Origin of the sequence: Rahnella sp. AN3-3W3 (assembly GCF_003263545.1) — a bacterium.
GTDB lineage: Bacteria > Pseudomonadota > Gammaproteobacteria > Enterobacterales > Enterobacteriaceae > Rahnella > Rahnella variigena.
The window spans coordinates 1-57,671 of the sequence record NZ_JYDG01000063.1; the positions used below are offsets into that span (position 1 = coordinate 1).

Sequence of the window (57,671 nt, forward strand, 5' to 3'; positions counted from 1 at the left end):
AGATGGTGAGATGGTGAGATTTTATATCCTGATGCGGTCATGTCCAATCATTTGATTCAACATGTGCATCCTGTCATCTGGTGTTACCGGGATAATTGAATCTCAAACTTACAAGATTCAGAGATTCAGAGATTCAGAGATTTAATAATCACCGGATAGCAGGGTTGACGCAAACGCACTGCAAACAGGTTCAACCAAATTCTAGAGATTTCGTAATCCTAAAATCATGAAATCCTGACATCATAAAATCCTGTGATTTATGTGTATTGCCATTCTCGTATTATCGAATGATGACTTCAATAACCTCAAAGAATCCTGTAATCACAGGATATTGTAATTCGATAATCCTTAGATATTGAAATCCCAGGCTGCAAACTTTATAGTAGCACTCCAATCCTGTGATTCATGGATTAGAAAATCTCAGAATCCTAAGATTACAAACTATACGAATCCTAAAATCTTATGATTTTGGAATCCTGATATCTTTACTGAACGCTTCATTAAGAGGTTGTCATGGCAGCGAAAATTATTTCCTTCCTTAACGGGAAGGGCGGAGTAGGGAAAACCACGACATCAATAAACATCGCAACCTGTCTGGCAAGACAAGGCCATAAAGTGGTGATGGTTGATACCGATCCACAGGGAAGCATCAGCAACTGGTATGACGAAAGCAAATGCCAGTTTGACCTGGCTGAAGCCGCTTCAGAAAAAGAAGTTTATACCGTACGCAAGCAACTGAAAGAATACGATTACGTAGTGATCGATGGGGCAGCCGCCATTTCTGCAATTTCATCTGCAGCGGTTATGGTCAGTGATTTAGTCCTGATCCCCGTGACACCGTCACCTTTAGATTTTGCCGCCTGTGGCGCTATTCTGGCCGTGGTAGAAGCCCGCGAAAATCTGCAACCCGTTATTGCCCGCTTTCTGATCACTAAAAAAGTGGCATCCGCTAAAATGCTTGAAGTACTGAAAGAATCCATTGCTGACACGGGTGTTCCTGCACTGCGTACCGGCACGACCCAACGCCAGGTTTACATACGAACCATGATGGACGGCGGCACCGTTTTCGATACAACGGACGGCAATGCGAAGGGTGAAATTGAAATTATGACCAAAGAAATCACGGAGTTGCTGAAATGAAAATGAAACTTGGCCAGCACAGACAACTGACTACAGCACTGGACGCTGTGGCTAAACCGCCTGCATCGGTGAAAAAGTTACAAACGAATATCGATGAGGAGCTGCATCGCCGGTTCAAAACCAGCTGCTTCCTGCAGGATCGCGAAATGAAAGACGTTCTGACAGAACTGATCGAAGCGTGGCTCATCCACAACGAACGCGCCTGATAATATAATCGCTGGCTGGATCGGGTCTTACGGGCCCGTTTCTAACTTGATCCAGTCTGTAAACCTTGCTCAGCCTGCCTTAAACGCTAACCAATCCCTTCCTGAAGTATTCTCTCCGTTGTTATCAGATCCCAAGATCAAATAATCTTTTGTTTATTTTATAAGTTTAGATCTTTCTCTTTAGGGAGCATTTTTACTTTTAATTATCATGTAGTTAAAACACATATTGTGGAGTCATTTCCTGCCCGAGGTGGAGATCCTTCATGTTAGATGTGGATCCTTTTCATGGTCAATGTAGAGTCTTTTTCTGTGGATAATTTCTATAGGGATCAAGCCATTACCAATGTGGAATAATTTTCTGTGGATACTTTCCTCCTGTGTCATGTTACTACGCCCGGACGACCCAAAACTCGCTAACATACTGCCATAACTGTTTTTTCTTATACGTGGAGACTTTTCCTGATCCCCCTTAGAAAAGAGGATATGTGGAAGAATTTCCTGTGACAGCGTCACGTGGTGTCACAAAGAGCCAAATGGGATCCCCGAAAGTCCCCTGGCAAGGCACAGCGCGGCCTGTTCAGGAGGCATAATGCGTTTATGTGGAGATTTTTCCTGATCTCTGAAAGCCTATATGTGGAAACATTATCTGATCCCAAAAAGAGTATTTTGGATCAAGATTGAACTCGGGTCATTGAAAATCAATGAGTTAGATTTATTGTGACGGTGTCACTTGATGATATGTGGAGATTTTTCCTGATCCAGGACGTCGTTTAAGCTTTCAAACACCAGGTTGAAAAAAGAAATGCCCACAATAAGTGGAAAGATTTCCTGATCCCGTAATCCAGTATATGTGGAAAGATTTTCTGTGATCTGATCGCTGCGGCTACGTGGAGAGATTTCCTGATCAAATGCCCGTTACGTCGCTAATGTGGAGACATTTTCTGATCCCACTCACAGGCATATGTGGAAAGTTTTCCTGATGATCCATTTGGGGGCCAGAATACAGCCTTAAAACGAAGTGAGAAGGGGATCACATCGCAGGGATTGATGGTTAAACATGCAATCACCCCTCTAATGTGGAGGAATTATCTGATCGTCGGTAAGTGGAAGGGGAGGTATTGTGCTGCATAAGCGTTAAGGATCACTGAGCAGATATGTGGAGTGATTTCCTGTAAAAAGACTGTCGATCCAGCATGTTAAAAAAAGGATCCCTGCTGGGCCTGAAATGCTTATGTGGAGATTTTTCCTGATCGGAATTTTTCGATCCATACTTAACTCAATGATTTTTAGACATTAAATAAGCCTTGTTTTTACTTTACGACAGCATTTTTTATGTGGAATAATTTACCTACTTTCCACTTATGGATCCTGCTACATGGAACTGAATAAACTCACAGTAGTTCAGGGGAACGATCTTCTTGAAGGCGCCTATAGCGTTACTCTGGATGAAATGCGCCTGCTTAACCTGGCACTGGCTCAAATTGATAGCAGGAAACCGCAACCGGATACGCTTTATCGACTTTTCCCTCAGGATTATCAGCGGATCTACGGGGTTAACCCGACAAGCAGCCACCGTCAGTTGCGCGAAGCAGCTGAAAGCCTGATGAAAAAGCCGGTGACCATCTACAAGCCTGATGTGAAAACCGGCAAAGTGCGTACCGTGCAGCTTTCCTGGTTTTCGCGTCTGGAATACGTCAGCAGTGACGATCATAGTGCAGTCGTACTGAGATTCGGGCAGGACGTAGCGCCGTATCTGTATGAACTTAAAGAATCTTTTACCAAACTCAATTTCGCCAATATCGCGAAGCTGGATACCCCGTTCTCTGTACGCCTGTATGGCTGGCTAATCAAGGCCAAGAACCTCTACGGGCGACGCAGTGGCAAAGCCATCGAAGTGACACTTGATCTCAACTGGATGCGCGAGAAGGCCGGTTTGGCGGGCAAATACGAGGACTATCGTGACTTCCGCCAGAAGCTGCTTGAGCCGACGATCAATCGGATCAATGCCAATACGGATATTTCAGTGGTCTGGGAGCCGGTAAAACAGGGCAGAACGGTCGTATCCATTAAGTTTGCTTACGTGGATGAATCCGCACCAGAAGCCAGCAAGCCGCTGCGTCCGCGCTTACCACGACGTCCGCGTGCCGTGGCCGGTTCTGCTCTGGAAGGAGAGTGGGCACGTCGCTGCATCGCCATCTTTGAAGAGTATCGTGAGAAATTAAGTGCTTACGATGTTGAGGAAAAGGCTACCTTACCGGATCTTCGCAAGCTTTCAGGTTGGTACAAAATGATTGGCGAAAAGAACAAGCAGAAAGAGATCCTCGCAGAAGTCAGTTCCCGCAGCAAAAAAGTGGCTGCCTGACCTCACAGCATTCATCTTCACATTCAACGGCGTATCCTTAAAAAGATACGCCGTTTTTCTTTGCCTGTTATCCGGCAGAAATAGATAAGTTTCCTACAGTACCCCTGATGTAGTTGGCTCTATGAAGTTAGTAAGCACTCACTGGGTGTGATCAGGTAATCTTTCCACATTAGCCGTTTTGGCGGCTTTTTCAGCGTACTGTTGCAAAAGCTATAAGCCATATTTTTTCGTTGTTAGACAAGGCTAAACCGCATCCTTACTCTTTGTCATGTTTTGTAAACCGTTTGCACACATTACAGATGAGGGATCTCTTTTGGCTACGTTATTACGTTCCGCTTTCGCGCCAGCCGTACAACGCGCACGTCGCACTGCCTCTTTCAGAATCGCATTACTGGCCAGTGCAGTAATGTTGTCTTCTTTTGCTTTCGCTGATGATGTCTTAAAAGAAGGTATTACACCGGCCACCGATGCCAGTCAGGTTCCTGCTGCAGCTAAACTGCGCACCGATACAGTGATCGCGGGGATCTCTGAACCTCAGGGTATTTTTAACCCTTACTTCTTCGTTAACGGCTGGGATGAAAACGTCACTAATGTGATTTTCGCCCGTCTGATTGACTGGGACAGCCAGGGCAAACTGGTCCCTGGTCTGGCAGAAAGCTGGACGGTCAGCCCTGACGGCAAGACTTACACCATCAAACTGCGCCATGACATGAAATTCAGCGATGGTTCTCCGCTGACAGCAGAAGACGTCGCGTTCACGCTGACCGTGTTGTACGACCCAAAATATGATGGCGACACCGATATCACGCTGGCACACATTACCGGCGGTGATGACTATAAGCAGGGCAAGGCGGACAGCATCAGTGGCCTGAAAGTGATTGACCCGCTGACGTTACAGGTCACCACCACTCAGCCGGGCGCTACGACGCTGCAAAAAATAGGCGGACCGGTACTTTCGAAAGCGTATTACGGCAAAGGCTACACACGCGGTAATCTCGATTATCTGCGCACGCTGCACGGCAAACCTCTGGGCAATGGCCCGTATGTGTACGACAAATATATTCCGGGGCAGGAGATCCGTTTCCACGCCAACGCGAATTACTATCGTGGCGTACCGCCGACTCCGCGCTTTATCTATCGCGTGACCAATCCGTCGACCAACTTCCAACTGTTCCAGACCGGTGATACCGATTATGACGCGTTTACTTCGCGCCCTGATGATATCGAACAGCTGAAGATGCTCGGCTTTGCCAATATTAACCTGTACGGTTCCAGCGATTACAGCAAGATTGAGTTCAACGTCAGACGTCCTGCATTGCAGGATGTGAAAGTACGTCAGGCGCTGATTTATGGTCTGGATCGCCAGAAACTGATCGACGTGGTGTATCAGGGCTACGGTTCTGTGGCGATCGAGCCCATCGCGCCGATTTCCTGGGCGTATAACACTGATGGCGTGAATCCGTATAAATTCGATCCGGCGCAGGCCAACAAATTGCTGGATGAAGCAGGATGGAAAGCGGGCAGTGACGGGATCCGTGTGAAAGACGGTAAACGTCTTGAACTGACGCTGCTGGTCAGCAAAAAAGTGCTGAACGATGCGCTGATCCCGATCGCCAAAGAGAACTATCAGAAAATCGGTGTGCTGCTGAAACCACAGGTGGTGGATTTCAACGCGCTGATGTCTCAGCGCAAGGCCGGGAATTACGATCTGGCGTCGTTCAGTACAAGCACGCTTAACGATCCGCACGATGGCGTCTGGGATTACTACAGCACAGAGTCCACGGAATCGGGCTATAACAATCCTGAAGTCGATAAGCTGATCAACGAAGGCAACGCCACGCTGGATATCGAAAAGCGTAAGCCGATTTATCATGAACTGTATAAAGTGCTGGCGAACGATCCGCCGGTGATCCTGCTGGGTTACCGTAAAATTCTCTCGGCCAGCAGCGCCCGCGTGACCGGTTTTAAACCGGATATCTATAACGGCCTGACCGGCAGTCTGCCGGACGTCAAAATCGTAAAATAATCAGAAATAATGCGGCTGCCGGACCTTTCCGGCAGCTTCAATGAGAAAGTCATGAGAAATTTCATTCTGCGTCGTTTGCTTCAAACCATTCCGATGTTGTTCCTCGCTTCACTGCTCATCTTCATGCTGTTTGCCAAAACGCCGGGCGATTTCATTGACGGAAATATCACCCTGACTGCGCAGCGCGCCGCCGAACTTAAAGCGCTTTATGGACTGGATCAACCGCTGCTCAGCCGTTACCTGCACTGGCTGGGCAATCTGCTGCGAGGCGATCTCGGCTTCTCGCTGCAATATCAGATCCCAGTCAGTCAGCTGCTGAATCAGTACATCTGGAACTCCTTCCTGCTCGCCACCATTGCGATGGTGCTGTACTGGGGGATCGCGCTGGCGGTGGGCATTGTCTCTGCGATGAAACCTTACTCCCTGTTCGACCATGTGGTGAGCATTGTGATTTTTGCCGCGATGTCCTTCCCGACCTTCTTCCTTTGCCTGCTGCTGATTAAATGGTTTGCCGTGGATCTTCACTGGCTGCCGGTGGGCGGTATGACCAATACAGGTAGCGATGCCACGGGCTGGGCGTGGGTAGCACAAGTGGCTGCGCATCTGGTGTTGCCGGTAGTGGCGCTGGTGATGTTGCAGGCGGGCAGCCTGACGCGTTATTTCCGCGCCAGTATGCTTGACGTGGTGCGTATGGAATTCATCCGTACCGCGCGCGCCAAAGGTCTGCGCGAGCGCACGGTTATCCTGAAACATGCGCTGCGAAATGCGCTGCTGCCGATTATTACGCTGCTGGGTTTCGAGCTGCCGGGGTTGTTTTCCGGAGCGCTGATCACCGAAAAAGTCTTTAACTGGCCGGGAGCAGGGCACATTCACATTGATTCACTGGCGGCGCGTGATTACCCGGTTCTGATGGGGTTTACGTTGTTTCTGGCGGTATTAACCATTCTTGGCAACCTGATTGCTGATGTCCTGTATGCGTGGGCGGATCCGCGCATTCGTGTGAGGTCGTGATGTTTGGCTCTTTATTTTCTACTAACCGGCGGTTACGTGAAGCACAGATCCCCGTGCTGTCTCAGGTGACACCGTCACCCTGGTTACAGGCCTGGCGTGCTTTACGCCAGAACCGTCTGGCGATGCTCTGCCTGATTTTGCTGGTGGTAATGGCGGTCTGGTGCATAGTGGGCCCTTACTATTCGCCATGGCGGGATGATGCGACCGATGCGTTGATGATCAACAAAGCGCCCAACGCTGAGCACTGGCTGGGTACCGATTTTCTCGGGCGTGACGTGTATACGCGGCTGCTGCTGGCCGGTCGAATCTCGCTGATTATCGGCATGCTGACTATGTTGCTCTCCGTAACGCTCGGCTATCTGATGGGCGCTCTATCCGGCTATGTCGGCGGTATCACCGACAAAATCATCATGCGTTTTGCCGATCTGGTGATGACCATTCCGAGTTTGCCGCTGCTTATCGTTATGGGCGCGATGCTGTCTGAACTGGATTTCTCGCCGGATTCCCGTGTGTACATGGTGATCGTTATGCTCAGTTTGCTGGAATGGCCGAAACTGGCGCGTCTGGTGCGCGGGCAGATCCTCTCCCTGCGTGAGCGTGATTTTATGCTGGCGACTCAGGTTCTCGGATTGTCATCGCGCCGTCGCCTGTTCGGTCACTTACTGCCCAATACCGTGCCGATCCTGGTGGTGATGGCGACGATGGCCGTGGCGAACGCCATCCTCAGCGAGTCTGCGCTCAGTTATCTGGGATTAGGCGTGGTGCCGCCAACGCCGTCATGGGGAAATATGATGGACGCCGCGAACAGCCTGATCGACTTTCAGCGCCGTCCATGGTTGTGGATGCCGCCGGGCGTGGCGATTTTTATTACGGTGATTGCGATTAATGTGCTGGGCGATGGCCTGCGTGATGCGCTCGATCCCAAAATGAAACGGAGCAAAAAATGACTGAACCCTTGATCCGTTTTGACCAGCTTTCATTATCTTTTGCCAGCGATGAAGGACGTGTGCGTGCGGTGCAGGACGTCACGTTCGACATTCAGGCCGGGCAGACTGTCGGTGTTGTTGGTGAATCAGGCTGCGGAAAAAGCGTCACGGCGATGTCGCTGATGGGGTTATTACCGCCACAGGCCGCCCGCATTGATGGCGGAGAAATCCTCTTTCAGGGGCGTGATTTGCTGAAACTGCGTTCATCACAAATGGCGGATCTGCGCGGCAATCAGCTGGCGATGATCTTTCAGGAACCGATGACCGCGCTCAATCCGGTGCTGACCATTGGTGAACAACTGGTTGAACCGCTGATCCGTCATCGCGGCGAATCACCGAAATCGGCGTGGACACTGGCAACGAAGATGATCACTGAAGTCGGACTGGCGCGCGCGGAAAGCCTGATGACCAGTTATCCGCACCAGCTTTCCGGCGGCATGTTGCAGCGCATCATGATTGCAATGGCACTCAGTTGTAAGCCGCAGCTGCTGATTGCGGATGAACCCACCACTGCGCTCGATGTCACCGTGCAGGCGCAAATCCTGCGTTTACTGCGCGATCAGGCACAGCAAAATCATATGGCGCTGATGCTTATCACCCACGATTTAGGCGTGATCGCTCAGATGGCAGATCACGTAGTCGTGATGTACGCCGGTAAAATTGTTGAGCAGGGCGCGACCGCCGATGTGCTGCGTAATCCGCTTCATCCTTATACGCAGGGGCTGATCGCTTCGCGGCCCACCGCGGGAGAACGTCGCCGCCGCTTGTATTCCATTCCGGGACAAGTGCCAAGTCTGGCCGCTTTGCCGCCTTACTGCGCGTTTACCGATCGTTGCGGGCGCGCTACCGAACGTTGCCGTGAAGGGATCCCGCCGCTGGAAGGAAAACACCGTCAGGCCGCCTGTTTCTATAGCGGGTTAACGACGGCGCAAGAAGATAAAGACACGGAGCGGCAACCATGAACGCGGAATATCTGATTGAAGTCGACGGGCTGAAAAAGTATTTCCCGATCCGCGACGGCGTATTCGGACAGGAAACCGGTCAGCTGCGGGCGGTTGATGGTGTCAGTTTTAACATCCGCAAGGGCACGATTTTCGGGCTGGTCGGGGAATCTGGCAGCGGCAAAACCACGGTAGGGCGCACACTGCTTGGGCTGTATGACAAAACCGCGGGCAGCGTGAAATTTCGTGGCGAAGAACTTCATGCCCTGAAGCCAAAACAACTGAAAGCGTTGCGTCCGAAAATTCAGCTGGTGTTTCAGGATCCGTACAGTTCGCTGAATCCTCGCATCCGCGTCGGCGACGCCATTGGCGAGGCGATGCTTGAGCACCGGTTATGTTCACGCGCAGAACTGCGGGAAAAAGTGCTGGAAGTGATGAAAATCTGCGGGTTGTCCCCGTTGCATTACAACCGCTTCCCGCATGAATTTTCCGGCGGTCAGCGCCAGCGTATTGGCATTGCCCGTGCGCTGATCCTGCAACCGGATTTTATCATTGCCGACGAACCTATTTCGGCGCTCGATGTGTCCATTCAGGCGCAGATCATCAATTTGTTCTCGGATTTACGCGACGATCATGGCGTGACGTTTTTGTTTATCTCGCATGATCTTGGCGTGGTGGAACATCTTTGTGATGACGTGGCGGTGATGTATCTCGGCCAGCTGGTGGAAACCGCCAGTCGGGATGTGCTGTTTGAGCGGCCTTTGCATCCGTACACGCAGGCGTTGCTGGCGGCGGTGCCGACGCTCGATCCCGACAGCGAACCGGTCGCGATGGTCAGCGGGGAAATGCCGGATCCGTCAAAACCGCCCACCGGTTGTCGTTTCCACACCCGCTGCCCTCACGCCATGGCTCGTTGCCGGGCGGAAACTCCGTTGCTGCGTGAAGTGGAAAACGGTCACCGCGTGGCCTGTCATCTGGTGTAAAACAGATTGATATAAACCTGCCCGCCGGACTTCAGTCTTCGAGGATCCGGCGGGCTTCCATCTGCATCTTTTGCCCGATGCTTTTGGTCACGTCGATCACTTTTTGCGTCGCCGGTGAAAGAAACGCGCCTTCCAGCCAGGTGATGCCCACCCGACGTTCCATCACTAACTGATCGTTATCGATACGGATCAGCCGCGAAAGAAATTCTTCTTCGACCAGAATGTTTTCAGACAAAAAACTTAGCAAACCGCTTTTCGCGATCAGTCCCGGCACCGATGCCAGCGAGCTGATTTCCACTTTGACGTCTGGTGGCGAGCAATGATTTTCATAGAACATCTTATCCAGCCACTGGCGCATCGAGACGGTTTTCGCCGGTAAAATCCAGCCATAACGGCTGAGTTCGCGCAGACTGGCGGGTTTACCGGCCAGCGGATGGTCGCGTGAGGCCGCGACGATCACCCGGTCAGCGGTGACCGGAAGCTGTACTACCGGACTGTCGTAATTGACCAGCGGACCGATAATCACATCGATGGCATGACGTTCCAGCAAAGTAAAAAGTACGTCGTTCATGCCGATCTGGATTTCCAGTTTCATATTCGGCACCTGCGATTGCAGCATTTTGCAGATTTCAGGGAGCAGGAATTGCGTTGCGGAACCGGAAACGCCGACGCGCACAATCCCGCCCGCGCCGCTGCTCAGTTCATTCATGATTTCGCCTAGCTCAAGGTAGGAACTTTGCAGCGCTAAACCACGCTGATAGAGCACGCGTCCTGCTTCGGTCAGTTCCAGCCCGCGACCTGCCCGTTTGAACAGTTTGATGTTCAGTTCTTTCTCTAAACGGGTGATGGATTTCGAAAGCGCAGGCTGAGTTATATTTAAATTTTGTGACGCAAGTCTCAAATTCATCATCTCTGCGGCTGTCACAAAATAATCTAAGTCTCTGTTATTTAACATTAATTCCTGAAATTCATCGATTTGATAATAAAATATAGTAGAAGGCATGAGAGGCAGGGTCAATAATCACGCCAACGTTGCGACGGGCAAGCCGTTTTCGCAACAAGAACGCCAGCGAATTTACCTGTTTTTAAGTAAAATAAGAATCTAAGTGCATCTATGAAAATTGTTAATTTCACCATCAGTAAAGACCACACCAAAAGCTTCGGCATCTATAAAGAAGAGGGGATTGTCGATGTCGGCAGTCACTCAGGATGCCGCGATATTAACGAATTCATGGCACGCCATTCACTTTCCGGGCTGCAACGCTACGCTGATCTGCCTGCGGATCTTCAACTGAATGACATCAGTTTCCTGCCGGTTATCGACCGTCCGGGAAAAATCTTCGGCGTGGGCATGAACTACGCGGAAAAGCGCAAAGAATTTAATGAAACCAGCGACGCGCCAACCCTGTTTGTCCGTTTTGCAGATTCTCAGGTCGGCCATAACGGCACGATCATCAAACCGGCTTCTTCTGAGCAGTTTGATTATGAAGGTGAACTGGCGATTATTATCGGTCGCACCGGCCGCAATATTTCAGCAGAAAACGCACTCGATTTTGTCGCCGGTTACAGCTGTTATATGGATGGCTCAGTACGAGACTGGCAGCATAAATGGTATACCGCCGGGAAAAACTGGCCGTCGACGGGGGCGTTTGGCCCGTGGATGGTGACGCCGGATGAAGTGGGTGACCCGCAAAACCTGAGTATCAAAACCTGGCTTAACGACCGGCTGGTGCAGGACGATACGACCGCCAGCATGATCCACACTATTCCGCAGATGATTGCCTATATCAGCACATTTACTCAGCTTTCTCCGGGCGATGTAATCATGACCGGTTCACCGGGCGGCGTCGGTAAAACCCGCGTACCGCCGTTGTTCCTGCATGAGAATGACAAGATTGAAGTGGAAATCGAAAATATCGGACGTCTGACCAATCTTATTCAAAACGCACCGCTGTCTGAGATGTCGCATTCAAAGACAGCGGCCTGATAAACCTCAGCGCGTCTGATTAACCAAAGGCACCGATTGTTCGGTGCCTTTGTTTTTGACGACCATCAGATACGTCAGCGTAAATGACAGCCCAAGCGAGAGCACCACGCCCATCAGAATGTAGATAAAATACGGACCGATGTAGGCGGGCAGGCTGAAAATACTCGACAGAATATAGCCGTACAACCGCACCCCGAAGAACGCGATAAATGCAGACGCCACAGAACTGCTGATGGTGGTGGCGATAAACGCTTTTTTGTAGCGCGTCAGCACGCCAAACAGCGCAGGTTCGGTGATCCCCAGCAGGCCGGAAATTGCCGCAGACAGCACCACGGATTTTTGCTCACGGGTTTTGACGTGGAAGTAAATCGCAAACGTTGATCCGGCAATCGCCATGTTGGCCATAAACATCATCGGCATCAGCATATCCCAGCCCTGATCGGTAAAGTTCTGCAACGCAATCGGCGTCATCGCGTGATGCATACCGGTGAGGATCGCCACCGGGCGGATCGCACCGACAATAAATCCGGCAAATACTGCAGACACGTCAAACAATCCCTGAATGCCAAACGCCAGCAACTTACCGAGATAAATCCCCGCCGGACCGATCAGCGTCAGCGATACCAGCGCCGCAATGAACAGTGTCAGCGTGGGTGTAAACACGGTTTTCAGCACGTCCGGCATGATCCTATCCACCCAGCGGTGGATGTAACTCAGCGCCAGCACCGAGAAAATCACCGGGATCACACTCGCCGAATAGTTGAAAACGGATACCGGCAGCACATCCATAAAATACAATGCGGTAGGTGCGCCAGCAGTATGGCTGGCGAGCGCTTTCGCGGCGTCCATCAGCGTCGGATACATCAGACAGGCGGCAACGGCGGCGGCCAGGTATTCATTGGTTTTGAAGATCTTCGCCGCAGAAACCGCGAGGAAAAACGGCAGGAAGTAAAACACGCCGCTGGCGATCAAATCGATGATCATCACCGTTTCGCTTTTGGCTGAAATCACCTTCAGGGCGATCAGTCCTGCCAGCAACCCTTTGATCATCCCCGCGCCCGCGATGGCCGGAACGATCGGGCCGAACACGCCGGAGACGGTATCCATGAACAACGAGATCAGACTTTTACGTCCTTTTGTGGAAACATTTCCTGTTGCTGTTTCTGAATTTCCGGTTACCGGATCCAGCTGTGACACGATGGCTTCGTACCAGATATTCACCTTCGGCCCGATAATGATCTGCACCTGATCACTCTGGCTTTGTGCGCCCAGTACGCCGGGCAGATTTTTAATTTCCTCCCAGGCCACTTTATTTTCGTCACGTAAATCAAACCGCAGACGGGTCATACAATGCCAGACTTTATTAATATTTCCCGCACCGCCGACCAGTTTAATGACTGACTGCATTATTTCTGTATTCACCCTGAACCCCGCGACGAAAAAATGAATTATTCTTTATTTGATTGAAGGGGAGTGTAATGAGAGTGGTTTTCAAAAACAAACCAATAAAACAGGATCTTCATCACAAAACTTCACTGCGTGGCGCTTATGTAGCGCATCAATGCCAAATTGGTCTGTTTTTTATCGAAAATACGCCGTGCTTTCAAACCAAAATAAAAGCCTGAATTTTAGGTTTACAAGCAGGATGAAAATACGTTGAAATAACGCCAATACGAATATTCCCGCCGCCTTTTTTATGAAAAGGAATAACGGTTTTTATTAAGGATTTATCATGCAGCCTGTGCTGATTACCAATATCGAATGCCAGATAACACGTCCCGATCGTCATAATTTAGTGGTGGTCAGAATTGAAACAGATCGTGGAGTCTTCGGTCTGGGCTGCGCGACATTCCAGCAGCGCCCGCTGGCGGTCAAACTGATGGTGGATGAATATCTCAAACCGCTGCTGATGGGACGCGATGCGAACCATATCGAAGATTTATGGCAGATGATGATGGTGAACGCTTACTGGCGTAACGGGCCGGTGATCAATAATGCTATCGCGGGTATTGATATGGCGTTGTGGGATATCAAAGGCAAACTGGCGAATATGCCGCTGTATCATTTGTTTGGCGGGAAATCGAAAGATGCGGTGACGGCGTACAGCCACGCCGCGGGTGAAACGCTGGAAGCATTGTACGGCGAAGTCGATCGTCTGCTAGCCGAAGGTTACCGCCACATCCGCTGTCAGCTGGGTTTTTACGGCGGCAATGCGCGTGATTTTCACAGCACCCGTGAACCGACGGCGGGTGCGTATTACGATCAGGATCAGTACATCGATAACACGCTGGCGATGTTCAAAGCGCTGCGTGAAAAATACGGCAATCAGTTCCACATTCTGCACGATGTTCATGAACGGCTGTTCCCGCAGCAGGCGGTGCAGTTCGCCAAAGCCGTTGAACAATACCGGCCTTACTTTATTGAAGACATTCTGCCGCCCGATCAGAACGAATGGCTGGCGCAGATCCGCAGCCAGACCGCCGTTCCGCTGGCAACCGGCGAGCTATTCAATAATCCTGCAGAATGGAAAGATCTAATTATCAACCGCCGGATCGACTTCATCCGCTGCCACGTTTCACAAATAGGCGGCATCACACCGGCATTAAAACTGGCGCATTTCTGCCAGAGTTTTGGCGTGCGTCTGGCCTGGCATTGTCCGCCGGACATGACCCCGATTGGCGCTGCGGTGAATACGCATCTGAATATTCATCTGCATAATGCGGCAATCCAGGAATTTGTCGCGTATCCGGCTAACACGCAGCAGGTCTTTCCGGGCGCACGGGCACCGGAGAACGGTTATTTCTATCCGGGAGAAGAAGCGGGGATTGGCGTGGGCTTTAACCAACAGGCTGCGGCAGAATTTCCTGTGGTCTATCGTCCGCATGAATGGACGCAAAGCCGTCTGCCGGATGGCGTGATCCACACGCCTTAACGCGCTTACGTCTGGCGAAAAGCCAGATTGTCCTGATTAAACGGGATGACGTAGGTGCAGGAATAATCGATATCGACGATATCGCTGAACGCATAAACCTTGCCGCCCTGCAAAATACCTCTGTTGGTGATATGCATGGCGGCAATGCCTTTTTTACAGCCAAGTATTTGCGCCTGCTCTTTATTGATCGTGACGGCCTGGTAACGGGTCAGGGAATGCGAAATTGCGTAGCCCTTACTCAAAACATATTGCTGAATGGAATGCTCAATGGTTTTCTGATTCAAATCGGCAAACACTTCCGCGGGCATACGGGAATATTCAATCTGCACATTGCGCAGATTAATCCGCCGCAAGCGGGTGAACGCCCAGATAAAGTCGTCGGTGCTTAAACCGAATACCTGTTGTTCCTCTTTATCTGGCCGGCGCTTGTGCAATTCGAGCATTTTGAAACTGATTTCAGCGAATTTTTTCTCGGTCACAGAGTTGTAAATCAGCGGATTGCTGCTGACACCCGCATTGATGTAAATGCCCGAACCCTGCACGATATGCACCGCTCCGATACTGACCAGCTTTTCCAGTGCCTTACGCACGGTAAAGCGCGAAACCCCGTATTCTTCCGCCAGCTGGCGCTCCGGAGGTAACTTCTCCGGCACCGAACCGCTGTTCTGATAAATCTTGCTCAGTAAGTCCTGAGCGATAAATTCGCTTTTTTTCATGAGGTCTCATCCGTGCGTGGAACAGGTATTTGAGCATGAGGAGGCGGTAGTGGGCAAATTACAGCGTATAAACTGTATTTATATTTTACGGCTTTCAGGCTGTATTTTGATTTTACAGCTTTTAGGGTGTAATGTGCTTAATACAGCCTATAATCTGTATAAGAACCGCGATACCAGAGCCAAAATAATGAATACAGTCTATCCGTTAAAAACACTTAATCAGCTCCGTCCGTTACTGGTGGGGTTCCGTAAGGAAAAAGGTCTGACGCAAAAGGATGTGTCAGAAAAACTGGGAGTGACTCAGCAGACGTATGCCCGGCTTGAGGCAAACCCTGCTACTGCCAGCCTTGACCGGCTGTTTCGTGTATTTAATGTATTAGGTATTGAGATGGTGTTTTCCTCACAATCCGATCCTGAAAAATCCTCTATGGAGGAAATTAAGCCGGATTATTTAAGTACGCCCGCCAGAAAGGAACAATGGTGATGATATGCGTCGTGCGCAGCAGCGTTTAGCGATATGGATGAACGGTATTCCTGTGGGGTACTGGGATAAGCAAAAAGGCGAGGATCGTTTACAGTACTCGCCGGAATGGACAGAAGACCCACAAGGGCGACCTTTGTCGCTTTCCCTGCCGTTTACGCCGGGTAATCAGGTGCATCGCGGCAATGTGGTCCGCGATTATTTTGACAATTTACTGCCCGACAGCGAAGGGATCCGCAGGCGCCTGGCGGTACGTTATCATGCTGAGAGCCTTGAGCCTTTTGATCTGCTGACCGAGTTAGGGCGGGATTGTGTCGGTGCAATCCAGTTGCTCAATGTCGGGGATCAACCCGAAGGGATATTCACTATCCGCCAGCGTCCGCTTGCAGAACCGGAGATTGCCGGCATGCTGCGCAACACGGCGGCAGTTTTGCCGGGCCGGAACAATCAGGACGAAGATTTGCGATTGTCTATCGCTGGCGCACAGGAAAAAACGGCGCTGTTATGGCACAACGAACAATGGTGTCTGCCTGAGGGGAATACGCCAACCACGCATATTTTTAAACTACCGCTAGGTTTGGTGGGCAATATGCAGGCAGATATGAGTACGTCCGTTGAAAACGAATGGCTTTGTTCCCTGATCCTTGAGCAATATGGAGTGCCAGTTGCTAAAACGTACATTGGGCAATTTGAAGATCAAAAAGCGCTGATCGTCGAACGTTTTGACCGGAAGCTTTCCTCAGATGAGGCGTGGTGGATCAGGTTGCCGCAGGAAGATATGTGTCAGGCCATGGGCGTTTCACCCTTGCGAAAATATCAGTCGGATGGCGGTCCGGGTATCTCGGATATTATGGAAATCCTGAGCCGATCTGAGCAGGCTCAGCAAGATCAGTATCAGTTTTTCAGGTCGCAAATAATTTTCTGGTTGATGGCCGCATCTGACGGGCATTCGAAAAATTTCAGTATCGCGCACCTCTCTCAAAATCGTTATCACATGACGCCGCTGTACGATATTTTGTCAGCCTGGCCGGTGATTGGCCGAGGAAACAATAAGATCGCATGGCAGAAATGTAAGCTGGCTATGGCCGTCCGTGGCAGCAGTAATTATTACCTGATCAGCAAGATCCAGCGCAGACACTGGATTAAGCAGGGTGAGCAGAGCGGATTGGGGAAACGACAAATAGAAACCATGATTGATGAAATCATCGAACTCACCCCGGCCGTTATTGAAAATGTCGCGAGGCAATTGCCCGAATCGTTTCAGGCTGAACTGGCAGACGCCATCTTTACAGGAATGCAACAGCAACGGGTGAGGCTGGAGGCGCAGGCTTAACCTGTAAATCTTCCCCAACAAAAAAGCCCGCCGGTATTCACCAGCGGGCTTTGTCATTGACTGCTAAATCTTACTTTTCGTCAGGCAGTGCGTAGGCAATCACGTAGTCGCCGCGTTCTGCAGACTGACGTGCGCCACCGGCGCTGATGATGATGTATTGCTTACCGGTTTTCGGTGAAACGTAGGTCATCGGGCCAGACTGGCTGCCGACCGGCAGACGGGATTTCCAGATCTCTTTACCGTTTGCGGTATCGAACGCGCGCAGATAGAAATCCTGCGTACCGGCGAAGAACAGCAGGCCGGATTGCGTTGACAGGCTCGCGCCCAGCGTTGGCATACCGACTTCCATTGGCATGCGCATTTTGATGCCCAGCGGACCGGTGTCTTTCACCGTACCGACAGGAACCTGCCAGACGATTTTACCGGTTTTCAGGTTAACCGCAGACATAGTACCGAACGGTGGTTTCTGGCAAGGAATGCCCAGCGGTGACAGGAAACGCTCGCGGACTGCGCCGTAAGGCGTACCGTCCATCGGCACCATCCCCATCTCGATGCCGCTCGCGCCGGTCGGAACCTGTGCACGCGGAACCATGTAGTTCGCCAGACCCAGACGCATATCATTCACGAACATGATGGCGTTGTTCGGGTCAACCGAGACGCTGCCCCAGTTCATGCCGCCCAGTGAACCCGGGAATTGCAGGGAACGATCCAGACCCGGAGGCGTGTAAACGCCCTGGTGACGCATACCTTTAAACTCGATGCGGCAAAGCAACTGATCCATCGGCGTTGCGCCCCACATATCAGATTCTTTCAGCGTCTGGTTGCCGATGTTTGGCATACCGACAGAGAAAGGCTGCGTTTTGGAGTAGCGTTCGCCAGGGACGTTACCCTGCGGTACTTCACGGTTTTCCACTTTCGCGACCGGCTGGCCGGTTTCGCGGTTCAGCATGAAGATCATGCCTTGTTTGGAGGTCTGCACCAGAACCGGCGTGCTGCCACCTTTGCCGTCCGGCAGATCATACAGCAGCGGCTGAGACGGCAGGTCGAAGTCCCACAGGTCGTGATGCGTGGTCTGGAACGTCCAGCGGACTTTACCGGTTGCCACCTCGACTGCAACGACTGAAGAACTGTATTTGTCATCCAGCTCGGTACGCGTGCCGCCGAAGAAGTCTGGCGTCGCGTTACCGGTTGGCATGTAAATCAGACCCAGTTTTGGATCGTATGACATGGCTGACCAGACATTCGGGGTACCACGGGTGTAAGTCTGACCTTCCGGTGGCAGTTTGGTGATGTTCGGATTACCCGGATCCCATGCCCATACCAGTGCGCCGGTATGCACGTCGAATGCACGCACCACGCCCGGAGGTTCGCCGGTAGAGAAGTTATCCGCTACGCGACCACCGACAACCACTACGTTACCCGCGACCAGCGGGGTAGAGGTTTGCTGATAGTAGCCAGGTTTGACTTCGCCCATACCGACTTTCAGGTCAACCACGCCGTTGTCACCAAAATCAGCACAAGGCTTGCCGGTGTCAGCGTTGATGGCAATCAGACGCGCATCGATGGTTGGCAGGAACAGACGACGTTCGCAGGTAGCGCTGACGGTGCCGCCGGTGGCAGCAGGCGTTTGCGGTGCGTTAGTGGCAGGCGCGGCAGCTTCTGAAGCGGCGTTTGGCGTGGCCGGTTCAGCCGCAGGAGTTGCAGCGGGCTGGGCCGCGGGAGTCTGTGGCGCTGCGCTGCTGTTTTCGTAATAGCCCAGACCACGGCAACGCTGCCAGTTAGGTGCAGTCGAGTTGGAGTCGTAAGACCACAGCTTTTTACCGTCATCCACATTCAGGGCGATCACTTTGCTGTAAGCGGTACAGACAAACAGCTTGTCGCCGATTTGCAGCGGAGTGTTCTGGTCTTCAGCGCCGGAGCCATTGCTCTGCGGGATATCACCGGTATGGGCAATCCACGCAACCTGAAGTTTATCCACGTTGGTTTTGTTGATCTGATCCAATGCAGCAAAACGGTCGCCAGCGGTAGTGTTACCCCAGTTTTCCCAGTTCTTCTGCTCTGCACCTTTATCTACCGGTTTCACTGGCACCTGATCATTGTCAGCGCTGATGATTGGCGTCGGCACGAAGGTGTTACCGAATGCGGCAATCAAGGCAACAGCCAGCACAGCCGCCAGCGAGAAGCTTGGCCCTTTACGTGCCACCAGACCCGCGCGTGCTTTCAGCAGCGGATATGCCAGTGCGACCAGGAATGCCAGCACGCCGAAAGTGAACAGGCGGGAGAACAGAGGCCAGAACGTGAAGCCCGCGTCCCAGACAGCCCAGATAATAGAAAGCACAAAGGCCACGGCATACAGCCAGGCACCTGAAGGCTTACCTTTAAAAATCAAAACGGCGGAAACGATGAGCGCCAGACCCATCAGCAGGAAGTAAATACTTCCTCCCAATGTTGCCAGATACGCGCCACCGATACCAAGTGTCAGACCGATGACGACCATCAGCGCACTCAGCAGCCAGAGGAGCCAGGTCCACTTGCTATTTGTTGTTGGCATGATTTATCTCACTGCATAGTTGTAGATAACTGTTGATGAAAAGAGGTAACACTTAATGACCACCCGTAATTAAATGAACCAAATAGAACAATTTCGCGCAAATAGTAATACTTCTCATCGAGGTTGTGAATGTGTAACGAAGAGTTTGAATTTAGGTAAATTATTATAGATTAGATTATTATTTATGCAGGGAAATTTTATGCGTTGATTTTAAAGAATAAAATAAAGTGTGTTATTCATTATTTTAATTAATACATAAGTGGATATACGTTTTTCATCTAACCGATAGCACCAACTGTCCGCTCATTTTTCGTCATTGAGACTGAAATGTAACATTGTGGACTCATTGGTACGGATTCGACGAACCTGACGGGGCGTTTTACAAATAGCCTTCGATTAAGGTCTTCATTTCTTTGGTGATGTGTTCCACCAGACGACTTTTCGGGATCTGCGGCGGGAAAACGGCCAGATAGGCAATGCTAATATCCGGTGAAAAGGGTTTGAGCACCAGATCACTTTTATGGCTGCGGGCGGTGATGAAATCGACCACGCCGACGCCCAGGTTGTTACCTGCCATCACACAACAGTTATTGAGTGAGGTTTCGATCGGATTGTTGAGATATAAGTCCAGGCGGCTCATCACCTGATCAAGCTGTTCGCGCAGCGGCGTTTTGCGTCCGGGAATAATAGGGCGGTAGCGCGTCAGATCCATCGCAGTCACCACGTCTTGTTTCGCCAGCGGATGGCGCGGCGACATCACGGCAACCGCTTTTGCCCGTGCCAGCATTTCCGCTTCCAGACCTTTCACATCCGGCTTGCCGAAAATGAACCCAACGTCGTACTGATTGCTGGTGACAACATCGGTGATATGCGTCGTGCTTTCGATATCCAGAAACAGCGAGATATCGCCAATACTCTCAATCAGCGGCGGGAGAATATGCTCGACGCACAGCGCCGATAACGCCGCTACCGAGCCAATGCGCAATACGCTGCCTTTGGAATGACGGATTTCGTCGGCGATATGTGAAATATGTTCAAGTCCGAGATACAAACGCTCGACTTCGCGGTACAGCTTGATCGCGTCGTCACGCGCGAGCAGTCCGCGACCGTCGCGGTCAAAAAGCTTCAGATCCACGGCATATTCAAAGTCGCGGATCAGCCGGCTCACCGCAGGCTGGGTAATGTTCATCATATTCGCGGCTGCGGTAATGCTACCTGTCAGGATCACTTTGTGAAAAGCTTCGACCTGACGGGGATTAATTTTCATAATATATCCTCAGGATCCATAACATTTGTTTATGGATGTAACACAAAATACAATTTTCAATTCAGAAGTCCACCCCCTAGACTCCAATTTACGATCCGACACACATTGCCTGAAAATCTAAAATAATTAAGGGTTAAATGCATGAGAAAGTCCGTTCTGGCAGGAGTGCTTTCCTCAGCACTGGCCACGCTTTTCGTTTTTCATACCCTCTCTGCACAGGCTGCTGATCTAAAAATCGGCCTTGCCGCGTCAACCACTTCAATGGATCCGCAATTTTATGTCGGTGGTGCCAACAGCGCCATGGCGCGTAATATTTTTGACGGTCTGGTGAATCAGGACGAAAAACAACACATCACGCCTGCGCTCGCGGTGTCATGGAAAGTGATTAACGACACCACATGGGAATTTGCCCTGCGGCCCGGCGTGAAATTCCACGACGGCAGCGATTTCACCGCCAAAGATGTGATTGCCAGCGTGAAACGCGTGGCGCTGGCGTCGAAAAACAGCCCGAGTGCTTATACGCCGTACGTGAATGACATCGCCGATGTCACCGAAGTTAATCCTTTAACGGTGAGAATTGTCACCAAAGCGCCAACACCTCTATTACTCAATAACTTAAGTCGTGTCGCTATTTTACCGGCGCGTCTTGAAACGGTCGGATCGCAAACCCTTAATGAAGGGAAAGACGTCATCGGTACCGGCCCGTTCAAATTTGTCAGCTGGACGCCGGACGATAACGTGGTGCTGGCGCGTAACGACCAGTACTGGGGCGGCAAAGCCCAGTGGGATAACGTCACGCTGCGCGTGTTCAAAAACCCGAGCGCCCGTGTCGCCGCGATGCGTTCCGGTGATGTGGATATGATTGAAAGCGTGCCGACCGCGGACGGACGGGATCTGGGCAAACAAACCAGCCTGCATCTGGAGTCCGTTGCCGGTAACCGCATTTTGTATTTACACCCGGATCAGGATCGTGATGTGTCGCCTTTCGCCAAAGGGCCGGATGGCAGTAATCCGTTGAAAAAACGTGAAGTGCGTGAGGCGATGTCGCTGGCGATAAACCGTCAGGCGATTGTGGACCGCATTATGGACGGGCAGGGCGTTCCAGCGTCGCAGCTGGTGCCAAAAGGCTATTTCGGTTATACGCCGTCGATTGCCGCGCCGGTCTATGATCCGGCGAAAGCCAAACAACTGCTGGCGCAGGCCGGTTATCCGGACGGCTTCACGCTGACGTTCCATGCATCGAACGACCGTTATCCGAACGATTCCAAAATCGCCCAGGCGCTTGGCCAGATGTTCAGCCGTGTCGGCATTAAAACCGACGTTGTGACCATGCCGGGCAGCGTGTATTTCTCACGTGCGTCCAAACGCGATTTTAGCCTGATCATGGGCGGCGCGGCGATTGAAACCGGTGAAGCCTCCGGCGTGCTGGGGCCGTTGCTCGAAACCTTCGGGCCAAATGGCGGACAGGGCAACCGCGGACGCTACTCAAACCCTGAATTTGATAAAACACTGGCAAAAGCGCGGGAAACCCTCGACGACGGCCAGCGTGAAAAGCTGTTGCAGCAGGCCACAGAGATTGCGATGAAAGACGAAGGCACTATTCCGTTGCTGTTCCTTTCATACACCTGGGCGATGAAAACACCTTACACCTACGTTGGCCGTTCCGATGGCTATACGTTGCCGTACTTTGTGCATGAGAAACAATAAGCGCATTGTGCAGACCGAACCCAGGCGGGGAATACAGCACCAGCACCAGGGCTGTACTAAAGTAGTAGTTTAAGAAAAGAGAGAGAAGCTATGACTTCTTTTAGCGGTGTGTATCCCTATCTGGTTTCGCCTGTCACTGATGGCGGCCAGATAGACAAACCAGTGTTAACAGCGCTGGTCGAACATCTGATTAACAGCGGCGTGCACGGTCTGACGCCGCTCGGCAGTACAGGTGAATTCGCTTATCTCAATGCAGAGCAACGCACGGAGATAGTGAAAACCGTCGTCGAAGCCGCTCGAGGCCGCGTTCCGGTAATCGCCGGAGTTGCAGCCACCACCATCCAGGACGCTGTCGCGCAAACCGCTCGCTACGCCGCTCTGGGTGTCGACGGTATTCTGGCGATACTTGAAGCGTATTTCCCGGTGCCCGAACAGGGCGTCGAGGATTATTTCCGTGCCATCGCGACTGCCGCAGGAAAACTGCCGGTCGTGCTGTACACCAATCCGCAGTTTCAGCGTTCTGATCTCAGCCTGCCGGTGATCGAGCGACTGAGCCACGTAGAAAACATCAACTATATTAAAGACGCCTCGACCAATACCGGCCGCTTACTGTCGATCATCGAACGCACGCAGGGACGGATGCAGGTATTTGCCGCATCGGCGCATATTCCGGCGTGTGTGATGCTGATTGGCGGCGTGGGCTGGATGGCCGGTCCGGCATGTATTGTGCCAAAGCAAAGTCTGGCACTCTATGAGGCTGCGAAACAAGGCGACTGGAAGAAAGCGATGGAGTTGCAGCGTCCGCTTTGGCGCATCAACGAAATCTTTGCCAAATATTCGATTGCCGGTTGTATCAAAGCTGCGCTGCAATTGCAGGGCTTTGCGGTTGGCGATCCGCTGCTGCCGCAGGTGCCGTTAAACGAGGCGGCACGTCAGGAAATCGCTGAGGTTTTACGTTCCGTGGGGGCGCTGTGAAAACCATTCCGGTTATCATTGATTGCGATCCGGGCATTGATGATGCCATTGCGCTGCTCAGCGCGTTCGTTGCTCCGCAGCTGACTATTCTCGGTATCTGCACGGTGTGCGGCAATCAGCCGCTGGCGAATACCACCCGCAACGCGCTGCAAATCACTGAGCTGGGATACCGGCTGGATATTCCGGTGTTTGCCGGATGTCATCAGCCGATGCTGCGTGCGCCGATCCACGGCCAGTTTCACGGCGAAAACGGCCTTGGCAATACTGCCTTTCCCGCGCCGCAAAAATCCGCTGAATCCCTTCATGCCGTTAACTTTCTGATTAATAGCTGCGACCAGGCGATTGCCAGCCAGCAACCGCTGACACTGTGCGTACTCGGGCCGCTGACCAATATGGCGACGGCGCTGCGCATGAAACCTGACATCGCCGCCGGTATCGGTCGCGTCGTGATAATGGGCGGCGCATACCGCGAAGCCGGTAACCGCACCATGACGTCAGAATTCAATATGCTGGCCGATCCGCATGCTGCGCATATTGTGTTTTCATCAGGTCTTAATATTACCGCGTTGCCGCTCGACGCAACGCATCAGGTGATCCTGACGCCGGAACATGTGGCGAAATTCATTAAAGTCTCAGGACGGATTTCAGCGCAACTGGGTGAGTTAATGGCGTTCTGGGACCGCAACGACGTGCGCCGTTACGGTTCACGCGGCGGGCCATTGCACGATCCGCTAGTGATTGCTTACGTGCTGGCACCGGAACTGTTCGGCACCGAAAAAGCGCGGGTATTTGTCGAGCACGACAGCGAACTGTGTATGGGTCAAACCGTCGCCGACTGGTATGGAAAGTCGGGAATGACGCCCAACGTTGAGATCGTCACACGTGTAGAAACGAACAAAGTTTTTGCGCTGTTTTACGAGCTGCTTTCACGTTATGCCGGGAAATAATCTATGAGCCAGCGCATCATTATTGACACCGATCCCGGCGTAGATGACGCCATCGCCATCTGGCTTGCACTGGCGTCGCCGGAACTTAATGTGCTTGGCGTGACCGTGGTCGCGGGCAATGTGGCGCTGAAAAACAGCGTGCGCAACGCCTGCAAGATTGTTGCGTTGTCCGGCAATACGCACATACCGGTTTTTGCCGGCGCACCCGGTCCGCTGGTGCGCGAACAGGTTTATGGCAAATATGCGCACATCGGCGCATTTAAAGATGAACTGGTGCCTGACACGGAACTGCAACCGCAGGCTGAACACGCCGTTGATTTTCTGGTGCGGACCTTACGACAGGCCGCGCAAGATAACAGCCCGATCACGGTGTGCGTCATCGGTCCGATGACCAATATCGCGCTGGCGCTGGGGATGCATCCGGACGTCGCGCGCGGCATTAAGCACATCGTCACAATGAGTTGCGCGTTTACTGCGCTCGGGCATCGTGTGCCGTGGGCGGAATTCAACGTGTATGCCGATCCTCACGCCGCCGAAAAAGTGTTTAACAGCGGCGTTCCGCTCGTCATCATGCCTCTGGACATGACCTTCCAGGCGCTGATCAGCAAAGATGATATCGAGGCGTTAAAACAGGACGGCGGGTTACCGGGCGAATCTGTTGCTGCTTTACTCAATGCGTTTGACCGCAGTGACCTCAACCGGTTTGGCCGGGAAGGCGGGCCGGTACATGACGCCACCGTCGTCGCATGGCTTTTGCAACCCGGTCTGTTTGAAGGCCAGCCTGCCCGCGTGGGGGTAGAAATCTCGGGTAAAACAGCTGGTTATACTTATGCGGATTTCTGGAACAAACTGTCGACGCCGCCTAACGCCACGGTCATGCAAAAAGTGGATGAATACGGTTTTTTCAGCCTGATGCGCCGCGTTTTCTCGCGATACGGCAGCCGTGATGGCGACGCACAGGCATGAGCCGTTATCTGCTGGGGCGCTTCGGACAAACATTACTGACGCTGCTGGTGATGTCGTTGCTGGTTTTCGGCGGTGTGTATCTGGTCGGTAATCCGGTGGATTTACTGCTCAGCACCACCGCGACGCCCGCCGAACGCCTGAATGTGATCCAGTCATTTGGCCTCGATAAACCGGTGTGGGAGCAATATGGCCTGTTCGTGGTCAACGCCTTGCACGGCGATATGGGCAACTCCTTTATCTACAATCAGCCCGCGCTGCACCTGATTTTTCAGCGTATGCCCGCCACGCTCGAGCTGGCGCTGGTAGCCTTTATTCTGGCGCTGGTGATTGGCATTCCACTCGGCGTGTATGCCGGTTTGCGCCCTGATGGCTGGTTATCGAAGTCGATCATGACCGTTTCAATCTTAGGCTTCAGCCTGCCGACGTTCTGGATTGGCCTGATGATGATCATGCTGTTCAGCGTGAAACTCGGCGTGCTTCCGGCCTCCGGACGCGGCGCGACGGTGGACGTTTTCGGCGTTCCGCTCAGCCTGTTTACCGCCGATGGCCTCGCGCATCTTATCCTGCCCGCCTTCAATCTGGCGCTGTTCAAAATCTCGCTGATTATCCGCCTGACGCGAGCCGGTGTGCTTGAGTGCCTGCAACAGGATTTCATCCGTTTTGCCCGCGCCAAGGGCTTATCTGAAAGCCGCATCGTGCTGGTTCACGTCCTGAAAAATACCCTGATCCCGCTGATTACCGTCATCGGCCTTGAACTGGGTTCGCTGATTGCTTTCGCCGTGGTTACCGAAACCATTTACGCCTGGCCGGGCATGGGCAAGCTGATCATTGATTCTATCGCCGTGCTGGATCGTCCGGTGATCCTGGCCTATCTGATGATAACTGTGGTGATGTTCAGCCTGATTAACCTGCTGGTGGATGTGCTTTATGTGCTGGTGGATCCGCGTGTCCGGCTGGGAGGCGAGAACTGATGGCGTCTGATTCCGTTCACTCGCGCAGCACCGTTCAGGGCAAACCGCATTCGGCGTTTTACAACACTGCGCGTGCGCTGCTGCGCAATAAATTCTCTCTGTGCGGGCTGATTATTTTAGGCATCGCCATTGTGCTCTCCTTGCTGGCACCGTGGATTTCGCCGCAAAATCCGTATGATTTAGCGCAGCTCGATATCATGAATGGCCGCCTGAAACCGGGCACCGCCAGCCTGAGCGGGATGATTTACTGGCTCGGCACTGACGATCAGGGGCGCGATTTACTCAGTGCTATTTTGTACGGCACGCGTACCAGCCTGCTGGTCGGCGTTTCCAGCGCGGTGATTGCGCTGACCCTCGGTGCGGCTTTAGGTCTAGTCAGCGCTTATGTTGGTGGTAAAACGGACGCGCTGATCATGCGCATTGTCGATATCCAGCTGAGCTTTCCGCCGATACTGATTGCGCTGATTTTACTGGCGGTGCTCGGGCAGGGCGTCGATAAAATCATTCTGGCGCTGGTGGTCACGCAATGGGCGTATTACGCACGCACCATTCGTGGCTCGGCGCTGCTCGAACGCCGTCGCAGCTACGTGGACGCTGCGCGCAGCATGGCGCTTTCCAGTCCGCGCATTCTGTTCCGCCATATTCTGCCCAACTGCCTGCCGCCGCTGATTGTGGTGGCGACCATGCGCATTGCTTACGCCATCATGCTTGAAGCCACGTTGTCGTTTCTCGGCATCGGTCTGCCGGTCACCGAACCGTCGCTCGGCCTGCTGATCGCCAACGGCTTTGATTACCTGATGTCCGGTGATTACTGGATAAGCTTCTTCCCCGGCGTCACGCTGCTGGTGCTGATCGTCGCCATCAACTTAGTCGGTGACGCCCTGCGCGACATCCTCAACCCGCGGAATAAGGATTGATGATGCATAACCCGGTTTTACAGGTCGATAAGCTGAATACCGCGTTTTCCGTGGACGGCGAATGGCTGAATGTGGTGCGGGATCTTTCCTTCTCGATTGGCCCGAAAGAAACGCTGGCGCTGGTGGGTGAATCTGGTTCAGGTAAAAGCGTTACGGCGATGTCCGTCATGCGTTTGCTGGATGAAAAACAGACCCGTTATTCCGGCAGCATCCGGTTTGACGGCCAGGATTTATTGAGCCTGAACCGTGCGCAGATGCAAAGCATTCGCGGTAACCGTATCGGCATGATTTTTCAGGAGCCGATGACCAGCCTGAATCCGGTGCTGAAAATCGGCGTGCAAATTACCGAAGTGTTGAAACGGCATCGCGGCATGGACGATAAAACCGCCCGCGCCGAGGCCGTGCGCCTGCTGGAAAAAGTGCGTATTCCGGCCGCTACCTCGCGGCTGAATGAATATCCGCTGAGCTTTTCCGGCGGTATGCGTCAGCGCGTGGTGATCGCCATCGCGCTGGCCTGTAACCCGCGTTTGCTGATTGCAGATGAACCCACGACCGCGCTGGATGTCACTATTCAGGCGCAAATTCTGGCGCTGATTAAATCGTTGCAGGAAGAAGAGGGCATGTCGGTTCTGTTCATCACGCACGATATGGGCGTGGTGGCGGAAGTGGCAGATCGCACGCTGGTCATGCACCGTGGCGAGGCCGTGGAACAGGCGACCACGCGGGAAATCTTTCATCTGCCCAAACATCCTTACACGCGCGCATTACTTTCTGCGGTGCCGCGACTGGGCGCGATGAAGGGAATAACGTTGCCGAAACGCTTCCCTCTCACTGACATGCAAACCGGCGAACCGCAGCCGGTGGCGGAGTCTGTCGATACGCTGCGCACCGGTCAGCCGGTACTGGAGGTCAAAAATCTGGTGACGCGTTTTGATGTGAAATCCGGCCTGCTGCGCCGGGTTTTTGCCCGGGTACATGCGGTGGAAGACCTGTCATTCTGCCTGCAACAGGGCGAAACGCTTTCACTGGTCGGCGAATCCGGCTGCGGGAAATCCACCACCGGACGCACGATTTTACGCCTCACCGAAGCCACCTCCGGTGACGTGCTGATTGCCGGACAGGATATCCGCCGGGCGGACAGCGCACGGCTGGCGGATATCCGCACCCAGGCGCAGATGATTTTTCAGGATCCGTACGAAAGCCTGAACCCGAGAATGCGTATCGGCCAGGCGATTGCCGAACCGATGATAAGCCTCGGGCTGCATGATGCACAAAGCGCGAAGCGCCGCGTGGCGCAACTGCTGGAACAGGTGGGATTGCAAAGCACTATGGCGACGCGATTCCCGCATCAGTTTTCTGGCGGACAGCGGCAGCGCATCTGCATTGCCCGTGCGCTGGCGCTGGAACCGAAAATGATCATCGCCGATGAGGCCGTGTCAGCGCTGGATGTGTCGGTCAAAGCGCAGGTGATCAATCTGATGCTCGATCTTCAGCAGGAACTTGGCCTTGCGTATCTGTTTATCTCGCACGATATGGCCGTCGTTGAGCGCATCAGCCACCGTGTGGCGGTCATGTATCTGGGCGAAATTGTGGAAATCGGTTCGCGTGCCGACGTCTTCGATAATCCGCAGCACGCGTATACCCGTAAACTGCTGGCCGCTGTGCCGGTACCTGATCCGGATGTTCACCGTAAACGCACTGTGGTGCCGGAAGAACTCGCCAGCCCGCTGCGTCCGGCCACCTATGAGCCGCCGGTGCGTCATTATCGTGAAGTCAGTGACGGGCATTTTGTGCAGCTATAGATTCAACCGCATGTTCTGGTTTTAACCCTCTGTTCGGTCAGAACTTTCGTCAGAAAACCCTCCCGTTATCACCGGTAGCAGATTGAGCAACTCATTTCTACGGTGCTAACCTGATTAGTTACAACATACTTATATGTGGAGGAATTTTCTGATCGGCGTTATCTGTATGTGCCTTTTTCGTTTGAGACTCCGCACGCCTCTGCAGCCCGCATCGCAGGCGGGGACTGGCTTATCTGCATGGCGGATAAGAAATACCCTAACAGTCATTATGAAAATGCCTTGACCCTGTGATAGTGATCACGTTTATTACGTTCTAATAACAAAACAACATACCCGAAATAATTCGAATTGCAGGAAGGCGGCAAGCGAGTGAATCCCGATGAGCTTACTAAAGTAAGTGATTCGGGTGAGCAAGTGCAGCCAACGCATCTGCAATTCGAAGAATGAAGGGGATAAGGATAATAAATGACTGAGTGCTCATCGCTGGACACCCGGCCAGAAACCTCTGCTTTCCGCCGCTGGCTGGCGGTATTCTCACTGGCCTGCGGCACATTCGCGCTGGTTAATACCGAATTTCTGCCGATCGGATTACTTTCGCCGATCGCGCAATCTCTGGGTGTCACTGAAGGTCATGCCGGGCTGGCGGTGATGCTGCCCGGTTTAGTGGCGGCAATTTCTGCGCCGCTGATCATGCTGTTTGCCCGCAAAATGGACCGTCGCAACCTGCTGTTGCTGCTTTCCGCGACGGTCATTGTGGCTAACGGTATTGCCGTGATGGCGGACTCATTCAACATTTTGCTGATCGGACGCATTATTCTGGGCGTCGGCGTGGGGGGCTTCTGGTCGTTTGCTATTCCCTCCGGGCGGCGGCTGGTGTCCGAAGAGCAGGGCGCACGCGCTATTTCGCTGATCACCGCAGGCGTGGCAGTCGGCACGGTTGCGGGCGTACCGGCGGGCGCGTTTATCGGCGATCTGTTTGGCTGGCGCATGGCATTTACCCTCAATGCCGTGCTGGCGCTGGTCTTCTTCGTACTGCAATGGCTGGCGCTGCCGTCGTTGCCCGCGCAGCAATCTATCGGCCTGCGCGCGATGCTGGGCGTCACTAAAGTCGCGGGGATCCGTTACGCGCTTATCATCGGCATCTTCATGGCGGGCGGTCATTTTGCGGCCTATACCTACCTCGAACCCTGGCTGCGTTTCAATCTGCATCTTTCCGCCAGTGATATCTCGTTGTTGCTGATGGGCTATGGTGTTGCCGGGCTGGTGGGTACGCTGACGACTGAAATCAGTGTTCGCGAGTTCGGTGTAAAGAGAGCGTTTATGCTCAATATGCTGCTGCTGAGTGTTTCTGTGCTGGTGTTGTCGCTGTTCCAGGTGCCGTTAGCGCTGGCCTGTGCGCTGGTCATCTTGTGGGGATTAGCGTTTGGCGCGCTGCCGGTGTGCCTGAATATCTGGACGTATCAGGCGTCGCCTGCGCTTTTCGAAACCGGTTCGGCGCTGCTGGTGTGTGTTTTTCAGACCTCGCTGGCGCTTGGCGCATTGTTTGGCGGGATCCTCGCAGACAATTCAGGCGTGAGCAGCGCCTTCCTGCTTGGCGGTGTACTGACATTGCTGGCGGGGATCACGATTTTCCTCTCCCGTCCGCAGCCCGTGACGTTGCACGGTGCTTCAGAATGATCGGATAACGATCAGGAAATCTTTCCACATTTGAAATTTCTGCCCTTTCAAAGCCCGTATATTGCGGGCTTTGTTTATTTCTGGCGGGTTTGCATTAGGTTATTTCTTTTTCGTATTTGCCGCGCGGGAAGCGATTTGAAACACTGTCGGCTTAACAGTCTGTTTCAACTTGAAAATTTATTCACGGAAAGAGTAAACCTTATGCGCACAATATTAAAATTATCTGTTCTGGCTTTATCTCTGGCGGGCGTTATGGCGCTGACTGCCTGTGATCAAAAATCTAATGAGAATCACATCAAGGTCGGGATCAGTGCCGGTATCGATCAGCAGATGTGGGAAACCATCAAAAAAACGGCCAAAGACAAATACAATCTGGATGTCGAAGTGGTGACATTCACCGATTTCGTATTGCCTAATTCCGCGCTAAGCAGCGGCGATATCGACGTTAACTCCTTCCAGCATCGCCCTTATCTGGATAAACAAATCAAAGAGCGTGGCTATAAGCTGGTGGAAGTGGGTAAAACGTTCGTTTATCCGATTGCCGGTTACTCGCGCAAAATTAAATCCATCGACCAGTTGAGTGATAACGCGCAGGTGGCTGTGCCTAACGATCCGACGAACCTTGGCCGCTCATTGTTACTGCTGCAAAAAGTCGGGTTGATCAAACTGAAAGAGGGCACAGGTTTACTGCCGACGTCGCTGGATATTATCGAGAATCCAAAACATCTGAAGATTGTTGAGATCGAAGCGCCTCAGCTGACCCGCGCTATTGACGATGACAAAATCGAGCTGGCAATCATCAATACCACCTATTCAGGCCAGGTCGGACTTACGCCGGGTAAAAACGGGCTCTTTGTGGAGGATAAAGATTCACCTTACGTGAATATCATTGTGGCGCGTGAAGATAACAAAGACAGTCAGGCGGTGAAAGAACTGGTGGAAGCCTATCAGACTGACGCCACTGTCAAAGCGGCAGATGCTATTTATCACGGCGATGCGGTGAAAGGCTGGTAATGGCTATCTGGTAAGGCGGGAATCATTGAATCCTGAGATTGTGTAATCTCAGGATTCAATGTTGGAATCTTTTAGATATCGTTGAGCATCTGAGAACGCTGATTCATGTTATTGAACACGGCGCTTTTAACACGGGCACAGATAAGGGTTTGCTTGTCTTTTAATTCGAGAGCAAACATTTCTTTAGAGTCTTTGTTGATCAGCGAAGCATTAGTTTTATAAACGGCATACGCCTCATTGAGCTGATTAAATTGCTGCTTGTAGACATTGAAAGCATTTTTATCCAGCGTCTGAAGTGCTTTGAACTCAGTGTAGCAACGGGAGTTAAGTGCAGACTGATCCTGCTCGGCGTTTTTAACTGTTTGTTGTTGCGCACATCCGCTTAAAAATGCGGCAGCGACAACGACAGACATCCACGCAAAATGCTTATTCATTATGGCCGGTTCCTTCATCCGATAATTCTCAGTAATTTCCGACTACTATATTCAGAATCTTACATAATTGGAAATTATGATTATGGCTAATCAATACATTCATACGCATGATTCCGGCCATCCCCGAGGAAGGACTATTCCAGTCTGAGTTTCAGCCATTCACAGGCAGTCAAAAAGGCCGCCAGTGGCAGCCAAAGGCAGGAAGCAAAACGGGATCAGCAAACGCCGAAATCGCCTTCTTCGTTATACAGGCTCACGGTATCCGCTTTCACTTCAATTTCCGTTGCGCCGAAGTCGTCCTGACGCGTACACCACAGGGTGTCGCCTTCAACACGCTGCACGACCAGTTTCGGGCCGCCGGTTTTGGACTGAACGATATCTTGGGGTTTAAACATATTTTTCCTCTGTTTTCAATGATGTTGTAATGATGGAAAACGTGTCCGCAGGCCGCATAGCCGCGCCATCCTCGCGAAACACGGATCTGAAGCTATACTTAAAAGTAATGTAATACAAACAGGAGGAAAACATGACCATTCATAAGAAAGGGCAGGCGCATTGGGAAGGTGACATTAAACACGGTAAAGGTCACATCTCTTCTGAGAGCGGCGCGCTGAAGGACCAGCCTTATGGTTTCAACACCCGTTTTGAAGGAAAACCCGGCACCAATCCGGAAGAATTAATAGCAGCAGCGCATTCTGCCTGCTTCTCGATGGCACTTTCGCTCATGCTCGGCGAAGCAGGGCACACGCCAGAAAGCATTGATACTGTCGCAGATGTTTCACTGGATAAAGTGGATGGCGGCTTTGCGATCACTAAAATCGCGCTCGACAGCAAAGTGAAATTGCCGGGTATCGATAAAGACAAATTCGACGAAATCATCAAAAAAGCCAAAGCCGGTTGCCCGGTTTCTAAGGTACTGAACGCGGAAATCACGCTGACGTATCAGCTTGAAAATTGATGAAAGAATGAAGTTTTGAATCTGAAAGCCACGCGAAGTTTGCGTGGCTTTTCTGTTGTTAGCCCATGATCAACTTTTTAAACAACAGTTCCTGAACATTTTGCCGCTGCGAAAGAAGCACGTACACGTAGATAAGGTTTGCCGATTCATCATAGGTATAAATGATGCGGTAACCATTCAATGTATTACATTCGCGAAATTTGATGATACCCAGCGCGGCGAGATCGGGTGCAACCGGGCAGGACAAAGGAAAAACTTTCACTTTTGCTTCAAACTCATCCAACACTGCGTTGATGATTTTTAGCGCATCGTTTCCCTGTGAGGTCTGGAACGACGCAATTTCATCAATAGACAACTTTACAGTTTGCAGGTACTCAATCGTGATTTTACTTTTCGTCGCAGACATAAATTGATCCCAATAATCAGCAGATCAGATGAGAGATTCATCTGGCAAGATCTGCTAACAACTGTTCTCTCGTGAATGTCCGGCTTTCTGCTTTATCATTTTCTGCCAGTGTAAGCAGCTTGAGTAAAGCAATGGTTTCATCCCTTTTTTGTCTGTCTTCAAAGGATTCAATCACGTAAGCCGGTTCACCATTCTGAGTGACCAGTATCGGTTGTGATAAATCAAGTACAGCAGCATGCTTCTTTACGAAGCTGATAGTCTGTATTTGCATGTTTAATTTCTCCGCCAAGTTTTACGGTCTAAATATAGTTCTTTTAAAGACTGCTTGCAAAGTAAGTTTCCCATTCTCCGGTACGCCTCGCAAAACGCCTGTCCCCGGTTTGACAAAAATCCCCTCTCTGCCATTACTTGATCATTCCCTAAAACCGAATGCTACCGCACAGGATTCGGTTTTTTAATGCGATGAGAGAGCCGTTATGCTGACACTGCGCCAGATCCGCCATTTTATTGCCGTTGCAGAAACCGGATCGATATCCGCTGCCGCACAGGCCTCTTTTGTTTCACAGTCCTCGCTGACACAGGCGATTCAGCAACTTGAGACGGAAACCGAGGCGCGTCTCTTTGACCGCCATGCCAAAGGGATGACGCTGACCCATCAGGGGCATCAGTTTTTACGCCAGTCATATCTTATTCTGGCCACCGTCGATAACGCCAAACGCAGCCTGCAAATGGGGACCGAAAATGTCACCGGTCAGCTGACGCTGGGAGTAACCAGCCTGGTGGCCGGATACTTTCTGGTGGATTTACTCAAACAATTCAACGCCTATTACCCGAATGTCGATGTCAAAGTGGTCGAGGATGAACGCCAGTATATCGAGCATCTGCTGGTCAGCGGCGAGATCGACATCGGTGTGCTGATCCTCTCAAATCTGGAAGATCGTGACGCGCTGCAAACCGAGGTTCTGACCCATTCTTCGTACCGTCTGTGGCTGCCGCCGTTGCATCCGCTGCTGGAGCGGGAAAGTATTTCTCTGGCGGATATTGCCAATGAACCGCTGATCCAGCTCAACGTGGATGAGATGGAAAAACACGCGCAGCGGCTGTGGGCGCGGGCCGGACTCAAGCCCAATATTGCGATGAAAACCGCGTCAACCGAGGCGGTGCGCAGTCTGGTGGCTGCCGGGTTGGGCGTATCAGTACAGCCGGACATGGCTTACCGCGCCTGGTCACTGGAAGGGAATATGATCGAAGCCAGCAAGCTTGAGGATTCCATCGAACCGCTGGACATCGGACTGGCATGGCGTCGCGGCAGTGCGCGGCCTGAACTGGTGACGCCGTTTCTGACGATCGCTCGTGAAAACAGCGCCAAGAGAAAACCGTCTTAACCGGAGCATTCGTTTTTTCCGAACGCAGCCTTCAGTAATTGCTATTTGTTGCCCTCAGAGAAATTACCTAATGTGAATTAGCAGTTTTGTTACTAGCTAATAACATTTTTGTTAATTCCCTATGACTGACTTCTCTGAGGGGCAGTACGATGTCGGATGCAGAATTTGTTGCCAGTTTCTCTGATAAACACGCGATCAACGGCGACCTTCTGCATGGCGAGGGCGCAACGCAGAGTATTTTTAATCCCGCCACCGGCGACATCATTGCAGAAGTGGCGGAAACGTCTCTGGCGCAGGTCGATATGGCCGTTAATGCCGCCAGTCAGGCATTTACCCGCTGGTCACGCACCACACCCGCCGAACGCGCCACTCTCCTTTTGCGCATTGCCGATGCTATCGAAAAGCAGGCTCCGCAGCTGGCGCGTCTTGAAGCCTTAAACTGCGGCAAACCGCTGCATCAGGCGCTGAATGACGATCTGCCAGCCGCCGTGGATGTCTTCCGTTTTTTCGCCGGTGCTGTCCGGTGTCAGCAGGGGCAATTGGCCGGAGAATACCTGCCCGGTCATACCTCCATGGTGCGCCGTGACCCGCTTGGCGTTGTCGCTTCTATCGCCCCGTGGAATTATCCGCTGATGATGTCAGCGTGGAAAATCGCACCGGCGCTGGCCGCCGGAAACACCGTCGTTTTCAAGCCTTCTGAACATACTCCCCTGACCATTCTTGCCTTACTGCCTGCTTTGCAGGACATCCTGCCGCCGGGCGTGCTCAACGTGATCACCGGCAGCGGAGAAAGCGTCGGCAACGCACTGGTCAGCCATTCTCACGTTCGTTTGATTTCCCTGACCGGCGATATCGTCACCGGACAACGGATTTTGCAGGCCGCAGTTAAAACCGTAAAACGCACTCATCTTGAGCTGGGCGGTAAAGCGCCGGTAATTGTGTGTAATGACGCGGATATTGACGATGTGGTCCACGCCGTCAGCACCTGGGGCTATTACAACGCCGGACAGGATTGCACCTCAGCCTGCCGCGTTTATGCGCAGGCCGGGATCTACGAACGTCTGGTGGAAAAACTGGGCGACGCCATTGCTCAGTTGCCGTTCGCCAAAAAGAACGACAGCGAAAACTTTATGGGACCGCTGATCAGTGCCAGACAGCGTGACCGCGTATCCAGCTTTGTCGAGCGGGCGCTGAGTCAGCCGCATATCGAGCGGATTACCGGCGCGGCATCCCATTCCGGTTCCGGTTTTTATTACCAGCCGACGCTGCTGGCGGGTTGTCTGCAAAGTGATGAAATCGTCCAGCGCGAAGTGTTCGGGCCGGTGGTCAGCGTGACGCGTTTTGACTCGCTTGAGCAGGTCGTCAGCTGGGCCAACGAATCTGAATACGGACTGGCTTCCTCAGTCTGGACACAAAATATCGACCTCGCCATGCAGATTTCCTCCCATCTGCAATATGGCACCACGTGGATTAACACCCACTTTTCCCTGGTCAGTGAAATGCCGCACGGCGGACTGAAACGCTCCGGCTACGGCAACGATCTTTCCAGTTATTCCTTACAGGACTACAGCGTAGTCAGACACATCATGGCGAAGTTCAAACCTCAATTCTAAAAACAACATTTACGACGACAGGACAGGAGTAAGCGATGAATAAGAACAAAGGTGTTTACGCTTTATCTGCTATTTGTTTGGGCCTGCTGAGTTTCTTAAATAGCGCGCTGGCTGCCGACGCACCCACCAGTATTGGCAAAGGCGAAGGCCAGTTAAATATTGTTGCGTGGCCGGGGTATATCGAGCGCGGCGAAAGTGACAAAAACTATGACTGGGTGACGCAGTTCGAAAAACAAACCAGCTGCAAAGTGAATGTGAAAACCGCGGCGACGTCCGACGAAATGGTCAGCCTGATGGCGAAGGGCGGCTATGACCTGGTGACGGCGTCCGGCGACGCATCGCTGCGTCTGATTTACGGTAAACGCGTGCAGCCGATCAACCCTTCGCTGATCCCTAACTGGAAAAACGTCGATCCGCGCCTGACCAAAGGCGCATGGTTTAACGTAGGCGGCAAAGTCTACGGCACACCATACCAGTGGGGGCCGAACCTGCTGATGTATAACACTAAAACATTCCCGACACCGCCGGACAGTTGGGCGGTGATTTTTGTCCCGCAAAACCTGCCAGATGGCAAACCGAATCAGGGGCGCGTTCAGGCCTATGACGGTCCGATCGCCATTGCCGATGCCGCGCTGTACCTGAAAAGTACCCAGCCAGATCTCAAAATTGAAGATCCGTATCAGCTCAATGAAACCCAGTATCAGGCCGTGCTGAAACTGCTGCGTGCCCAGCATCCGCTGATCCACCGTTACTGGCACGACGCCTCCGTGCAGATGAGCGATTTCAAAAACGAAGGTGTGGTCGCCAGTTCCTCATGGCCGTATCAGGCCAACTCACTGAAAGGCGAGAAGCAACCGATTGCCACCGTGTTTCCGAAAGAAGGCGTTACCGGCTGGGCGGATACCACCATGCTGGCGGCGGATTCCGAACATCCGAACTGTGCCTATCAGTGGATGAACTGGTCGCTAGAGCCGAAAGTGCAGGGCGACGTCGCCGCCTGGTTTGGTTCCGTGCCTGCGGTTCCGGCGGGTTGTAAAGCCAGTCCGCTGTTAGGTGCGGAAGGCTGTCAGACCAACGGCTTCGATAAATTCGCGGCGATTTCATTCTGGAAAACGCCACAGTCCGAAGGCGGCAAGTTCGTGCCATACAGTAAATGGACTCAAGACTATATCGCCATCATGGGCGGCCGTTAATACGCGGCATCCTTTGCGCTGTCTCTGCGTTGGCTGCGTTCGCGAACCCCGGTCACTTACTTCAGTAAGCTCCCGGGGATTCACTCAGTTGCCGCCTTGATACAACACAAATGATTTTGCGTATTCCAGTGGAATTGGTTTTTTCAAAAATGAAACCGGGAGCTAACTATGCCCGCCGTACAATTTATCAATGTTTCCCGAATATTCGGGGAAACCAAAGCCGTCGATAATGTGTCGATCGATATTCAGGACGGCGAATTCTTTTCCATGCTTGGGCCTTCGGGTTCGGGTAAGACCACCTGCCTGCGCCTGATTGCCGGGTTTGAAACGCTGTCATCCGGTTCCATCCGTATTCATGGCAAAGAGGCCACAAAACTCGCGCCGTATGAGCGGGATGTGAATACCGTCTTTCAGGATTACGCGCTGTTTCCGCACATGACCGTGCTGGAGAACGTTGCGTATGGCCTTATGGTGAAAGGCGTGGGCAAAAAAGAACGCAATATTCGCGCGATGGAAGCGCTGGAACGGGTGGCGCTCGGTTTTACTGCGGCGCGCAAACCGGCGTTTTTGTCCGGCGGTCAGCGTCAGCGCGTGGCTCTGGCGCGTGCGCTGGTCAATCAGCCCAGCGTTCTGCTGCTCGATGAACCGCTCGGCGCGCTCGATCTCAAACTGCGAGAGCAGATGCAGGGCGAGCTGAAAAAACTGCAACGCGAACTGGGCATTACCTTCATTTTCGTCACGCATGATCAGAGTGAAGCGCTGTCGATGTCGGACCGCGTGGCGGTGTTTAACAACGGGCGCATCGAGCAGGTGGATTCACCGCGCGAGCTGTATCTCAATCCGCGCACGGCGTTTGTCGCGCAGTTTGTCGGTACCGCCAATGTGCTTAATTCTGATCTCTCCCTCAGGCTCACCGGCCTTGCCGGCAGCCGTTCGATTCGTCCGGAACATATCCGCCTGACGCCACAACCGCAAGCCGACAGCAATATCGTGCAGGTCAGCGCCATCCTGAAAGATATCCATTTTCAGGGGGCGGCGACGCGCTACGAACTGGCGCTGGATGGCGGTGAGCGGCTGTTTGTCAGTGAACCGAATAATCTGGCGGCCAGCCTGCAAACCCACTTCCAGACCGGGCAACCGGTGGTGGCGTGCTGGAACCGGGACGCCATGGTGGCGCTGCTTGAGGGTTAAACGATGGATATCAGTATGACTCCTTACGAGAAGCGGGCGCGGCGTGGCCGGGCGCTGATCACTTTCCTGCATCATCGCCCCGGATTTTATCTGGCGCTGCTGCTGGTTCCGCCGCTGTTGTGGTTCGGTGCCATCTATTTAGGTTCGTTGTTTACGCTGCTGTGGCAGGGTTTGTATACCTTCGACGATTTCACCATGACAGTGTCCTCTACGCTGACCACCGCGAATCTGCGCGCGCTGTTTGATCCGGTGAACGCCGACATCATTATCCGCACGGTGAGCATGGCGCTGCTGGTGTCGTTTTTCAGCGCGGTGCTGGCGTTTCCGATTGCTTATTACATGGCGCGCTACATTACGGGCAAGAAAAAAGCCTTCTTCTATGTCGCGATCATGTTGCCGATGTGGGCGAGTTACATCGTCAAAGCCTATGCGTGGACGCTGCTGCTTTCCAAAGGCGGCGTGCTGCAATGGTTCCTGGAACATCTCGGGCTGGAACCGCTGCTGACCGCGTTGCTGAGTCTGCCGGGTATCGGCGGCAATACGTTGTCAACGTCGGGGATCGGGCGCTTCTGGGTGTTCGTTTACATCTGGCTGCCGTTTATGATTTTGCCGATCCAGGCGGCGCTTGAACGTCTGCCGCCGTCCCTGATCCAGGCATCCGAAGATCTGGGCGCAAAACCCTGGCAGACGTTGCGCTATGTCATCTTCCCGCTGGCGGTGCCGGGTATCGCCGCGGGGTCGATTTTCACCTTCTCCCTGACGCTGGGCGATTACATCATCCCGCAACTGGTGGGGCCGCCGGGGTATTACATCGGCAATATGGTGTATTCCCAGCAGGGGTCGATTGGCAATATGCCGATGGCGGCGGCGTTCACGCTGGTGCCGATTGTGCTGATTGCTGTTTATCTGTCGATGGTTAAACGACTGGGAGCTTTCGATGCACTCTAAACGCGCACCCTGGTTACTCAAACTGTCCGCATGGGGCGGGCTGGTTTTCCTGCATTTCCCGCTGCTGATCATCGCGGTCTACGCCTTTAACACTGAAGACGCGGCGTTCAGTTTTCCGCCAAAAGGCTTCACGCTGCACTGGTTCGCGGTCGCGGCGGGGAGACATGACATTCTCGACGCCGTCTGGCTCTCGGTGCAAATCGCCTGTTACGCCACGGTGATTGCGATGGTGCTGGGCACGCTGGCGGCAGCGGCGCTGTACCGGCGCAATTTCTACGGCAAAAACAGTATCACCTTGCTGTTCATGCTGCCGATTGCCTTGCCGGGGATCATCACCGGGCTGGCGCTGCTCAACGCGTTTCACGCCGCACAAATCGAACCGGGAATGCTGACCATCGTTATCGGTCATGCCACTTTCTGCATGGTGATTGTTTATAACAACGTCATCGCACGTTTCCGTCGCATCACCCACAGCCTGATCGAGGCATCGATGGATTTAGGCGCCGACGGCTGGCAGACCTTCCGCTACATCATTTTACCCAACCTGAGCACCGCGCTGCTGGCGGGCGGAATGCTGGCGTTTGCGCTGTCTTTCGATGAAATCATCGTCACTACCTTCACCGCCGGACACGAGCGCACGCTGCCTATCTGGCTGCTCAATCAGCTGGGACGTCCGCGCGAAGTGCCGGTCACCAACGTGGTGGCGCTGTGCCTGATGGTACTGACCATGATCCCGATTTTGGGCGCATGGTATCTGACAAGAAACGGGTCTGATGTGGCCGGTGACGGCAAATAATAAGGAAAAAATAATGCAAACGAACATGCTGATTAATGGTGAGCTGGTTGCCGGAGAAGGAACGTCGTTGCCGGTTTACAACCCGCATAACGGGCAGGAAATAGTGCGACTGGCGCAGGCCAGCGAGCAGCAGACCAAACAGGCTGTCGATCTGGCGCACAAAGCTTTTACTGAATGGGGGCAAACCACGCCGAAAACCCGTTCTGAGTTGTTACTGGCGCTGGCCGATCGCATTGAAGCCAATGCTGAAGACCTCGCGAAACTCGAATCGCTGAACTGCGGCAAACCTTTTCATCTGGCGCTGGGCGATGAGATCCCGGCGGTAGCTGATGTGTTTCGTTACTTTGCCGGTGCCAGCCGTTGTCTGAACGGACTGGCCAGCGGCGAGTATCTGACCGGTCATACTTCCATGATCCGCCGTGATCCGCTGGGAGTTATTGCCTCTATCGCGCCGTGGAATTATCCGCTGATGATGGCTGCCTGGAAAATTGCTCCGGCGCTGGCGGCGGGCAACTGTGTGGTGATCAAACCTTCTGAAATTACGCCGCTGACGGCGCTGAAGCTGGGAGAACTGGCGCAGGATTTGTTCCCGGCGGGTGTGCTGAATGTGTTGTTTGGCGACGGTCAGAGGGTGGGTAACGCGCTGACGCATCACGATAAAGTGCGGATGATTTCTCTGACCGGCTCGGTCGCAACCGGCGAGAAAATTGTTGCGCAGGCCACCAGCGGCATCAAACGCACGCATATGGAACTCGGTGGCAAAGCGCCGGTGATCGTGTTTGATGACGCGGATATCGATCAGGTGGTGGAAGGCGTGCGCACGTTCGGTTTCTACAACGCCGGACAAGACTGCACCGCGGCCTGTCGACTCTATGTGCAAAAAGGGGTTTATTCGCGGCTGGTCAACGCGCTGGGCGCAGCGGTTTCTACGATCAAACTTGGGACAGATGAAAGCGCAGAAATGGGGCCGCTGGTATCGGCAGCACATTTAGAACGGGTGGAAGGTTTCGTGCAACGCGCAAAACAGCAGGCGCATATTCAGGTGGTCACCGGCGGCGAACGCGTGCGCGGTGAAGGCTATTATTTCCAGCCTACCGTGCTGGCGGGAGCGCGTCAGGAAGATGAAATCGTGCAGCGCGAAGTGTTCGGGCCGGTGGTCAGCATCACCGAATTCGATACCGAAGATCAGGTTCTCGACTGGGCAAATGAATCGAATTACGGGCTGGCTTCGTCGGTCTGGACGCAAAACATCGGTCGCGCCCATCGGCTCAGCGCCCGTCTGCAATACGGTTGTACCTGGGTGAATACGCACTTCATGCTGGTCAGCGAAATGCCGCACGGCGGACAAAAGCAGTCCGGCTACGGCAAAGATATGTCGATGTACGGACTGGAAGATTACACGGCAATCCGGCATGTGATGATAAAGCACTAGCATCCGGCTTCGGCAGATTTACAGGGCTGGCGGCGTTCCCGCCAGCTTATTTTCACATCAAATCTTTTTCGCCAGCAGCGTCGCAAACCGCAGTTTATAGCGGTTACCGTTTTCGTCGCGTTTATGCAGCTCGCCGACGTCTTCGTTGTACTTCACGATTTCCCAGCCACGGTAATACTCGCGCAGTTCTTCAGGCTGGAAGGTGAACGGGAAGGGCAGCGGACACGGGAAATCCGGGCTGTCCATCGCGGCGACAATAAGGTTGTAGCCTCCGGTTTTCGTCGCAGCGTGCATGTCCTGAACAATATGCGGAATGCTGTCGCGTTGCAGAAACATCATCACTACCGTTGAAAAGATAAAATCATATTCACCGCTGAAACGATGCGTGTTCAGATCCTGCTCGCTTATATGAATGTTTTGCAGGGATTCCGCCGCAATAATGTCATTCACTTTTGCGACGCTCATCGCGTTGTTATCCCAGCCGGTGACATCAAAACCTTTCAGGTTGAGATACAGCGAGTTACGTCCGCTGCCACACCCTAGATCCAGCGCTTTGCCCGGCTGCACGTAATTTGCTGCGTTGAGAATTTCAGAATGGGTACGGGTCAGACCGTACTTTTCAGTGTAATAGTCTTCTGGTGCGAGGTGTTGTTTCATTCGCGGGTTTCCTGAATAGTGAATCGATTACCCGCGATTATCCTCTAAAATAGCGTGCGCGCACCATGACTCTTAATGGGGGCAGCGGGTTATGCGGTGATCAGTCTGCCGGTAAAGGTAACTGCCGGTGCCATGTACCGGATCACCTTCAAAACCGACTTTTTGCATGCCGATTTTCTCCAGCACACGCTGCGAAGCCAGATGATTTTCGCGCACGGTGGCGGAGATCCGCTCAAGATGCAGTTTCTCGAAACCTGCGTTCAATGATGCGCTGGCAAACTCCGTTGCCAGCCCTTTTCCCCACGCGATGGTCGCAAAGCGATAGCCGAGAAATACCCGGTGATTTTCGTAGCCTTCGCGAACTCCCAGCCCACCGAAGCCGATAATCTCATCCGGCTTATGACTCAACGTTATCGCCCAATGGCCGAAACCGTGTTCCGGCCATTCCTGTAACCAGCCGCTAAGTTTTTCCTTCGCTGCCGCTATGTCTTTGAGCGGACCGCGCGGATTAAACAGATTAGTTTGCGGATCGCCGTAAATAGCAAAAAATGAACCGATGTCATCAGCCTCGACAGGCCGGAGCAACAACCGCGATGTTTCGAGGATCATAGTCAGCGTTTTCCTTCTGTTAGCTGAAGTAAATCTTAGACCGAGCGGGAAACTCCGCCATCTGTTTTTGCAAAAAATCAATAAACCGCCGCACCTTTTCAGGGACATGGCGGGTGTTGGGATAGAGCGCGAAAATGCCCTGTGTCGGGAACCGGTGATCGGGCAGCAAATGGCATAAACGCTGTGCGTCGATTTCCGGTTGCACCAGCCAGTCGGGCAGCAATGCAACGCCTGCTCCTGCCAGCGCAAAAGATAACAACGCCGATGCGCTGTCGGCGGTCACGGCCGGAGGCGAAGAAACACGAAACGGAATTTGCTCCCCACGGGTACGGGTTACCGGCCAGCTCATTGGCAGCGGCAACCGGCTGTGCGCAATCCACGAGGCCTGAGCCAGCTGTTCCGGTGTTTGAATACTTCCTGATTGTTGCAAATATGTCGCAGAGGCTACCGGCAGGATTTCAAAACTCCCCAGCGTGGCGGCGTGGTGACTGGAATCGGCTAACTGACCGAGGCGGATCGCCAGATCGAAGCGTCCGGAAATCAGGTCATCGTGATTCGAGGACGCAACATGCTGAATGCGCAATTGCGGATGCAGTGCAGAGAACGCCGCCAGCGCCGGAACCACCACGCGTGCACCGTATTCCGGCGTACTGGTGATACGCAGTTGTCCGCTCAGACCGCCGTGGTCCCGGCGTACGTCATCCAGTACCGATTCGGCTTCCTGCAATAAATCCTGACAGCGCTGATAAAAGCGTTCGCCCGATTCAGTTAGCGCCAGCCGCCGCGTGCTGCGGGTCAGCAACGCGACGCCGGTTTCGCTTTCCAGTTGTTTGACGTTGAAACTGACGACTGCCTTGGTCAGCCCGAGCGAAGCTGCCGCGCCAGTAAAACTGCCTGCGTTAACCACCGCCACGAAAATCTCCAGCCGCTGCAAATTCAGCATTTCATACTTCCTGATTGTCAAAATATTTTTGACAGTGTAACTGCGCCGCGCCCGTTTATCCCGGACAATATCTCCGTTAGATTGCACGCCTTAACTGATTGTGGATGAGTGCAGATGAGTCACAGAGCGCGGGTTGCCGCGGTGTATTTGCTCGGTTTTTTCGTTGATCTGATCAACATGTTTATCGCTAACGTGGCGTATCCCGGCATCGCACGCCAGTTTGATGCACCGGTCAGCGCGCTGGCGTGGGTCAGCACCGGATATATTCTCGGGCTGACGCTGGTTATCCCGCTCAGTCGCTGGCTGGCCGCACGTTTCGGGGCGCGCCGGATTTTCATCCTTTCACTGACGATTTTTATGCTTGCCTCTGTTGGCGCAGCAAGCGCCGGAAATCTGACCACGCTGATTGCCTGGCGTATTGTGCAGGGGCTGGGCGGCGGATTATTGATCCCGCTCGGGCAGACGCTGACATACGCGCTTTACCGCAGCCACGAACGTGCCAGACTTTCGGCGGTGATCATGCTGGTCGGGCTGATGGCACCGGCGCTTTCTCCGGCCATCGGCGGCATTATCGTGGACAGTTTCAGCTGGCGTTGGGTGTTTATTGCCAGTCTGCCTCTGGCGCTGCTGGCCTGGGTGCTGGCACTGTGCTGGCTGCCACAAACGGCGCGGGAACCCGCGGAGCAGTTTGATGTGAAGGGATTTGCGCTGCTTAACGGCGGGCTGACGCTGGTGTTATGGGGGCTGACGTCGCTGGGTGAAAATAGTGAATGGCTGAGCGGCAGCGCATTCTTGCTGGCGGGCGCAGGGCTGATGGCGATGTTTGTTGGCGTATCCCGAAAACAGCCTGAGCCTTTGCTGGATCTGACGTTGATGAAAGATCCGCTGCTGCGCACCGGCATGCTGGTTTATCAGTGGGTTCCCGGCGTGTTTACCGGCGTCAGCCTGATCGCCATGCTGTATCTGCAAAATGAGCATCATTTTTCGGCAGCGCAGTCAGGCGGGCTGATGTTGCCGTGGTCGCTGGCGTCGTTTGCTGCCATCAGTTTTACCGGCAAAATGTTTAACCGCATCGGGCCGCGGGCGCTGTTTATTCCCGGCTGTCTGATACATGGCGCAGGTATTGGCTTGCTGGCGCTGCTCAGCGGGTTTCCCGCGCAGCCTTGGCTGGCGATCGCGGCGTTCACGCTGATGGGGGCGGGCAGCAGTTTGTGCAGCAGCACGGCGCAAAGTAGCGCGTTTTTACATATTCAGACGGAGAAACTGGCCGATGCCAGCGCGGTGTGGAACATCAACCGCCAGCTGAGTTTTTGCCTCGGCGTGACGCTGGTCAGCGTGATGCTCAATATTTTGCAGATTTACCTCCCGCAATCTGCGTTCAGGCTGGCGTTCATTTTTGCCGCCGCCAGCGTTATTGTTCCGGTCATATTGTGTCTGCGGTTGCCGGGCCGGGAAATTGTGCAGGAACTGCATCAGCAGGAACTTCAAAAGGAAAGAAGATGAATCGTTTTGTGAAAGAAGTGTTTGATGCACATGTGTTAATTCAGCGCTGGTTTACAGACTCCGCTGCACCTGAGCAGGTTTGTGATGAACTGCTGGCGCGGTTTAGTCCGGCCTATTCGATGGTAACTATCACCGGCCACCGGCTGGATCATCCGGCGTTATGTGCTTTTTTCAGGGCGCAGCGGGGCGCGAAAAGCGGGCTGAAGATTGAGGTCGAAAAGCCGGTGCTGATTGCTGAAAGTGAAAAAGGCGCGGTCGTTGCGTATCAGGAACGCCAGCAGTTGCCCGGCCAGCCGGAAACGCTGCGTTATTCGACGGTGTTGTTTGTGGTGGATGCAGAAGGGAAAATTCTGTGGCGTCATTTGCATGAAACGCCAGCCGCCTGATCGCGTATAAAAAAACGGCCTTCCGCGAGGAAAGCCGTTGTAGCCTGCAAAAGTGATTACTTCGTCAGGGTTTTTCTGACTTCGCTGACATCTTTTGCGGTCACTGCCGGAGCATTGTTGCTCCAGCCCTGACGGATAAAGGTCGACAGTTGTGCCGCTTCTTCGTCCGTCAGACGGTTTGCAAAGCCCGGCATCACCAGCGTGGACGGTGCGCGCGCGGTGGACGGTTGCTGTGCGCCCGCCAAAATGGTGTGAATTAATCCGGTCGGGTCTTTGGCATTCACAATCGTTGCCTGATCCAGCTGCGGGAACACGCCCGGTGCGCCTTTACCTGTCACGAAGTGACATGCACCGCAGTTATCCAGATACAAACGCTCGCCTTCGCTGAGGTTTTTCGCCGCTGTCAGTTTGGCTTCGGTCGCGCTGGCTTTCTGCGTGTCCTCTGCCGGAACCGGCGGATTACCGCCCAGGAATTTGATGTAGGCCGCGATGGCTTTCAGGTCGTCATCGGTCATGTGGGCTGTACTGTTTTCCACCACAGACGTCATTTCGCCGCCAACTGCTGCTTTGTCATTACGCCCTTTGCCCAGATAATCGACGATCTCCTGTTCATTCCAGTGCGCGACGCCGCGCAGGGAAGGGACGTCCCAGTTATTCAGGCTGCCGCCCGCCAGGAAATCAGAGTCGCTGCTGTCCAGCGCTTTCTCGTTCATACCGAAACCGCGCGGAGTATGGCAACTGCCGCAGTGACCGAGACTTTCCACCAGATACGCGCCGCGGTTTACCTGCTCAGAAGCCCCCCCTATTGGCTTGAAAGGCTTATCCGAGGCAAACGCCCAGTTCCAGAAACGCATCCCCCAGCGCTGACTGAACGGGAAACTCAGATCCGTTTCCGGCGGCTGTTCCGCGCTCGGTTTTACGCCCTGCATAAAGTAAACATAGAGCGCGTGCATATCTTCATCATTAATTTTGGCGTAATCCGGATAAGGCATCGCCGGATACAAACGGGTACCGTCAGGCAGAACGCCTTTACGCACCGCATCGGAGAACTGTGCTTCGGAATATCCGCCAATGCCGTGGTCTTTATCCGGCGTAATGTTGGTGGAATAAATGGTGCCCAGATTCGAGTTGATCGCCAGTCCGCCGGAAAACGCCGGTTTGCCAGCGACCGTATGACACGCCCCGCAGTCGCCCAGACGCGCCACATATTCGCCCTGTTTGATCAGCGCTGCGTTATCGGATTGTGTATTGGTATCCGCCTGCGCATTCGCCATAAAACCTGCTCCCAGCAGCAGAGCATTAGCGATAAATAAACTTTTGAGTTTCATCCTGTTCATCTCCGCTTATGCCTGAACCAGTGGACCAGGGTTTTTCAGGTACTGATCTTTAATCGCCTGCGCCGCCATCAGGGTGATCGCGCCGATGGTGTCCGTCGGGTTGGCCTGGAAGTTTTGCGGGAACGCATTACCGCCCGGCACAAACACGTTATGCACATCCCAGCTTTGCAGGAACTTGTTCAGCGCCGAGGTTTTCGGGTTATCGCCCATCACCGCGCCGCCCACGTTATGCGTGGAAACGTACTTGGTCAGGTCAAAATGCGCGTCCATCGGCAGGAAGCTTTCGCTGTAGCTGTCCGGGTTCAGCTCTTTGGTGATATTGCCGACGATGCTTTTCAGGTATTGCTGCAATTTGAGTTCGTTCTGTTTCCAGTCGAAGGTCATGCGCAGCAGCGGATAGCCGTATTCGTCTTTGTAGTTCGGATCGAGATCCAGATAAATGTCGCGGTAAGACTGGCAGGTTGTCGTGATGCTGATTTTCATCGAATGGCCGTACCATTCTTCCATCCCTTCTTTCCAGTCGGTGCCCCACGCAGGCGTGCCTTTTGGCAGCGAGGTGCTGATTGGCGTGCCGGTGGCCTGAGAACTGTGGATTTTCGCGCCGCCGATGAAACCTAAAGAAGGGCCATCAAAGTTGCCCGGAGAGATGTCGTTAAACATCTGGCCTGTGGCGCCTGCGGTGGCGAAAGGGTTGAAGTTTTTGTCTTTGAAGAACAGCGTCGAGCCGCCGTTACTCAGGAACGCATAGTTACGGCCAATCACGCCTTCTTCAGTGATCGGGTTGTACGGTTTGCCGATCCCGGACAGCAGCATCAGGCGCACGTTACAGAACTGGAAGCTGCTCAGCACCACGATTTTCGCAGGCTGGAAGCATTCATTGCCGTCTGCATCCATGTAGATCACGCCTTTGGCGGTTTTCTTATCATCGTGTAACTCGACTTTCAGCACGTTGGCGTGGACTTCATAAGAGAAGTTATCCATGCGTTTCAGTGCGTCCATCACGGCGGTTTGCGGTGAGGCTTTTGAGTAGTTCAGGCACGGATATTTACTGCAATAACCGCAGTAGTTACACGGCGCAATCTGGTTGCCGTAAGGGTTGGTCCACGCGCGGGATACGCAGGCCGACGGGTTCGGGAACGGGTGATAGCCCATCTTTTTGGTGACTTCAGCAAACATGCTGCTGTTGAGTGTATCTTCCAGCGCTGGCAGCGGGTAAGGCTCGGAGCGCGGGCCTTCGAACGGGTCGCCGCCTTCCATAATCTGACCGCGCAGGTTACCGGTTTTACCGGACTGGCCACAGATATGCTCAAACTTGGTGTAATACGGCTCGATTTCGTCCCACGTGAACGGGAAGTCCATGATCCGCATGTCTTCCTGCAGGATGCCTGGTTTATATGCTTCGTCTGCGTAGGTTTTGAGTTTTAAATCGGTCGGCGTCGGGCGGATCAGAACCGCCGTCCAGTGCAGACCGGAACCACCGACGCCGGTACCCGGCGCAAACGCGCCCCATTTACGGGTCGGCAGGGCGGTTTCACTCATGTTGTAACGCACGGTGACCGCGGCTTCAGCCGGCGTCGCCATGACTTTGTTACGCACCGCGTAGGCGTATTCGTCCGCCGGTTTCGGGTATGCAAATTCTTCGTAGCCGCGATCGCCGCCGCGTTCGAGGGCGCGAACGGTCAGGCCTGCCATCGCCAGCTCGATACTCATCAGCGAGCCCGCCCAGCCGAGGCCGACAACAACAACGTCGACTTCTGGTTTAGTTACTTTTGCCATCTTAAATCCTGTCAGTCATCAGAAAAGGGGAATTAGGGCGCGGCAATCAGGCACGCGCGCCTTGCAGGCTCACTGGCCCCAGCGGATACGGGACGTTGTGCTGCTTAACCCACTCGGTGAAACTGGCGCGAGCGCCGGGGAATCCGATGGCGATCCACGCCTTCATCCCTTTGTTTCCGCCGTAGATCGGATCTGCCAGATAACCGTGTTTGGTGTCTGAAAGCAGTTCGCTGAAGAATTGCGAAGCGACGAGATTCTCTTCGCCTGCGTCCGCAAACGTAATGCCGTTTTTCTGAAGCTGCGTCAGTATGTTGTCTTTGTCCTGATCGTTAAGCTCATGGAAGGCTTTCTGATGATTTTGCTGACACCAGCTGTTCGCGATACGAATGCCGGTTTTGTAGATTTGCTGCGGACGGAACGGGATCTGATATCCCATCGTCGCCGGTGCATGCACGTTGAACGGGCCCTGCATGTAAATTTCTTCACCGAAATCACCGTGCATTTGCTGATCGATAAAAATCGGCACGTTGGTTTCGAGTGCACCCGGCGCTTTACCTTTGCCGCCAGCAGGGATCAGACGGTCAGCGGCGGCCATAATAAATTGCCACTCATCGGCGCTGAAAAATATTGGTTTATAATCGAGCAAATCCGGGGCAGCCATTTCCGCAGCTTGTGCCGCTGACAGCCCTTTCATCATGATGGTCCCGACAGGCAAAGCCATCAGCGACCCAAGTAAAAACTTGCGACGGGTTGTTTTTTTTTGAAGGAGCATAGAATTACGACTCTCACATGCCTGATGTTAAGTTTGGGTTAATTATTATTATTTTTGGGTACAAGCCGATAATATCACCGCTACATTTAAAATAAATGAATAAATTCCACATGAACTATGAGGTGGGAAATATCTTAATGATCTCAACAGGATTAATTTGAATTAAAAGTCATAATAATCAATAGGATATACTGTTATATGATTATTGCAGATGAGAAGAGGAATAGCATTGTTTATCAAAGTCTTCTTTATAATTCCATTGGCTGAATTTAGTTCAATCTAATTCCGCATTGAAAGCTTCTGTTATTTGTTGTTATGAATGTTAGCTAACATTTTTAACAAATAGGAATGGGTTTCACTTAGGGTGATATCTATTTGTGGGACAAAAGCGAAGTTGAAATAAGCTACAAGTTAACCCTTCCCCGGCAAAGAGAGGGTGAAGATGATTAACGACAACCTCCAATGAGGCTACCCGTTCACTTTAATCCAAAAAGGGATCCGGGAATGTGCTATCTCCGACTTTGTGCAAGGGGATAGCCGCTAACCCCGTGTTTAACTCCCGTAGAGACTCAGGGGGGCAAAATGATATCTTAGATCGCTGCGTTTTAATGTTATGGAAAACCCGCACAATGTTAATGAAACTCCCTTCACGTTGCGTCGCCATTTTTGCTGCAGTGATGCTGACTGTTCTTATCACCGTCTCCTTGTTCTTCCTGCGCAGCGCGCCGGTCCCGGAGTATGTCACGGCTCCGGTGCGTAAAGGGGATATTGAAAATACCGTACTGGCTACCGGCCGAATCGATGCGATTGAGCGCGTTAACGTCGGTGCTCAGGTCTCAGGCCAGGTAAAATCGCTGAAAGTTAAGCCTGGCGATCAGGTCATTAAAGGGCAACCGATAGCTGACATTGACGATGTGCCGCAGCGTAATGATTTGCGCACCGCAGAAGCCGCACTCAACGTGGTCAAAGCCGATCTGCAAGCCAAGCAGGCGCTCTTAAAACAGGCTGAACTCCGTTACAAACGGCAGCGGCAGATGCTTAACCAAGAAGCCAGCTCACGTGAAGATTTTGAGTCCGCAGAAGCCACGCTGGCGACCACGCGTGCGGAGCTACTGTCGCTTAACGCGCGTCTGGTGCAGGCGCAGATCGAGGTGGATAAGAAAAAGGTCGACCTGAGCTATACACGTGTCGTCGCGCCGATGGACGGCATCGTTATCGCAGTAGTGACCCAGCAAGGGCAGACGGTTAACTCCAGCCAAAGTGCACCGACAATTATCAAACTTGCACGACTGGATGTGATGACCATTAAGGCGCAGATCTCTGAGGCCGATATCACCCGTATTTTCATCGGCCAAAAAGCGCGCTTCACCATTTTCTCGGAACCTGACAAAGAGTATGACGCGATACTGCGCACCGTTGAACTGGCGCCGGAATCGGTAATGAAAGACGACACGCTTGCCAGCAGCAGTTCGGCATCAGGCTCAGGTACCTCGAATGCGTCCGTCTACTACAACGCGCTGCTGGACGTGCCCAATCCGGAAAACCGGCTGCGAATTGCCATGACTGCTCAGGTCACGCTGCTTGCCGGTGAAGGTAAAAATACGCTTCTGGTGCCCATTCAGGCGGTGCATAAAGCAGATGGCAATAAGCAGCAGGTGCAGGTTTTGACAAGTAACGGCAAGCTTGAAACCCGAGAGGTAAAAACCGGAATAACCAACAGCGTGGATATTGAGATCCTTGATGGCGTGAAAGTCGGGGAAAAGGTGGTGCTGTCGCAGCCGGGTGAAAAAGCACCTGGGGATGGGTTCGTGCTGTGAGCAATATTATTGAGCTTAACGGTATTAGCCGTACCTACCGTAATGGTGGCCAGACGCTTACCGTCCTCAAAGAGGTGAGTCTGACGATCGCGGCAGGTGAACTGGTGGCGATTATCGGCGCATCAGGGTCGGGTAAATCGACCCTGATGAACATCATGGGTTGCCTTGATGTCCCCGACAGCGGGAATTATTACATCGGCGGGCAAAATGCTGCCCAGCTTTCACCGGATGAGCTTGCAAGAATACGCCGGGAACATATCGGCTTTATCTTCCAGCGCTATCATTTGATGCCAGACCTCAGCGCACTGGGCAATGTGGAGATCCCTGCCATTTACGCCAACAGCGGGCGTGACCAGCGTCGGCTGCGAGCCGCAGCACTGCTGGGCAGGCTCGGGCTGGAAGGGCGGGAGCATCATAAACCCGGTGAACTTTCCGGCGGTCAGCAACAGCGTGTCAGTATTGCCCGCTCGCTGATTAATGGCGGAGAGATAATTCTGGCGGACGAACCGACCGGTGCGCTGGATTCACGGTCAGGGCAGGAAGTGCTGGCCATCCTCAGCGAACTTCACCAGCGGGGTCATACCGTGGTGATAGTGACCCACGACATGAAGGTGGCGCAACATGCTCAGCGGATTATCGAACTGCGCGACGGCGAAATTATCTCAGACAGCGGCAGCCGCCTGACCGCGACGGAAAAACTGCCGCCTCCCAACAGGACCCGGCAAAGTCGTTGGCAAAGTTTTCTCGATCGTACACGTGAATCGCTGGGAATGGCGCTGAAAGCGATGAACGCACACCGTTTACGCACAACCTTAACCATGACCGGAATTATTTTCGGCATCGCTGCCGTGGTCACGGTGGTGGCGCTCGGTGAAGGGGCGAAGCAGCGGACGCTGGAGAATATTAAAGATCTGGGCACCAACGTAGTGAGCATTTATCCCGGGAGCGATTTCTTCGACGACAGCGCCGAAAGCATTCGTACGCTGGTGCCAGCAGATGCTGCAGCACTGGCGAAGCAGGGGTTTATTGACAGCGTAAGCCCGGAAGTCAGTGCCTCAGACACCATTCGTTTTCGCGGAAAATCCGCAACCGCCTCAATCAATGGCGTTGGGCGAGATCACTTCCGCGTTAATGGCATCGAGATTTTGCAGGGGGCAACGTTCAGGGACGATCGTAACGCCCTGCAGGAAGTGATCATCGATGAAAATGCCCGCATAGCGTTATTTGATGAGGCGGGGTTAAAGGCGCTGGGGCAAATTGTATTCCTCGGTTCCGTACCAGCACGCGTTGTGGGCATCGCTAAGAGTAATAACCGTAGTTATGCACCCAACCGTATTACCGTGTGGATGCCCTACAGTACGGTAATGTACCGAATGGCAGGTAAACCGGTACTGACCAGCATCAGCGTCCGGCTGAAGGACAATGTGGCTAACGAGGCCGCTGTCAGTGCTATATCTCAGCTGTTGACCCAGCGTCACCGCGTAAAAGACTTCCAGCTTTATAATTTTGAACAGATAAGAAAATCCATCGAAAGTACTTCGATGACTTTCAGCATTTTGATTCTTATGGTTGCCTGCATCTCACTGATGATCGGCAGTATTGGGGTGATGAACATCATGCTGGTGTCCGTTACCGAACGTACCCATGAAATTGGCGTGCGGATGGCGGTGGGAGCGCGTCGAAGCGATATCATGCAGCAATTTATGATTGAGGCCGTCCTGGTGTGCCTGATAGGGGGGGCATTAGGCATCGCGCTGTCGTATGCCGCAGGCGCTCTTTTCACCGCACTGGCAGGCGGAATGTTTACCGCCATCTATTCCTGGCAGGCTGCTGCCGCCGCATTTGTCTGTTCAACAATCATTGGCATGATCTTCGGTTATCTCCCCGCCCGCAAGGCGGCAAGGATGGATCCGGTCGCTTCACTGGCCAGCGAGTAACCTATGAAAATATTATCACCTTTGGCTTTATGCCTCGCCGCCACGCTCAGCGCAGGCTGCGCAAACTTACTCAAAAGCGACTATCACGCGCCTGCCGTAGAGTATCCGGCCAGCTGGTATCACGATGATGCCGACGGGGAGTCCGCACCGTTTGACTGGAACGCGTTTAATGACCCCCTGCTGGATAGCTGGTTACGCCAGGTGATGGCAAGCAATAATGATGTGGCTTTAGCCGTGTTAAGGATGTACCGGGCAAGGCTTGACGCCGAGAGAGTGGGCATTGCAAGCGATCCGGGGTTAAAAGGGACGCTGGGCGTGGACAGCAGAAAACCACTTACCGGCTCATCAGGCTGGGAAAAGGGCAGTTCCGCCACCCTGAATACCAGTTATGAACTGGATCTGTGGGGCAAAATGGCCCGGCAGCGAGATGCCGCGGTTTGGGCAAGTCAGGCCACAGAAGAGGATCTGCGTGCAGCACGCCTGACCTTGCTCTCAGAGGCCAGTGACAACTACTGGCGCATTGGTTTTATTAACCAACAGATAAGCGTTCTTAAGCAGAGCATCGGTTACGCAAAAGAAACGCTACGCCTGGCGATGGCCCGCTACCACGCGGGTGGTGCTTCATCACTTGATGTGGTTGATGCCCGGCAAAGCTTGCTGACCCAGGAAAACAGACTCACCGGGCTGCAGCGTGAACGCCTGCAGGCGTTGAATCAGCAGGCGGTATTGCTGGGTACCGCGCCAGGCAGCCCCGTGGCTGAACCGATGACGTTGCCAAAAGGGGGAATGCCCGCGGTTAATGCGAACATTCCGGCCAGCGTGCTGAGACACCGACCCGATATCAGTGCTAAAGAGTGGCGGGTGCGTGAAGCTCTGGCCACCGTTGATATCAGGCGCACCGAATTCTATCCCGCATTCAGTCTGACCGGTTCTCTGGGTACCAGCAGCAGCTCGCTGATGGCTTTCCTGCAAAATCCTGTCGGTTCCGTTGGCGCCAACCTGACACTGCCGTTTCTCGAGTGGAGGCAACAGGGCGTGGATGTAAAAATTGCCCGCAACGACTACGAACAGCGATTACTGGAGTTTAAGCAGTCGCTTTATAAAGCGATGAGCAGTATTGAAGACGAGCTGTCCCTGCGTAACCAGTTACTGGCGCAGGAAAAAAGGCTGCATGAAGGACTTGAACTGGCAAGGGAGTCTGAGCGACTGAACGAAGTACGATATCGCCAGGGCGCTGTGCCTGTCTCATTTTGGCTTGATGCTCAGGAGAAGCGCCGCCAGGCGGAGCTATCACTGGATGAAAACCGCTTTAATCAGTTCCAAAATCTGGCGAAAATCTATCTGGAATTCGGGGGTTCGGCGACGTTCCCATAAATACGGATAACTCATTTCTTAATAGGATGGAACGGATCCCCGTGGGTATATCCACTTAAACGGCAGAGCCCGGATGGGTGATTGATGCGATTCCCCTTTGTCTCGCGGGTCGCTGACGCATAGCGCCCGGCGGATATCCATTGATGCGCTTAAAAGCTCTGCTAAACGCTGCCTGTGAGGCATAACCGAGGCGAAGAGCAACGGTGTCAATTGAGATCTTATCGTGAATAATCCAGTGACTTGCGATGCGCATTCGCACCTCCCTTGCATAGCGCTGGGGAGGTATGCCGATGATTGATTTGAAGCGTTCAGCAAAAACAGAACGTGACACATGCGACTGTGCAGCGAGCTCTGCAACAGACCACTCCCGACTCGTATCGCGATGAATGGCCAGAATAGCACGGGCGAGTCGGGGATCACGTAACGCAGCGATCAGGCCAGCGGCGTTCTCGCTGCCGTTTTCGATCCATCCACGCACAATCATGGCGGCCGCCACTTCTGCGAGGCGTGCCAGAATGCCCGCAAATCCTGCGCGTCCGGAACAGATTTCAAATTTCATCGCGCCCAGTATAGGAACCAGTCCCGGATAGACCTGTTCATTTGCCTCAACCACTATGGCTTGCGGCATCAGTTTACCAAGCCCCTGCATTCCACCAAGATCGAACTCCATACAGCCATAAAACAGAACCGTGCTGGGTGTCGGATGCGAACTCGGACAAGTATTGATTCCGCTGACGGCCTCGCCCAAAGGCGCAAAGCCTAACGTGTCGATATGTTGAAATGAACAGCTGACATCCGATAAAAGCTGATGCTCCTCACCCTGCGGCATGAATACCATGCTTCCGGCTTTCAGTTGGTGCAACGTACCGTCGCGTGTGCGAAGCAGAGCAGTGCCCACAGCGACGTAATGAAAATAGGCATGTCCCGGTCTGTTGCTAAAACCGACGCCAAATTCAGAGCCAGTCTGTAAACGGCGATACTGCACGCCACGCAGGCGCATTTCCAGCAGCAGTTCACTGATGAGCTCGGATGACAGGGCAAAATGTTTATTCACAGGCATAACCGGCGTTTCGGGTAAAAAATCAGGATGTGGCATCATAGATCGTCCAGCTGCTCAACTCTAGACTTGGTGTTGTGATTTTTTCCCAGGAAGAGTGTGTTATGAGAAATGAAGCAACTGTAGCTGTATCCGCGAGTTTGAATAGCTCGGAACCCAAAGAATCCGCATGGATGGCCGTTATTTCACTGACGATGGGCGTGTTTGGCTTGCTGACTGCGGAGTATCTTCCTGCCAGCCTGTTGACACCCATGGCCGCCGATCTCGGTGTGACCGAAGCTCTGGCTGGTCAGTCTGTAACGGTAACGGCGGTGGTGGCCCTGTTTGCGGGTCTGATGGTTCCCCGCCTGACGCGTAATTATGATCGCCGAAATGTTTTGCTGGGTTTTACCGTGCTGATGATTGCCTCCAACCTGCTTGTCGCACTTTCATCCAGTCTGGCTGTTCTGTTAGTCATGCGCATTTTGCTGGGCATCGCGCTGGGAGGTTTCTGGAGTATGGCTGCTGCCGTAGCGATGCGACTGGTCCCGGCTAAAAGCGTCCCGCGTGCTCTCTCCATTATTTTTAGCGGTATTGCTGTCGGTACTGTGGTTTCGATCCCGCTGGGGAGCTATTTAGGTGGGCTTTATGGCTGGCGTAGTGCTTTTATCGCTGCAACCGCAGTCGGCGTGCTGACACTGATCTTTCAGCTATTTACCCTTCCTGGAATGGCGCCGCGTAGAATGACGATAACGGCATCTGTCATGGATTTACTCCGCCGCCCAGGCATTGGGATGGGAATGACGGGGTGTGTGATCGCCCATACGGGTCAGTATGCGCTGTTTACCTATATTCGCCCGGCGCTTGAAAATATTGCCCAACTCGATGTGGATCGTTTGTCATTGATACTGCTTGGATTTGGCATCGCTAATTTTATCGGTACGCTGCTGGCCGGGTGGCTGATGGAGAGAAGCCTGCGTCTTACCCTGATAATCATGCCAGCACTTGTCGGTTTCGCGGCATTAAGCATGATTTTGCTGCCACTGGAGGAAAAGGGATTGATGTTTTTCGTCGCGTTGTGGGGGATGGCATTTGGTGGCGTACCGGTTGCGTGGTCAAACTGGGTAGCGCGTTCGGTTCCCGATCAGGCTGAAACCGCTGGCGGCATGGTCGTCGCAGCCGTTCAGTCTTCAATTGCTGCGGGTGCTGCGTTGGGAGGATTACTCTTTGGTATCAGCGGTGTAACAGGTGTTTTCATCACCGCCGGTTG

General features: G+C 53.1%; 51 protein-coding genes (1 of these 51 running past the window's edge). 35 read left to right on the forward strand and 16 right to left on the reverse strand.

Annotated elements, in window-relative coordinates; translation table 11 throughout:
• Positions 1-513 precede the first annotated feature (513 nt).
• The 8 genes from parA to UC15_RS17015 all read left to right on the forward strand — a co-directional run bounded on the left by parA (position 514) and on the right by UC15_RS17015 (position 9,655).
• Positions 514-1,140 (forward strand): ParA family partition ATPase, encoded by a 627-nt coding sequence (gene parA, locus UC15_RS16980; protein WP_014341720.1) that lies wholly within the window; start codon positions 514-516, stop codon positions 1,138-1,140.
• On the forward strand, positions 1,137-1,346 hold the full coding sequence (locus UC15_RS16985; RefSeq protein ID WP_112289538.1) for a plasmid partition protein ParG: 210 nt from the start codon (positions 1,137-1,139) through the stop codon (positions 1,344-1,346). Before parA ends, UC15_RS16985 begins: the two co-directional genes overlap by 4 nt.
• A 1,375-nt stretch (positions 1,347-2,721) precedes the next feature.
• A complete protein-coding gene (locus UC15_RS16990) occupies positions 2,722-3,708 on the forward strand; it encodes a replication initiation protein (protein ID WP_112289539.1) in 987 nt (328 codons plus the stop codon).
• Positions 3,709-4,114: 406 nt separating this feature from the next.
• On the forward strand, positions 4,115-5,734 hold the full coding sequence (locus tag UC15_RS16995; protein ID WP_232829937.1) for an ABC transporter substrate-binding protein: 1,620 nt from the start codon (positions 4,115-4,117) through the stop codon (positions 5,732-5,734).
• Between the two features lie 51 nt (positions 5,735-5,785).
• Positions 5,786-6,745: an ABC transporter permease gene (locus UC15_RS17000; RefSeq protein WP_112289733.1), complete on the forward strand. Its 960-nt coding sequence runs from the start codon at positions 5,786-5,788 to the stop codon at positions 6,743-6,745.
• Positions 6,745-7,692, forward strand: a complete 948-nt coding sequence (gene opp4C / locus UC15_RS17005) for an oligopeptide ABC transporter permease (RefSeq protein ID WP_198659723.1) — start codon at positions 6,745-6,747, stop codon at positions 7,690-7,692. The genes UC15_RS17000 and opp4C overlap by 1 nt, the downstream gene beginning before the upstream one ends.
• Positions 7,689-8,693 (forward strand): ABC transporter ATP-binding protein, encoded by a 1,005-nt coding sequence (locus UC15_RS17010; RefSeq protein ID WP_112289542.1) that lies wholly within the window; start codon positions 7,689-7,691, stop codon positions 8,691-8,693. Before opp4C ends, UC15_RS17010 begins: the two co-directional genes overlap by 4 nt.
• The gene (locus UC15_RS17015; RefSeq protein WP_112289544.1) at positions 8,690-9,655 is read left to right on the forward strand and encodes an ABC transporter ATP-binding protein; all 966 of its coding nucleotides are present in this window, start codon (positions 8,690-8,692) and stop codon (positions 9,653-9,655) included. The genes UC15_RS17010 and UC15_RS17015 overlap by 4 nt, the downstream gene beginning before the upstream one ends.
• Positions 9,656-9,686: 31 nt before the next feature.
• On the opposite strand, the gene UC15_RS17020 is transcribed toward UC15_RS17015, so the two are convergent.
• On the reverse strand, positions 9,687-10,610 hold the full coding sequence (locus UC15_RS17020; RefSeq protein ID WP_112289546.1) for a LysR family transcriptional regulator: 924 nt from the start codon (positions 10,608-10,610) through the stop codon (positions 9,687-9,689).
• Between the two features lie 159 nt (positions 10,611-10,769).
• Between UC15_RS17020 and UC15_RS17025 the strand changes: the two genes are divergently transcribed.
• A complete protein-coding gene (locus tag UC15_RS17025) occupies positions 10,770-11,642 on the forward strand; it encodes a fumarylacetoacetate hydrolase family protein (protein ID WP_112289547.1) in 873 nt (290 codons plus the stop codon).
• Positions 11,643-11,648: 6 nt separating this feature from the next.
• On the opposite strand, the gene UC15_RS17030 is transcribed toward UC15_RS17025, so the two are convergent.
• Entirely contained in the window at positions 11,649-13,049 is a 1,401-nt protein-coding gene (locus UC15_RS17030; protein ID WP_112289549.1) for a PTS transporter subunit EIIC, read from the reverse strand.
• Positions 13,050-13,374: 325 nt separating this feature from the next.
• On the opposite strand from UC15_RS17030, the gene UC15_RS17035 reads away from it, so the two are divergent.
• Positions 13,375-14,574 (forward strand): enolase C-terminal domain-like protein, encoded by a 1,200-nt coding sequence (locus UC15_RS17035; protein ID WP_112289550.1) that lies wholly within the window; start codon positions 13,375-13,377, stop codon positions 14,572-14,574.
• A 5-nt stretch (positions 14,575-14,579) separates the two neighbouring features.
• Here UC15_RS17035 and UC15_RS17040 read toward each other — a convergent pair whose 3' ends face one another.
• Positions 14,580-15,290, reverse strand: a complete 711-nt coding sequence (locus UC15_RS17040; RefSeq protein WP_112289552.1) for a GntR family transcriptional regulator — start codon at positions 15,288-15,290, stop codon at positions 14,580-14,582.
• A gap of 187 nt (positions 15,291-15,477) precedes the next feature.
• Here UC15_RS17040 and UC15_RS17045 point away from each other — a divergent pair, with 187 nt between their 5' ends.
• Complete coding sequence (locus UC15_RS17045) at positions 15,478-15,774, forward strand: helix-turn-helix transcriptional regulator (protein ID WP_112289735.1); 297 nt, start codon at positions 15,478-15,480, stop codon at positions 15,772-15,774.
• Positions 15,775-15,778: 4 nt separating this feature from the next.
• Entirely contained in the window at positions 15,779-17,104 is a 1,326-nt protein-coding gene (locus UC15_RS17050; protein ID WP_112289554.1) for a type II toxin-antitoxin system HipA family toxin, read from the forward strand.
• Between the two features lie 70 nt (positions 17,105-17,174).
• On the opposite strand, the gene UC15_RS17055 is transcribed toward UC15_RS17050, so the two are convergent.
• A complete protein-coding gene (locus UC15_RS17055) occupies positions 17,175-19,655 on the reverse strand; it encodes a membrane-bound PQQ-dependent dehydrogenase, glucose/quinate/shikimate family (protein WP_112289555.1) in 2,481 nt (826 codons plus the stop codon).
• Positions 19,656-20,034: 379 nt separating this feature from the next.
• Positions 20,035-20,922 carry a LysR family transcriptional regulator gene (locus UC15_RS17060; RefSeq protein ID WP_112289557.1) on the reverse strand — a complete coding sequence of 296 codons (888 nt, stop codon included), beginning with the start codon at positions 20,920-20,922 and terminating at the stop codon, positions 20,035-20,037.
• A gap of 141 nt (positions 20,923-21,063) precedes the next feature.
• Between UC15_RS17060 and UC15_RS17065 the strand changes: the two genes are divergently transcribed.
• The 9 genes from UC15_RS17065 to metQ all read left to right on the forward strand — a co-directional run bounded on the left by UC15_RS17065 (position 21,064) and on the right by metQ (position 31,898).
• A complete protein-coding gene (locus tag UC15_RS17065) occupies positions 21,064-22,629 on the forward strand; it encodes an ABC transporter substrate-binding protein (protein WP_112289558.1) in 1,566 nt (521 codons plus the stop codon).
• Positions 22,630-22,719: 90 nt separating this feature from the next.
• A complete protein-coding gene (locus UC15_RS17070; protein ID WP_112289560.1) occupies positions 22,720-23,604 on the forward strand; it encodes a dihydrodipicolinate synthase family protein in 885 nt (294 codons plus the stop codon).
• Positions 23,601-24,551 carry a nucleoside hydrolase gene (locus UC15_RS17075; protein WP_112289561.1) on the forward strand — a complete coding sequence of 317 codons (951 nt, stop codon included), beginning with the start codon at positions 23,601-23,603 and terminating at the stop codon, positions 24,549-24,551. The genes UC15_RS17070 and UC15_RS17075 overlap by 4 nt, the downstream gene beginning before the upstream one ends.
• Positions 24,552-24,554: 3 nt before the next feature.
• A complete protein-coding gene (locus tag UC15_RS17080) occupies positions 24,555-25,517 on the forward strand; it encodes a nucleoside hydrolase (protein WP_112289563.1) in 963 nt (320 codons plus the stop codon).
• Positions 25,514-26,488: an ABC transporter permease gene (locus UC15_RS17085; protein WP_112289564.1), complete on the forward strand. Its 975-nt coding sequence runs from the start codon at positions 25,514-25,516 to the stop codon at positions 26,486-26,488. Before UC15_RS17080 ends, UC15_RS17085 begins: the two co-directional genes overlap by 4 nt.
• Entirely contained in the window at positions 26,488-27,405 is a 918-nt protein-coding gene (locus tag UC15_RS17090; RefSeq protein WP_112289566.1) for an ABC transporter permease, read from the forward strand. The genes UC15_RS17085 and UC15_RS17090 overlap by 1 nt, the downstream gene beginning before the upstream one ends.
• A 2-nt stretch (positions 27,406-27,407) precedes the next feature.
• On the forward strand, positions 27,408-29,207 hold the full coding sequence (locus tag UC15_RS17095; protein WP_112289568.1) for an ABC transporter ATP-binding protein: 1,800 nt from the start codon (positions 27,408-27,410) through the stop codon (positions 29,205-29,207).
• A 465-nt stretch (positions 29,208-29,672) separates the two neighbouring features.
• A complete protein-coding gene (locus tag UC15_RS17105) occupies positions 29,673-30,884 on the forward strand; it encodes an MFS transporter (RefSeq protein WP_112289569.1) in 1,212 nt (403 codons plus the stop codon).
• Positions 30,885-31,085: 201 nt separating this feature from the next.
• Positions 31,086-31,898 carry a methionine ABC transporter substrate-binding lipoprotein MetQ gene (metQ, locus tag UC15_RS17110; RefSeq protein WP_112289571.1) on the forward strand — a complete coding sequence of 271 codons (813 nt, stop codon included), beginning with the start codon at positions 31,086-31,088 and terminating at the stop codon, positions 31,896-31,898.
• Positions 31,899-31,969: 71 nt separating this feature from the next.
• Here the strand turns inward: metQ and UC15_RS17115 are convergent, their stop codons facing one another.
• Together UC15_RS17115 and UC15_RS17120 are read right to left on the reverse strand one after the other, a co-directional pair.
• Positions 31,970-32,332, reverse strand: a complete 363-nt coding sequence (locus UC15_RS17115; protein ID WP_112289572.1) for a hypothetical protein — start codon at positions 32,330-32,332, stop codon at positions 31,970-31,972.
• 215 nt (positions 32,333-32,547) lie between these two features.
• Positions 32,548-32,727 (reverse strand): DUF2158 domain-containing protein, encoded by a 180-nt coding sequence (locus tag UC15_RS17120; protein WP_112289574.1) that lies wholly within the window; start codon positions 32,725-32,727, stop codon positions 32,548-32,550.
• A gap of 131 nt (positions 32,728-32,858) precedes the next feature.
• Here UC15_RS17120 and UC15_RS17125 point away from each other — a divergent pair, with 131 nt between their 5' ends.
• Positions 32,859-33,290, forward strand: coding sequence for an OsmC family protein (locus UC15_RS17125; protein WP_112289575.1), 432 nt, complete (start codon positions 32,859-32,861; stop codon positions 33,288-33,290).
• A 58-nt stretch (positions 33,291-33,348) separates the two neighbouring features.
• On the opposite strand, the gene UC15_RS17130 is transcribed toward UC15_RS17125, so the two are convergent.
• Together UC15_RS17130 and UC15_RS17135 are read right to left on the reverse strand one after the other, a co-directional pair.
• Positions 33,349-33,696: a type II toxin-antitoxin system RelE/ParE family toxin gene (locus UC15_RS17130; RefSeq protein WP_112289577.1), complete on the reverse strand. Its 348-nt coding sequence runs from the start codon at positions 33,694-33,696 to the stop codon at positions 33,349-33,351.
• Positions 33,697-33,733: 37 nt separating this feature from the next.
• On the reverse strand, positions 33,734-33,967 hold the full coding sequence (locus UC15_RS17135; RefSeq protein WP_112289578.1) for a type II toxin-antitoxin system Phd/YefM family antitoxin: 234 nt from the start codon (positions 33,965-33,967) through the stop codon (positions 33,734-33,736).
• Positions 33,968-34,172: 205 nt separating this feature from the next.
• On the opposite strand from UC15_RS17135, the gene UC15_RS17140 reads away from it, so the two are divergent.
• From UC15_RS17140 to UC15_RS17170, 7 genes are all read left to right on the forward strand, one after another.
• Positions 34,173-35,081, forward strand: a complete 909-nt coding sequence (locus UC15_RS17140) for a LysR substrate-binding domain-containing protein (protein ID WP_112289580.1) — start codon at positions 34,173-34,175, stop codon at positions 35,079-35,081.
• 149 nt (positions 35,082-35,230) lie between these two features.
• Complete coding sequence (locus tag UC15_RS17145; RefSeq protein ID WP_112289582.1) at positions 35,231-36,694, forward strand: gamma-aminobutyraldehyde dehydrogenase; 1,464 nt, start codon at positions 35,231-35,233, stop codon at positions 36,692-36,694.
• Positions 36,695-36,729: 35 nt separating this feature from the next.
• Positions 36,730-37,887 carry a putative ABC transporter substrate-binding protein YdcS gene (ydcS, locus tag UC15_RS17150; protein WP_112289583.1) on the forward strand — a complete coding sequence of 386 codons (1,158 nt, stop codon included), beginning with the start codon at positions 36,730-36,732 and terminating at the stop codon, positions 37,885-37,887.
• A 168-nt stretch (positions 37,888-38,055) separates the two neighbouring features.
• A complete protein-coding gene (locus UC15_RS17155; RefSeq protein WP_112289585.1) occupies positions 38,056-39,078 on the forward strand; it encodes an ABC transporter ATP-binding protein in 1,023 nt (340 codons plus the stop codon).
• Between the two features lie 15 nt (positions 39,079-39,093).
• A complete protein-coding gene (locus UC15_RS17160) occupies positions 39,094-40,026 on the forward strand; it encodes an ABC transporter permease (RefSeq protein WP_112289736.1) in 933 nt (310 codons plus the stop codon).
• On the forward strand, positions 40,016-40,822 hold the full coding sequence (locus UC15_RS17165; RefSeq protein WP_112289587.1) for an ABC transporter permease: 807 nt from the start codon (positions 40,016-40,018) through the stop codon (positions 40,820-40,822). The genes UC15_RS17160 and UC15_RS17165 overlap by 11 nt, the downstream gene beginning before the upstream one ends.
• Before the next feature lie 13 nt (positions 40,823-40,835).
• Complete coding sequence (locus UC15_RS17170; RefSeq protein ID WP_112289738.1) at positions 40,836-42,254, forward strand: gamma-aminobutyraldehyde dehydrogenase; 1,419 nt, start codon at positions 40,836-40,838, stop codon at positions 42,252-42,254.
• Between the two features lie 57 nt (positions 42,255-42,311).
• Here the strand turns inward: UC15_RS17170 and tehB are convergent, their stop codons facing one another.
• The 3 genes from tehB to UC15_RS17185 all read right to left on the reverse strand — a co-directional run bounded on the left by tehB (position 42,312) and on the right by UC15_RS17185 (position 44,463).
• On the reverse strand, positions 42,312-42,911 hold the full coding sequence (tehB, locus tag UC15_RS17175) for a tellurite resistance methyltransferase TehB (protein WP_112289588.1): 600 nt from the start codon (positions 42,909-42,911) through the stop codon (positions 42,312-42,314).
• Positions 42,912-42,983: 72 nt separating this feature from the next.
• Positions 42,984-43,520: a GNAT family N-acetyltransferase gene (locus UC15_RS17180; protein ID WP_112289590.1), complete on the reverse strand. Its 537-nt coding sequence runs from the start codon at positions 43,518-43,520 to the stop codon at positions 42,984-42,986.
• A gap of 19 nt (positions 43,521-43,539) precedes the next feature.
• Positions 43,540-44,463 carry a LysR family transcriptional regulator gene (locus UC15_RS17185; protein WP_112289591.1) on the reverse strand — a complete coding sequence of 308 codons (924 nt, stop codon included), beginning with the start codon at positions 44,461-44,463 and terminating at the stop codon, positions 43,540-43,542.
• Between the two features lie 114 nt (positions 44,464-44,577).
• On the opposite strand from UC15_RS17185, the gene UC15_RS17190 reads away from it, so the two are divergent.
• Together UC15_RS17190 and UC15_RS17195 are read left to right on the forward strand one after the other, a co-directional pair.
• On the forward strand, positions 44,578-45,966 hold the full coding sequence (locus UC15_RS17190; protein ID WP_112289593.1) for an MFS transporter: 1,389 nt from the start codon (positions 44,578-44,580) through the stop codon (positions 45,964-45,966).
• Positions 45,963-46,352 (forward strand): DUF4440 domain-containing protein, encoded by a 390-nt coding sequence (locus UC15_RS17195; protein ID WP_112289594.1) that lies wholly within the window; start codon positions 45,963-45,965, stop codon positions 46,350-46,352. Before UC15_RS17190 ends, UC15_RS17195 begins: the two co-directional genes overlap by 4 nt.
• Before the next feature lie 56 nt (positions 46,353-46,408).
• Here the strand turns inward: UC15_RS17195 and UC15_RS17200 are convergent, their stop codons facing one another.
• Genes UC15_RS17200 through UC15_RS17210 form a run of 3 tightly spaced genes read right to left on the reverse strand, consistent with a single transcriptional unit; the run spans position 46,409 to position 50,237 of the window.
• Complete coding sequence (locus UC15_RS17200; protein WP_369964463.1) at positions 46,409-47,680, reverse strand: cytochrome c; 1,272 nt, start codon at positions 47,678-47,680, stop codon at positions 46,409-46,411.
• Between the two features lie 15 nt (positions 47,681-47,695).
• Entirely contained in the window at positions 47,696-49,465 is a 1,770-nt protein-coding gene (locus UC15_RS17205) for a GMC family oxidoreductase (RefSeq protein WP_112289598.1), read from the reverse strand.
• Between the two features lie 46 nt (positions 49,466-49,511).
• On the reverse strand, positions 49,512-50,237 hold the full coding sequence (locus tag UC15_RS17210; protein ID WP_112289599.1) for a gluconate 2-dehydrogenase subunit 3 family protein: 726 nt from the start codon (positions 50,235-50,237) through the stop codon (positions 49,512-49,514).
• Between the two features lie 629 nt (positions 50,238-50,866).
• Between UC15_RS17210 and UC15_RS17215 the strand changes: the two genes are divergently transcribed.
• The 3 genes from UC15_RS17215 to UC15_RS17225 are packed head-to-tail and all read left to right on the forward strand — an operon-like array spanning position 50,867 to position 55,365.
• On the forward strand, positions 50,867-52,054 hold the full coding sequence (locus UC15_RS17215; RefSeq protein ID WP_112289739.1) for an efflux RND transporter periplasmic adaptor subunit: 1,188 nt from the start codon (positions 50,867-50,869) through the stop codon (positions 52,052-52,054).
• Entirely contained in the window at positions 52,051-53,991 is a 1,941-nt protein-coding gene (locus tag UC15_RS17220; protein WP_112289601.1) for a MacB family efflux pump subunit, read from the forward strand. The genes UC15_RS17215 and UC15_RS17220 overlap by 4 nt, the downstream gene beginning before the upstream one ends.
• A 3-nt stretch (positions 53,992-53,994) precedes the next feature.
• Complete coding sequence (locus UC15_RS17225) at positions 53,995-55,365, forward strand: efflux transporter outer membrane subunit (RefSeq protein ID WP_112289603.1); 1,371 nt, start codon at positions 53,995-53,997, stop codon at positions 55,363-55,365.
• A gap of 55 nt (positions 55,366-55,420) precedes the next feature.
• Here UC15_RS17225 and UC15_RS17230 read toward each other — a convergent pair whose 3' ends face one another.
• Entirely contained in the window at positions 55,421-56,464 is a 1,044-nt protein-coding gene (locus UC15_RS17230; RefSeq protein ID WP_112289604.1) for an AraC family transcriptional regulator, read from the reverse strand.
• 62 nt (positions 56,465-56,526) lie between these two features.
• Here UC15_RS17230 and UC15_RS17235 point away from each other — a divergent pair, with 62 nt between their 5' ends.
• On the forward strand, positions 56,527-57,671 hold the 5' portion of the coding sequence (locus UC15_RS17235; RefSeq protein ID WP_112289605.1) for an MFS transporter. It continues 58 nt past the right edge of the window; only the first 1,145 of its 1,203 coding nucleotides appear in the window; the start codon lies at positions 56,527-56,529; the stop codon falls past the right edge of the window.

Excerpts from the sequence above, each read along its gene's own strand:
- parA (WP_014341720.1), top strand. The coding sequence starts at position 514 with ATGGCAGCGAAAATTATTTCCTTCCTTAACGGGAAGGGCGGAGTAGGG.
- UC15_RS16985 (WP_112289538.1), top strand. The coding sequence starts at position 1,137 with ATGAAAATGAAACTTGGCCAGCACAGACAACTGACTACAGCACTGGAC.
- UC15_RS16990 (WP_112289539.1), top strand. The coding sequence starts at position 2,722 with ATGGAACTGAATAAACTCACAGTAGTTCAGGGGAACGATCTTCTTGAA.
- UC15_RS16995 (WP_232829937.1), top strand. The coding sequence starts at position 4,115 with ATGTTGTCTTCTTTTGCTTTCGCTGATGATGTCTTAAAAGAAGGTATT.
- UC15_RS17000 (WP_112289733.1), top strand. The coding sequence starts at position 5,786 with ATGAGAAATTTCATTCTGCGTCGTTTGCTTCAAACCATTCCGATGTTG.
- opp4C (WP_198659723.1), top strand. The coding sequence starts at position 6,745 with ATGTTTGGCTCTTTATTTTCTACTAACCGGCGGTTACGTGAAGCACAG.
- UC15_RS17010 (WP_112289542.1), top strand. The coding sequence starts at position 7,689 with ATGACTGAACCCTTGATCCGTTTTGACCAGCTTTCATTATCTTTTGCC.
- UC15_RS17015 (WP_112289544.1), top strand. The coding sequence starts at position 8,690 with ATGAACGCGGAATATCTGATTGAAGTCGACGGGCTGAAAAAGTATTTC.
- UC15_RS17020 (WP_112289546.1), bottom strand. The coding sequence starts at position 10,610 with ATGTTAAATAACAGAGACTTAGATTATTTTGTGACAGCCGCAGAGATG.
- UC15_RS17025 (WP_112289547.1), top strand. The coding sequence starts at position 10,770 with ATGAAAATTGTTAATTTCACCATCAGTAAAGACCACACCAAAAGCTTC.
- UC15_RS17030 (WP_112289549.1), bottom strand. The coding sequence starts at position 13,049 with ATGCAGTCAGTCATTAAACTGGTCGGCGGTGCGGGAAATATTAATAAA.
- UC15_RS17035 (WP_112289550.1), top strand. The coding sequence starts at position 13,375 with ATGCAGCCTGTGCTGATTACCAATATCGAATGCCAGATAACACGTCCC.
- UC15_RS17040 (WP_112289552.1), bottom strand. The coding sequence starts at position 15,290 with ATGAAAAAAAGCGAATTTATCGCTCAGGACTTACTGAGCAAGATTTAT.
- UC15_RS17045 (WP_112289735.1), top strand. The coding sequence starts at position 15,478 with ATGAATACAGTCTATCCGTTAAAAACACTTAATCAGCTCCGTCCGTTA.
- UC15_RS17050 (WP_112289554.1), top strand. The coding sequence starts at position 15,779 with ATGCGTCGTGCGCAGCAGCGTTTAGCGATATGGATGAACGGTATTCCT.
- UC15_RS17055 (WP_112289555.1), bottom strand. The coding sequence starts at position 19,655 with ATGCCAACAACAAATAGCAAGTGGACCTGGCTCCTCTGGCTGCTGAGT.
- UC15_RS17060 (WP_112289557.1), bottom strand. The coding sequence starts at position 20,922 with ATGAAAATTAATCCCCGTCAGGTCGAAGCTTTTCACAAAGTGATCCTG.
- UC15_RS17065 (WP_112289558.1), top strand. The coding sequence starts at position 21,064 with ATGAGAAAGTCCGTTCTGGCAGGAGTGCTTTCCTCAGCACTGGCCACG.
- UC15_RS17070 (WP_112289560.1), top strand. The coding sequence starts at position 22,720 with ATGACTTCTTTTAGCGGTGTGTATCCCTATCTGGTTTCGCCTGTCACT.
- UC15_RS17080 (WP_112289563.1), top strand. The coding sequence starts at position 24,555 with ATGAGCCAGCGCATCATTATTGACACCGATCCCGGCGTAGATGACGCC.
- UC15_RS17085 (WP_112289564.1), top strand. The coding sequence starts at position 25,514 with ATGAGCCGTTATCTGCTGGGGCGCTTCGGACAAACATTACTGACGCTG.
- UC15_RS17090 (WP_112289566.1), top strand. The coding sequence starts at position 26,488 with ATGGCGTCTGATTCCGTTCACTCGCGCAGCACCGTTCAGGGCAAACCG.
- UC15_RS17095 (WP_112289568.1), top strand. The coding sequence starts at position 27,408 with ATGCATAACCCGGTTTTACAGGTCGATAAGCTGAATACCGCGTTTTCC.
- UC15_RS17105 (WP_112289569.1), top strand. The coding sequence starts at position 29,673 with ATGACTGAGTGCTCATCGCTGGACACCCGGCCAGAAACCTCTGCTTTC.
- metQ (WP_112289571.1), top strand. The coding sequence starts at position 31,086 with ATGCGCACAATATTAAAATTATCTGTTCTGGCTTTATCTCTGGCGGGC.
- UC15_RS17115 (WP_112289572.1), bottom strand. The coding sequence starts at position 32,332 with ATGAATAAGCATTTTGCGTGGATGTCTGTCGTTGTCGCTGCCGCATTT.
- UC15_RS17120 (WP_112289574.1), bottom strand. The coding sequence starts at position 32,727 with ATGTTTAAACCCCAAGATATCGTTCAGTCCAAAACCGGCGGCCCGAAA.
- UC15_RS17125 (WP_112289575.1), top strand. The coding sequence starts at position 32,859 with ATGACCATTCATAAGAAAGGGCAGGCGCATTGGGAAGGTGACATTAAA.
- UC15_RS17130 (WP_112289577.1), bottom strand. The coding sequence starts at position 33,696 with ATGTCTGCGACGAAAAGTAAAATCACGATTGAGTACCTGCAAACTGTA.
- UC15_RS17135 (WP_112289578.1), bottom strand. The coding sequence starts at position 33,967 with ATGCAAATACAGACTATCAGCTTCGTAAAGAAGCATGCTGCTGTACTT.
- UC15_RS17140 (WP_112289580.1), top strand. The coding sequence starts at position 34,173 with ATGCTGACACTGCGCCAGATCCGCCATTTTATTGCCGTTGCAGAAACC.
- UC15_RS17145 (WP_112289582.1), top strand. The coding sequence starts at position 35,231 with ATGTCGGATGCAGAATTTGTTGCCAGTTTCTCTGATAAACACGCGATC.
- ydcS (WP_112289583.1), top strand. The coding sequence starts at position 36,730 with ATGAATAAGAACAAAGGTGTTTACGCTTTATCTGCTATTTGTTTGGGC.
- UC15_RS17155 (WP_112289585.1), top strand. The coding sequence starts at position 38,056 with ATGCCCGCCGTACAATTTATCAATGTTTCCCGAATATTCGGGGAAACC.
- UC15_RS17160 (WP_112289736.1), top strand. The coding sequence starts at position 39,094 with ATGACTCCTTACGAGAAGCGGGCGCGGCGTGGCCGGGCGCTGATCACT.
- UC15_RS17165 (WP_112289587.1), top strand. The coding sequence starts at position 40,016 with ATGCACTCTAAACGCGCACCCTGGTTACTCAAACTGTCCGCATGGGGC.
- UC15_RS17170 (WP_112289738.1), top strand. The coding sequence starts at position 40,836 with ATGCAAACGAACATGCTGATTAATGGTGAGCTGGTTGCCGGAGAAGGA.
- tehB (WP_112289588.1), bottom strand. The coding sequence starts at position 42,911 with ATGAAACAACACCTCGCACCAGAAGACTATTACACTGAAAAGTACGGT.
- UC15_RS17180 (WP_112289590.1), bottom strand. The coding sequence starts at position 43,520 with ATGATCCTCGAAACATCGCGGTTGTTGCTCCGGCCTGTCGAGGCTGAT.
- UC15_RS17185 (WP_112289591.1), bottom strand. The coding sequence starts at position 44,463 with ATGCTGAATTTGCAGCGGCTGGAGATTTTCGTGGCGGTGGTTAACGCA.
- UC15_RS17190 (WP_112289593.1), top strand. The coding sequence starts at position 44,578 with ATGAGTCACAGAGCGCGGGTTGCCGCGGTGTATTTGCTCGGTTTTTTC.
- UC15_RS17195 (WP_112289594.1), top strand. The coding sequence starts at position 45,963 with ATGAATCGTTTTGTGAAAGAAGTGTTTGATGCACATGTGTTAATTCAG.
- UC15_RS17200 (WP_369964463.1), bottom strand. The coding sequence starts at position 47,680 with ATGAAACTCAAAAGTTTATTTATCGCTAATGCTCTGCTGCTGGGAGCA.
- UC15_RS17205 (WP_112289598.1), bottom strand. The coding sequence starts at position 49,465 with ATGGCAAAAGTAACTAAACCAGAAGTCGACGTTGTTGTTGTCGGCCTC.
- UC15_RS17210 (WP_112289599.1), bottom strand. The coding sequence starts at position 50,237 with ATGCTCCTTCAAAAAAAAACAACCCGTCGCAAGTTTTTACTTGGGTCG.
- UC15_RS17215 (WP_112289739.1), top strand. The coding sequence starts at position 50,867 with ATGTTAATGAAACTCCCTTCACGTTGCGTCGCCATTTTTGCTGCAGTG.
- UC15_RS17225 (WP_112289603.1), top strand. The coding sequence starts at position 53,995 with ATGAAAATATTATCACCTTTGGCTTTATGCCTCGCCGCCACGCTCAGC.
- UC15_RS17230 (WP_112289604.1), bottom strand. The coding sequence starts at position 56,464 with ATGATGCCACATCCTGATTTTTTACCCGAAACGCCGGTTATGCCTGTG.